56 protein-coding genes (2 of these 56 only partly in view) are annotated in these 56,180 nt (G+C 70.8%); 25 read left to right on the forward strand and 31 right to left on the reverse strand.

The window, feature by feature from the left end; all coding sequences use genetic code 11:
* Positions 1-71: the 3' portion of an adenylate/guanylate cyclase domain-containing protein gene (locus ACIA8K_RS02135; RefSeq protein ID WP_396054482.1), read on the forward strand. The gene continues 3,376 nt to the left of window position 1, outside the view; the window shows 71 of its 3,447 coding nt (coding positions 3,377-3,447); its start codon lies off the left edge, out of view; it ends in the stop codon at positions 69-71.
* A gap of 168 nt (positions 72-239) precedes the next feature.
* Here ACIA8K_RS02135 and ACIA8K_RS02140 read toward each other — a convergent pair whose 3' ends face one another.
* Positions 240-935 (reverse strand): lysophospholipid acyltransferase family protein, encoded by a 696-nt coding sequence (locus tag ACIA8K_RS02140; RefSeq protein ID WP_396054484.1) that lies wholly within the window; start codon positions 933-935, stop codon positions 240-242.
* Between the two features lie 136 nt (positions 936-1,071).
* On the opposite strand from ACIA8K_RS02140, the gene ACIA8K_RS02145 reads away from it, so the two are divergent.
* On the forward strand, positions 1,072-1,920 hold the full coding sequence (locus tag ACIA8K_RS02145; protein WP_396054486.1) for a DUF308 domain-containing protein: 849 nt from the start codon (positions 1,072-1,074) through the stop codon (positions 1,918-1,920).
* A gap of 198 nt (positions 1,921-2,118) precedes the next feature.
* On the forward strand, positions 2,119-3,534 hold the full coding sequence (locus ACIA8K_RS02150; RefSeq protein ID WP_396053965.1) for a trehalose-6-phosphate synthase: 1,416 nt from the start codon (positions 2,119-2,121) through the stop codon (positions 3,532-3,534).
* Here ACIA8K_RS02150 and ACIA8K_RS02155 read toward each other — a convergent pair.
* The 6 genes from ACIA8K_RS02155 to ACIA8K_RS02180 all read right to left on the reverse strand — a co-directional run bounded on the left by ACIA8K_RS02155 (position 3,531) and on the right by ACIA8K_RS02180 (position 9,340).
* Positions 3,531-4,322, reverse strand: coding sequence for an alpha/beta hydrolase (locus tag ACIA8K_RS02155; protein ID WP_396053967.1), 792 nt, complete (start codon positions 4,320-4,322; stop codon positions 3,531-3,533). The two genes, ACIA8K_RS02150 and ACIA8K_RS02155, sit on opposite strands and share 4 nt — an antisense overlap.
* On the reverse strand, positions 4,319-5,695 hold the full coding sequence (locus ACIA8K_RS02160) for a flavin-containing monooxygenase (protein WP_396053969.1): 1,377 nt from the start codon (positions 5,693-5,695) through the stop codon (positions 4,319-4,321). Before ACIA8K_RS02160 ends, ACIA8K_RS02155 begins: the two co-directional genes overlap by 4 nt.
* Positions 5,696-5,839: 144 nt before the next feature.
* Positions 5,840-6,529 (reverse strand): endonuclease/exonuclease/phosphatase family protein, encoded by a 690-nt coding sequence (locus ACIA8K_RS02165; RefSeq protein ID WP_396053971.1) that lies wholly within the window; start codon positions 6,527-6,529, stop codon positions 5,840-5,842.
* Positions 6,530-6,567: 38 nt separating this feature from the next.
* Complete coding sequence (locus ACIA8K_RS02170) at positions 6,568-7,518, reverse strand: ROK family glucokinase (protein ID WP_396053973.1); 951 nt, start codon at positions 7,516-7,518, stop codon at positions 6,568-6,570.
* A gap of 157 nt (positions 7,519-7,675) precedes the next feature.
* A complete protein-coding gene (locus ACIA8K_RS02175; RefSeq protein ID WP_396053975.1) occupies positions 7,676-8,863 on the reverse strand; it encodes a hypothetical protein in 1,188 nt (395 codons plus the stop codon).
* A gap of 24 nt (positions 8,864-8,887) precedes the next feature.
* Positions 8,888-9,340: an SRPBCC family protein gene (locus tag ACIA8K_RS02180; protein ID WP_396053977.1), complete on the reverse strand. Its 453-nt coding sequence runs from the start codon at positions 9,338-9,340 to the stop codon at positions 8,888-8,890.
* A 175-nt stretch (positions 9,341-9,515) separates the two neighbouring features.
* Between ACIA8K_RS02180 and ACIA8K_RS02185 the strand changes: the two genes are divergently transcribed.
* From ACIA8K_RS02185 to ACIA8K_RS02195, 3 genes are read left to right on the forward strand one after another with little or no spacing between them, the layout of a single operon-like run.
* Entirely contained in the window at positions 9,516-11,321 is a 1,806-nt protein-coding gene (locus tag ACIA8K_RS02185) for an AMP-dependent synthetase/ligase (protein ID WP_396053979.1), read from the forward strand.
* 34 nt (positions 11,322-11,355) lie between these two features.
* Positions 11,356-13,050: a GAF domain-containing sensor histidine kinase gene (locus tag ACIA8K_RS02190; protein ID WP_396053981.1), complete on the forward strand. Its 1,695-nt coding sequence runs from the start codon at positions 11,356-11,358 to the stop codon at positions 13,048-13,050.
* A gap of 8 nt (positions 13,051-13,058) precedes the next feature.
* Positions 13,059-13,727 (forward strand): response regulator, encoded by a 669-nt coding sequence (locus ACIA8K_RS02195; protein WP_396053983.1) that lies wholly within the window; start codon positions 13,059-13,061, stop codon positions 13,725-13,727.
* 80 nt (positions 13,728-13,807) lie between these two features.
* Here the strand turns inward: ACIA8K_RS02195 and ACIA8K_RS02200 are convergent, their stop codons facing one another.
* Entirely contained in the window at positions 13,808-14,218 is a 411-nt protein-coding gene (locus ACIA8K_RS02200) for a DUF4395 domain-containing protein (RefSeq protein WP_396053985.1), read from the reverse strand.
* A complete protein-coding gene (locus ACIA8K_RS02205; protein WP_396053987.1) occupies positions 14,218-14,667 on the reverse strand; it encodes a TlpA family protein disulfide reductase in 450 nt (149 codons plus the stop codon). Before ACIA8K_RS02205 ends, ACIA8K_RS02200 begins: the two co-directional genes overlap by 1 nt.
* Before the next feature lie 188 nt (positions 14,668-14,855).
* Between ACIA8K_RS02205 and ACIA8K_RS02210 the strand changes: the two genes are divergently transcribed.
* Both ACIA8K_RS02210 and ACIA8K_RS02215 read left to right on the forward strand, forming a co-directional pair.
* Complete coding sequence (locus ACIA8K_RS02210) at positions 14,856-15,665, forward strand: SAM-dependent methyltransferase (RefSeq protein WP_396053989.1); 810 nt, start codon at positions 14,856-14,858, stop codon at positions 15,663-15,665.
* Between the two features lie 70 nt (positions 15,666-15,735).
* Entirely contained in the window at positions 15,736-17,373 is a 1,638-nt protein-coding gene (locus tag ACIA8K_RS02215; protein WP_396054488.1) for a putative bifunctional diguanylate cyclase/phosphodiesterase, read from the forward strand.
* On the opposite strand, the gene ACIA8K_RS02220 is transcribed toward ACIA8K_RS02215, so the two are convergent.
* From ACIA8K_RS02220 to ACIA8K_RS02240, 5 genes are all read right to left on the reverse strand, one after another.
* Positions 17,362-19,248 (reverse strand): ABC transporter ATP-binding protein, encoded by a 1,887-nt coding sequence (locus tag ACIA8K_RS02220; RefSeq protein WP_396053991.1) that lies wholly within the window; start codon positions 19,246-19,248, stop codon positions 17,362-17,364. The two genes, ACIA8K_RS02215 and ACIA8K_RS02220, sit on opposite strands and share 12 nt — an antisense overlap.
* A 145-nt stretch (positions 19,249-19,393) precedes the next feature.
* Positions 19,394-20,524, reverse strand: coding sequence for a glycosyltransferase family 4 protein (locus ACIA8K_RS02225; protein WP_396053993.1), 1,131 nt, complete (start codon positions 20,522-20,524; stop codon positions 19,394-19,396).
* Between the two features lie 5 nt (positions 20,525-20,529).
* On the reverse strand, positions 20,530-21,786 hold the full coding sequence (locus ACIA8K_RS02230; RefSeq protein WP_396053995.1) for a M48 family metallopeptidase: 1,257 nt from the start codon (positions 21,784-21,786) through the stop codon (positions 20,530-20,532).
* Positions 21,787-21,797: 11 nt separating this feature from the next.
* On the reverse strand, positions 21,798-21,953 hold the full coding sequence (locus tag ACIA8K_RS02235) for a hypothetical protein (RefSeq protein ID WP_396053997.1): 156 nt from the start codon (positions 21,951-21,953) through the stop codon (positions 21,798-21,800).
* Between the two features lie 136 nt (positions 21,954-22,089).
* Positions 22,090-23,499 (reverse strand): NYN domain-containing protein, encoded by a 1,410-nt coding sequence (locus ACIA8K_RS02240; protein WP_396053999.1) that lies wholly within the window; start codon positions 23,497-23,499, stop codon positions 22,090-22,092.
* A gap of 123 nt (positions 23,500-23,622) precedes the next feature.
* Between ACIA8K_RS02240 and ACIA8K_RS02245 the strand changes: the two genes are divergently transcribed.
* The 5 genes from ACIA8K_RS02245 (at position 23,623) to ACIA8K_RS02265 (ending at position 28,962) form a co-directional block, all read left to right on the forward strand.
* The gene (locus ACIA8K_RS02245) at positions 23,623-25,380 is read left to right on the forward strand and encodes a DEDD exonuclease domain-containing protein (RefSeq protein WP_396054490.1); all 1,758 of its coding nucleotides are present in this window, start codon (positions 23,623-23,625) and stop codon (positions 25,378-25,380) included.
* Positions 25,381-25,485: 105 nt separating this feature from the next.
* Positions 25,486-27,243, forward strand: a complete 1,758-nt coding sequence (locus ACIA8K_RS02250; RefSeq protein WP_396054001.1) for a RelA/SpoT family protein — start codon at positions 25,486-25,488, stop codon at positions 27,241-27,243.
* 25 nt (positions 27,244-27,268) lie between these two features.
* Positions 27,269-27,811, forward strand: a complete 543-nt coding sequence (locus ACIA8K_RS02255) for an NUDIX hydrolase (protein WP_396054003.1) — start codon at positions 27,269-27,271, stop codon at positions 27,809-27,811.
* Positions 27,808-28,638, forward strand: a complete 831-nt coding sequence (locus tag ACIA8K_RS02260) for an NTP transferase domain-containing protein (RefSeq protein ID WP_396054005.1) — start codon at positions 27,808-27,810, stop codon at positions 28,636-28,638. Before ACIA8K_RS02255 ends, ACIA8K_RS02260 begins: the two co-directional genes overlap by 4 nt.
* A gap of 36 nt (positions 28,639-28,674) precedes the next feature.
* Positions 28,675-28,962: an Lrp/AsnC family transcriptional regulator gene (locus ACIA8K_RS02265; RefSeq protein ID WP_396054007.1), complete on the forward strand. Its 288-nt coding sequence runs from the start codon at positions 28,675-28,677 to the stop codon at positions 28,960-28,962.
* A gap of 27 nt (positions 28,963-28,989) precedes the next feature.
* Here the strand turns inward: ACIA8K_RS02265 and ACIA8K_RS02270 are convergent, their stop codons facing one another.
* From ACIA8K_RS02270 to ACIA8K_RS02305, 8 genes are all read right to left on the reverse strand, one after another.
* Entirely contained in the window at positions 28,990-29,601 is a 612-nt protein-coding gene (locus ACIA8K_RS02270) for a response regulator (protein WP_396054010.1), read from the reverse strand.
* Positions 29,598-30,683 (reverse strand): sensor histidine kinase, encoded by a 1,086-nt coding sequence (locus tag ACIA8K_RS02275; protein ID WP_396054012.1) that lies wholly within the window; start codon positions 30,681-30,683, stop codon positions 29,598-29,600. The genes ACIA8K_RS02270 and ACIA8K_RS02275 overlap by 4 nt, the downstream gene beginning before the upstream one ends.
* A 17-nt stretch (positions 30,684-30,700) precedes the next feature.
* The gene (locus tag ACIA8K_RS02280) at positions 30,701-31,483 is read right to left on the reverse strand and encodes an ABC transporter permease (RefSeq protein WP_396054014.1); all 783 of its coding nucleotides are present in this window, start codon (positions 31,481-31,483) and stop codon (positions 30,701-30,703) included.
* Positions 31,480-32,421 carry an ABC transporter ATP-binding protein gene (locus ACIA8K_RS02285; protein ID WP_396054016.1) on the reverse strand — a complete coding sequence of 314 codons (942 nt, stop codon included), beginning with the start codon at positions 32,419-32,421 and terminating at the stop codon, positions 31,480-31,482. Before ACIA8K_RS02285 ends, ACIA8K_RS02280 begins: the two co-directional genes overlap by 4 nt.
* A 160-nt stretch (positions 32,422-32,581) precedes the next feature.
* Positions 32,582-34,198: a cytochrome bc complex cytochrome b subunit gene (locus ACIA8K_RS02290; protein ID WP_396054018.1), complete on the reverse strand. Its 1,617-nt coding sequence runs from the start codon at positions 34,196-34,198 to the stop codon at positions 32,582-32,584.
* Positions 34,195-35,277 (reverse strand): ubiquinol-cytochrome c reductase iron-sulfur subunit, encoded by a 1,083-nt coding sequence (locus ACIA8K_RS02295; protein ID WP_396054020.1) that lies wholly within the window; start codon positions 35,275-35,277, stop codon positions 34,195-34,197. The genes ACIA8K_RS02290 and ACIA8K_RS02295 overlap by 4 nt, the downstream gene beginning before the upstream one ends.
* Positions 35,274-36,143, reverse strand: a complete 870-nt coding sequence (locus ACIA8K_RS02300; protein ID WP_396054022.1) for a c-type cytochrome — start codon at positions 36,141-36,143, stop codon at positions 35,274-35,276. The genes ACIA8K_RS02295 and ACIA8K_RS02300 overlap by 4 nt, the downstream gene beginning before the upstream one ends.
* A gap of 81 nt (positions 36,144-36,224) precedes the next feature.
* Positions 36,225-36,821: a heme-copper oxidase subunit III gene (locus ACIA8K_RS02305; RefSeq protein WP_396054024.1), complete on the reverse strand. Its 597-nt coding sequence runs from the start codon at positions 36,819-36,821 to the stop codon at positions 36,225-36,227.
* A gap of 119 nt (positions 36,822-36,940) precedes the next feature.
* On the opposite strand from ACIA8K_RS02305, the gene ACIA8K_RS02310 reads away from it, so the two are divergent.
* From ACIA8K_RS02310 to ACIA8K_RS02325, 4 genes are all read left to right on the forward strand, one after another.
* The gene (locus ACIA8K_RS02310) at positions 36,941-37,930 is read left to right on the forward strand and encodes a cytochrome c oxidase assembly protein (RefSeq protein ID WP_396054026.1); all 990 of its coding nucleotides are present in this window, start codon (positions 36,941-36,943) and stop codon (positions 37,928-37,930) included.
* Positions 37,931-38,038: 108 nt separating this feature from the next.
* Entirely contained in the window at positions 38,039-38,467 is a 429-nt protein-coding gene (locus ACIA8K_RS02315; protein WP_396054028.1) for a hypothetical protein, read from the forward strand.
* Positions 38,468-38,508: 41 nt separating this feature from the next.
* Complete coding sequence (trpD, locus tag ACIA8K_RS02320; RefSeq protein WP_396054030.1) at positions 38,509-39,558, forward strand: anthranilate phosphoribosyltransferase; 1,050 nt, start codon at positions 38,509-38,511, stop codon at positions 39,556-39,558.
* A 392-nt stretch (positions 39,559-39,950) separates the two neighbouring features.
* Positions 39,951-40,157, forward strand: a complete 207-nt coding sequence (locus tag ACIA8K_RS02325; RefSeq protein WP_396054032.1) for a hypothetical protein — start codon at positions 39,951-39,953, stop codon at positions 40,155-40,157.
* A gap of 58 nt (positions 40,158-40,215) precedes the next feature.
* On the opposite strand, the gene ACIA8K_RS02330 is transcribed toward ACIA8K_RS02325, so the two are convergent.
* Complete coding sequence (locus tag ACIA8K_RS02330; RefSeq protein ID WP_396054034.1) at positions 40,216-40,647, reverse strand: cytochrome c oxidase subunit 4; 432 nt, start codon at positions 40,645-40,647, stop codon at positions 40,216-40,218.
* An 8-nt stretch (positions 40,648-40,655) separates the two neighbouring features.
* Complete coding sequence (gene coxB / locus ACIA8K_RS02335) at positions 40,656-41,606, reverse strand: cytochrome c oxidase subunit II (RefSeq protein ID WP_396054492.1); 951 nt, start codon at positions 41,604-41,606, stop codon at positions 40,656-40,658.
* Between the two features lie 256 nt (positions 41,607-41,862).
* Here coxB and ACIA8K_RS02340 point away from each other — a divergent pair, with 256 nt between their 5' ends.
* Positions 41,863-43,014, forward strand: coding sequence for a cysteine desulfurase family protein (locus ACIA8K_RS02340; RefSeq protein WP_396054036.1), 1,152 nt, complete (start codon positions 41,863-41,865; stop codon positions 43,012-43,014).
* A gap of 119 nt (positions 43,015-43,133) precedes the next feature.
* On the opposite strand, the gene ACIA8K_RS02345 is transcribed toward ACIA8K_RS02340, so the two are convergent.
* A complete protein-coding gene (locus ACIA8K_RS02345) occupies positions 43,134-44,396 on the reverse strand; it encodes a PQQ-binding-like beta-propeller repeat protein (RefSeq protein WP_396054038.1) in 1,263 nt (420 codons plus the stop codon).
* 119 nt (positions 44,397-44,515) lie between these two features.
* Between ACIA8K_RS02345 and ACIA8K_RS02350 the strand changes: the two genes are divergently transcribed.
* Together ACIA8K_RS02350 and ACIA8K_RS02355 are read left to right on the forward strand one after the other, a co-directional pair.
* Positions 44,516-45,088 carry a helix-turn-helix domain-containing protein gene (locus tag ACIA8K_RS02350; protein WP_396054040.1) on the forward strand — a complete coding sequence of 191 codons (573 nt, stop codon included), beginning with the start codon at positions 44,516-44,518 and terminating at the stop codon, positions 45,086-45,088.
* Positions 45,085-46,350 (forward strand): MFS transporter, encoded by a 1,266-nt coding sequence (locus ACIA8K_RS02355; RefSeq protein ID WP_396054042.1) that lies wholly within the window; start codon positions 45,085-45,087, stop codon positions 46,348-46,350. Before ACIA8K_RS02350 ends, ACIA8K_RS02355 begins: the two co-directional genes overlap by 4 nt.
* Positions 46,351-46,609: 259 nt before the next feature.
* On the opposite strand, the gene ACIA8K_RS02360 is transcribed toward ACIA8K_RS02355, so the two are convergent.
* From ACIA8K_RS02360 to ACIA8K_RS02375, 4 genes are all read right to left on the reverse strand, one after another.
* Entirely contained in the window at positions 46,610-47,104 is a 495-nt protein-coding gene (locus ACIA8K_RS02360) for an AAA family ATPase (RefSeq protein WP_396054044.1), read from the reverse strand.
* A complete protein-coding gene (locus ACIA8K_RS02365) occupies positions 47,101-48,078 on the reverse strand; it encodes a carbohydrate kinase family protein (RefSeq protein ID WP_396054046.1) in 978 nt (325 codons plus the stop codon). The genes ACIA8K_RS02360 and ACIA8K_RS02365 overlap by 4 nt, the downstream gene beginning before the upstream one ends.
* Before the next feature lie 367 nt (positions 48,079-48,445).
* Positions 48,446-48,829 (reverse strand): iron-sulfur cluster insertion protein ErpA, encoded by a 384-nt coding sequence (gene erpA, locus ACIA8K_RS02370; RefSeq protein ID WP_396054048.1) that lies wholly within the window; start codon positions 48,827-48,829, stop codon positions 48,446-48,448.
* Between the two features lie 137 nt (positions 48,830-48,966).
* Positions 48,967-50,085, reverse strand: coding sequence for a glycerate kinase (locus ACIA8K_RS02375; RefSeq protein WP_396054050.1), 1,119 nt, complete (start codon positions 50,083-50,085; stop codon positions 48,967-48,969).
* Between the two features lie 94 nt (positions 50,086-50,179).
* Between ACIA8K_RS02375 and nadA the strand changes: the two genes are divergently transcribed.
* The 3 genes from nadA to ACIA8K_RS02390 all read left to right on the forward strand — a co-directional run bounded on the left by nadA (position 50,180) and on the right by ACIA8K_RS02390 (position 53,632).
* The gene (gene nadA / locus ACIA8K_RS02380; protein ID WP_396054052.1) at positions 50,180-51,349 is read left to right on the forward strand and encodes a quinolinate synthase NadA; all 1,170 of its coding nucleotides are present in this window, start codon (positions 50,180-50,182) and stop codon (positions 51,347-51,349) included.
* Positions 51,350-51,549: 200 nt separating this feature from the next.
* The gene (gene murA / locus ACIA8K_RS02385; protein ID WP_396054054.1) at positions 51,550-52,905 is read left to right on the forward strand and encodes a UDP-N-acetylglucosamine 1-carboxyvinyltransferase; all 1,356 of its coding nucleotides are present in this window, start codon (positions 51,550-51,552) and stop codon (positions 52,903-52,905) included.
* Positions 52,906-53,023: 118 nt separating this feature from the next.
* Positions 53,024-53,632, forward strand: coding sequence for a DUF3043 domain-containing protein (locus tag ACIA8K_RS02390; protein WP_396054056.1), 609 nt, complete (start codon positions 53,024-53,026; stop codon positions 53,630-53,632).
* Between the two features lie 49 nt (positions 53,633-53,681).
* Here the strand turns inward: ACIA8K_RS02390 and ACIA8K_RS02395 are convergent, their stop codons facing one another.
* Positions 53,682-54,242, reverse strand: coding sequence for a helix-turn-helix domain-containing protein (locus ACIA8K_RS02395; protein ID WP_396054058.1), 561 nt, complete (start codon positions 54,240-54,242; stop codon positions 53,682-53,684).
* Positions 54,243-54,295: 53 nt separating this feature from the next.
* Here ACIA8K_RS02395 and ACIA8K_RS02400 point away from each other — a divergent pair, with 53 nt between their 5' ends.
* Together ACIA8K_RS02400 and ACIA8K_RS02405 are read left to right on the forward strand one after the other, a co-directional pair.
* The gene (locus ACIA8K_RS02400; RefSeq protein WP_396054060.1) at positions 54,296-55,015 is read left to right on the forward strand and encodes an AzlC family ABC transporter permease; all 720 of its coding nucleotides are present in this window, start codon (positions 54,296-54,298) and stop codon (positions 55,013-55,015) included.
* On the forward strand, positions 55,009-55,317 hold the full coding sequence (locus ACIA8K_RS02405) for an AzlD domain-containing protein (protein WP_396054062.1): 309 nt from the start codon (positions 55,009-55,011) through the stop codon (positions 55,315-55,317). The genes ACIA8K_RS02400 and ACIA8K_RS02405 overlap by 7 nt, the downstream gene beginning before the upstream one ends.
* 312 nt (positions 55,318-55,629) lie before the next feature.
* Here the strand turns inward: ACIA8K_RS02405 and ACIA8K_RS02410 are convergent, their stop codons facing one another.
* Positions 55,630-56,180, reverse strand: partial view of an ATP-binding cassette domain-containing protein gene (locus tag ACIA8K_RS02410; RefSeq protein WP_396054064.1) — the 3' portion only. It continues 406 nt past the right edge of the window; the window shows 551 of its 957 coding nt (coding positions 407-957); the start codon falls outside the window, past its right edge; its stop codon occupies positions 55,630-55,632.

A 56,180-nucleotide genomic window follows, 5' to 3' on the forward strand; every position in this document is an offset into this window, starting at 1 on the left:
CGCTGGCCGACCTGACCGCCTTCAGCGACCGCAACAGCGCCCCCCGACTGCTGCGCCTGGCAGAAGCTTAGGAACAAGGACATTTTCCCACTCTGTGGGTGGTCGCGGCCCGCACGCTCCCGCGGGCTCCGGTCGGCCGCAGGCGGCCTCCCTGCACGTTCCGCGCGGGGCCGGGGAGAACCAGGCCGGCGCCGCGACCGCCGACCCGGCCCACCCGCCACTGACGCGGTACCGGAATGTCAGGCGGTGGACTCCGGAACGGCGGGAGCGGTCTTGAGCTTGGCGGCGTAGACGTCGACGTACTCTCGGCCGCCCAGCTCCATAATCCGGTACATGATCTGGTCCGTGATGGCACGCTCGACGTAGCGGTCGCCCGCCATCCCGGCATACCGGGAAAATTCCAGCGGCTCGCCGAAACGGATCCGGACCCGCCGGACCTTCCACATCAGCTTGCCGGTGGGCTGGATGTCGTCAGTGTTGAGCATGGCGACCGGGATGACGGGCGCGCCGCTCTCCAGCGCCAGCCGCGCCACGCCGGTCTTGCCGCGGTAGAGGCGGCCGTCCGGCGAGCGGGTGCCTTCCGGGTAGATACCGGCGATGTTCCCGCCACGCAGCACCCGGAGCTGGGTGTTGAGCGCGGCCTGCGCGGCGCGGCCGCCGGAGCGGTCGACAGGGATGGTGCCGGTGCCGGCGAAGAACATCTTCATGAACCAGCCCTTGATGCCCTTGCCGGTGAAGTACTCGGCCTTGGCCACGAATGTGACTTTCCGGCGGATGACGAGCGGCATAAAGATGGAGTCGGAGAAGGAGAGGTGGTTGCTCGCCAGGATGACGGGACCCGAGGCGGGCACATTGTCGAGGCCGTCGATGCGCGGGCGGAAGACGACCCGCAGCAGCGGGCCGAGCAAGACCCATTTGAGCAGCCAGTAGAGCACCGGGGTCCTTCCGAGGGGGTGCGGCACGTCGATGCCGAGCCTACGAAGCGCGGGCGGCGCGCCACAACGCACTCCCCGAACCGGCCCGGGTCGTGTCACCATTCAGAGCACGCGCAAGGAACAGGGGGTGAGTCTAGTGTCAGCGGGTGGTGCTCGTCGCGGGCGGCGGGACAACGGACTGCACGTGGCGGAGTACGCCGTCGCGGGCGACGTCGATCCCCGGGTCGGTGAGCACCTGCTTGACGTTCTCGCCGCCGGTGGCATCGCCGCGTACCTTCAGCCCTCCTCCGATCTTGATCCGGTGACGCGCACCACGAGCCTGCCCGCGCGCCCGACCGACCGGCTGTTCGTGGACCGGGCACATCTGGCCCAGGCCCGGGAATATCTGGCGAAGCTCGCGGTTGAGGCCGGTGCAGAGTCGATCACGCCGGAGGAGCCTGTGCAGAAGGAACCGGACGTCGAGGCGGAGTGGGCCCGGATCGTGGCCGGCTTCGACACGGACGTGGATCCGAAGACGATGACCTGGCCGGACGCGGAGAACATCTTCGACAAGCCCCAGGAGCACAACCGGCGCAAGACCGACCGGGTGAACGGACATGATCCGATCACCCCGCCCGAGGACCCGCCGAAGCGGCGTGGGCTGACGTCCGCGACCGAGATCAGCGGCGTGACCGTGCCGCGCGAGGAGCCGTCGCTGCTTGACGGGCTTGACACGTTCGGCACCAGCCTGCCGGGTGAGGACGACGAGCGGTACGTACCGCCTCCCCCGCCGCCGATGCCGCGCATCTCGACGCCCGCACTTCTTGCCGTACTCGGGCTGTTCGCCGGCTTCGTGATGTTCGTGTTCCCGAGCGTGCTGCCGATCGACCACAACTACGTGATGTTCCTCGGCCTCACTTCGATCATCGCGGGCTTCGTGACGCTTGTCTGGCGGCTGCGGACCGACCACGACGATGACGAGCCGGGCGACGGCGCCGTCGTCTGAAGCCGTGGAGTGACGCACCTCACGAGGCGATCACGAGTGCTTTGACCTGGATTCGGCGAATCCGGCATCGACCGTCATCTGCGTCAGGTAACAGGCATGTAACCTTGCGTCAGTAGAAATACTGACGCCTTTAGATCCATGTGCACAATCCGCAACGCCCCCTCCCCCGCGAAACGCCACGCGAAACGAGGCTCACGGATGCGTCACAGCTCGCTCGTGGTGGTGGCCAACCGGCTGCCCGTCGACGACAACATCGCCCCGGACGGGGCGTGCGAGTGGCGCAGGAGCCCAGGCGGGCTGGTCAGCGCGTTACACACGATCCTTGAGCACACCACCGCGACCTGGGTCGGCTGGCACGGCGTGGCCGGCCCGGCGCCGGAGCTGCCGGACATCGGCGGCATCAGCATGCGCGCGGTCCCGCTCAGCGAGGACGACTTCGCGCACTTCTACGAGGGCTTCGCCAACTCGACGCTCTGGCCGCTGTTCCACGACGCGGTCGAGCAGCCGACGTACCACCGCAGCTGGTGGGATGCGTACCAGCGGGTCAACCTGCGGTTCGCGGAGGCGGCCGCGGAGGTCGCGGCCGAGAACGCGGTGGTCTGGGTGCAGGACTACCACCTGCAGCTGGTGCCGGCCATGCTCCGCGAGATGCGGCCTGACCTGCTGATCGGGTTCTTCATGCACGTGCCGTTCCCGCCCCCGGAGCTGTTCATGCAGCTGCCACGCCGGGCGGAGCTGCTGCGCGGGCTGCTCGGTGCGGACCTGGTCGGCTTCCAGCGGGCGCAGGCGGCGCACAACTTCGCGCAGCTGTGTACGAAGGTGCTCGGCCTGCCCGCCACGGACCGGCGGATCGCGGTCGGCGACAGGTTCGTGCGGACCGGCGCGTTCCCGGTCTCGATCGACGTGGCCGAGATGGAGGCGCTGTCCGGCCGGCCGGAGGTGCAGACCCGGGCCCGGCAGATCCGCACCGACCTCGGCGAGCCGAAACACGTGCTGCTCAGCGTGGACCGGCTCGACTACACCAAGGGCATCGAGCACCGCCTGAAGGCGTACAGCGAGCTGCTTGAGGACGGGCTGGTCAAGGTGCGCGACACCGTGATGGTGCAGGTCGCGGTGCCGAGCCGGGAGCGCGTCGAGCACTACTCGATCCTCCGCGACCGGGTGGAGCGCGAGGTCGGCCGGATCAACGGCGAGTTCGGCCGGGTCGGCGAGCCCGCGATCCACTACCTGAACCAGCAGTTCGACCGCGCCGAGTTGTCCGCGCTCTACCAGGCCGCGGACGTCATGGTGGTGACGCCGCTGCGCGACGGTATGAACCTGGTCGCGAAGGAGTACGTCGCCGCCCGGGTGGACGGCGCGGGCGTGCTCGTGCTCTCCGAGTTCGCCGGCGCGGCCGACGAGCTGGACAGCTCCTTCCTGGTCAACCCGCACGACCTGGAAGGGCTGAAGCGCTCGTTGATCGACGCGCTCGACTGCTCCAAGGCCGAGCAGACCCACCGGATGAGCGCGATGCGCACCCACCTGCGCGCCCACGACATCCGTGACTGGGCCCGCGACTACCTGACCGCCCTGGACGACACCGGCACCCTCGCCGAGCGCCTGACGACGCGTTAGCCCTTCTCCAGCCAGTCCACGATCGCGTCGATGGGCTCGCGCCAGCGGGTGTCGAGCATCAGGTCGTGGCCCATGCCGGGGAAGAGCAGCGGTGCGGAGCCGAACCGTTTCGCCGCGCGGGTAAGCGCGGCCTGCGACACGATGCCGTCCTGCTGGCTGCCGACCACAAGCACCGGCGGGTTACCGGCAGGCGGCTCCGGCGCGCGGTGCGTGATCAGCTGGAACTGCGCGCGCCGGCTGGGGAACCGGACCCGGGACGCGTACGCGCGCGCCTGGTCGTCCGGCAGCTCGCGGCCGAACAGCTGGCGGCGGCTGACCCGCAGTGGCGCACCGGCCAGCGCGGGGATCGTACCGGCCGGATTGCGGCGCAGCGCCGTGCCGAGCGTGTCCCAGCCGCCGAGCACCGGCGACACCAGCACCGCGGCCTTCGCCGGATAGCGGGTCAGCGCGTGCGCGACGACAAGCGCGCCGGCGCCGTGACCGATCAGCACGGCCTGGCGCGGCAGCCCGGCCGCGACCTGGACCACGTCGTGTGCGTAGGCGCGCAGGCCCGCACCGGGCGCGTTACCGGACCGGCCGTGCCCACGCAGGCTGACCGCGTGTGCCGGGAAGCCGCGACCGGCCACGTGCTCCAGCCAGTGCTCCGCGAAGAGCCAGGCGCCATGGCCGAAGCCAGGAACGAAGAGCAGCGGCGGGCGGCCCTCGTCCACCTCGGGCGTGGCGCTGAGCACCTCCCGCCGGACCGGCGGCACCGGGCTGGCCCAGTCCGCCGAGCGGTCGATCCTCACGCCGCCACCTCCGTCTCGTCAAGCAGCCGCTGGAGTGCCTTCAGATAGTTCTTGTAGCCGACCTCGAACCAATGCCGGGGCACGTCGACGACGCGGCCCTGGCTGAGCGGCCGGTCCGCCTCCTGGCGCAGGCGCTGCCACACCTTCTCCGCGCGGGCCGGGTCGGCGGCGCGCAGCCGCAGCCAGCGCGCGAACGCCACGGTCTGCCAGTGGACCATCGTGCCGAGGCCGGCGTCCGCCTGGAGCAGACCTGCGACCGCCAGCGTGGGGTGCTCCGGCGCGAACGCGTGAAGCAGCAGGTGCGGGCGGTTGTCCGGGCCGGATCCGGTCAGCGTCGGGTGCAGGAACTCGAAGCGCGGCTCGTATCCGGTGGCCAGCACGACCAGGTCGGGTTCGATCGTGCTGCCGTCGGAGAGCTCGACCTCGGTGCGGTGGAACCGGGCCACGTCCGGCACCGGCGTGATGTCGCCGTGCCCGATCCGGTCCAGGAACGCGCTGTTGACCACCGGGTGCGACTCCCACGGCCGGTGGTCCGGCTCGGGCAGCCCGAAGCTCATCGGCTCGCCGATCGCGACCGCGCTCACCCGGCGGTGCAGCCACTGCCGCAGCCGCAGCGGCAGCCCGGCCACGCGCATGTTGACCTGGTCGGAAGGGCGGCCGAGCAGGTACTTCGGCACGTACCAGTAGCCTCGGCGGGTGGAGTGCCAGGTCTTCGCGGCCTGCGCGCCGGCCTCGACAGCGATGTCGCAGCCGGTGTTGCCGCCGCCGACCACAAGCACCTTCCGCCCGCGCAGCTCCGCCGGGTCCTTGTAGGCCGACGCGTGGATGACCTTGCCGCGGAAGTCGTCCATACCCTCGATCTGCGGCATGCGCGGCGCCCAGTTGTGCCCGTTCGCCACCACTACCGCGAGGTAGCGGTGGGTGCGCGTACTGCCGGCCCGGCCCGTGCTCTGCGTGGTGACGTTCCAGCGGCCGGCCTCGTCCGGCGCCTCCGTCACGGAGACCACCTCGCTGCCGAACCAGACGTGCGGGCGCAGGTCGAAATGGTCCGCGTACCGCTCCAGGTAGCTCAGGTAGCGGCCGTGGTGCGGATAGTCCGGCCAGTCGTCCGGCATCGGGAAGTCCGGGAACTCGGAGGTCGGCTTCGACGTGTTCAGGTGCGTGCTTGCGAACATCGGACTGCGATCGTTCCGCCAGTTCCACGCGCCGCCGATCGAGGTCTCCCGCTCGTAGCAGTCGACGCCGAAACCGTGCTCCTTCAGATTCTTCACGGCGGCGAGACCGCTTACGCCCGCGCCGATCACGCAGACCGTGTTGTCCCCCCGGTCGTAGACGGGAAGATCGGTACCGGCGAACTCGATGGGGCTGGGCACCGCGAAATCCTCCCGGTACCCGCCGCCCCTTGTCCACCCCAGGAGCCACATTCACAATCGCATCACGGGGTACGACTCGGCGCTCAAGCGGCGCCGGGGGCGGCTTCGCCCTCGGACCGCACGACGTCTGACCAGGCTTTTCAGCTACTCCGGAACGATCAGATCCGCGACGACCGGAAAGTGGTCACTGGCGCGGCGGGTCAACGGCGTGTCCACCACGTCATAGCGGGTGACCTCGATCCGCGGGTCCACGAACAGCGCGTCGATCCGGTGCTGCGGCTCGCGGCACGGGAACGTGCACCGGTCCGCCGCGTCCGTGTGCACTGCCGCGTCGGTCATGCCGTCCGCGAGCGTCCGCCACCCCGCGCCGCCGGACGTCTCGTTCACGTCCGCGCCGATCACGGCCGGCAGCTCGACCCCGGTGACCGCCTTCTTCAGCAGCTCGGCCTGGCCGGGCCGCTCGTTCGCATCAAGCGACAGGTGCGAGCCCGCGACCAGGAACCGCCGCCGGCCCACCGAGCACTCGGCGAACGCGGCGCCGCGCAGGTGCCGGCCGGGCGTCAGCGGGAACCGCGTGGTCCAGGTGCGGTGCACGTGGACCCGCATGTCGGTCAGGATCAGGTTGCCGAGCGACGGAAGCCCACCCACGGCCAGCACCGCGCCGAACGAGCGGGCAAGATTCGCCGTCTTGTTACGCCAGCCGAACCGGCGCGGTCCCTCCTGGACGATCACCACGTCCGCGGCCACCCCGCGGACCACCTCGGCCAGCGCGGCGCGGTCGTCCCGCTGCCCGTGCACGTTGTAGGTGAGCACCCGCAGGAAGCCTTCGGACACGCTGTTCTCCCTCTTGTTCCGCCTTGCTCGCTCTCGTCCTACTCGGCCAGGCGGGCCAGGTCGGCCGCACCGATCACGCCGGCCGTGTTGCCCATCTCGGCCGCGCGCAGCTCCGCCACCGGGAACCGGCCGCGCTGGCCGAGCGACTCCGCGTACGCCTTCCGCACCGGCTCCATCAGGAGGTCGCCGGCGTCGGCCACGCCACCGCCGACCACCACCACCTGCGGGTCCAGCATCTGCACCAGGTCGGTCATCGCGGTGCCCAGCCAGTAGCCGATCTGGCCGAACGCCTCGCAGGCCACCGCGTCGCCGCTACGCGCCGCCTCGGTCACCATCGGGCCGGTGATCCGGTCCGCGTCGTTGCCGGCCAACGCCAGCAGCGCGGACGCGCGGTGCGGGTCCTGCCGTGCGCCGGCCCTGGCGAACCGGACCAGCGCGGTGCCACTCGCGTACTGCTCGATGCAGCCGAGCCGGCCGCAACCGCACGGGTGCCCGTCCGGGACCGCAGTCATGTGGCCAAGCTCGGCCGCGATGCCGTTGGTGCCGCGGACCAGACGGCCGCCTGTGACAAGTCCGCCGCCGATGCCGGTGCCGACAGTGAACATAACCATCGACGCGTCCGCGTGCCGGGCCGCGCCGAACCGGAACTCGGCCCAGGCCGCCACGTTCGCGTCGTTCTCCACCACGACGGGCAGGCCTGTCGCGTCCGAGATGTACTTCTGCAGCGGCTCGTCGCGCCAGGCCAGGTTCGGCGCGAACAGCACGGTCGAGCGGCCCGCGTCCACGAACCCGGCGGCGCCGATGCCCACCGCGGTGATCTCGCGGCCGGCGGCCAGCTCCCTCACCACGTCGATGATCACGTCACGGGTCTTGGCGACGTCGTCCGCGGGCGTGTCGCGCCGCGTGCCGGCCAGCACCTCGCCGGTGGGGTCGACGACACCACCGGCCACCTTCGTGCCGCCGATGTCGACTCCGATGGTCAGCGTCACCGCCGCCGCTCCCCTCTACCGTTCGCTGGGTGTGAATACCCAGCCGTGCCCCGCGTCATTCCGGACAGGGAGCGACAGGCGGACCCGCGAAAGGCCCGCCTCATCCCTGCCTGACCCCATCTTCCGCCGACGCGTGGCGCGCCGGGTTGAGACCGCGTCATCCGGCTTCGCGGAAGTCCCGCCCATGATCGCCCGTGCCCGGCACGTCGTTGTCGGCGGGGTGACCGGCGTGCGTGTCGCGGGTCGCGGCCGCCCAGGGATCGCCCGTGGGCTGCACGGCCGCAGCCGCACGGGTGGCCGCGGACCAGGGGTCGGCGGCGGGCCACCCGGTCCCTGAGTCCTCATGCGGCACGCGCCCTGCCGGCTTCCCGAGGTCAGCCGCCTCAGCGGCGGGCTCGGCACCGTCAGCGGGGGCCGTCCGAGCGGCAGCGGGGTCCGTGGGAACGGCAGCGGGGTCCGTGGGAACGGCAGCGGGGGCCGGGTCCGGCAAAGCGGCGGTCTCAGGGTCGGCGGCCGGCCCGGAACCCGTGGACCCGGCAGACGCCGAGCCTTCCCCGGTCCCGGTAGAGGCCGGGCCAGATCCCGCAGACCCGGCAGAGGTCGGGCCCCCGGTGGACCAGTTCGACGTGTCGGCCGCGGCCGTGGAGAACGCACGGAGCAGGCCAGCGACCCCTGCTGCGAGATCACCGGCGCTGGTGGCGAGCTGCTCGGCGAATTCCGGCGTCGGGTTCCGCACCATCGTGATCGCCCGGCAGACCGGACACACGCAGCACTCCGGGCTCCCGGTGGCGAACCCACCGCCGCGCTGCGGGCCCGCCCAGCCGTGCTGAGAACCCGCCGTGCCGGGCTGAGAACCCGCCGTGCCTGGCTGAGGGTCTGCCGCGCTGTGCGTGGTGTGGCCGCCGTTCGCACCCTTGCCCTCGGGAACGGTGTTCACCTTTACCGGGCCGGGCGCGTCGGCCACCACCGGAGCCGCCGCTTCCGCGGACGAGCCGGGTGCCGCCGCGCCGGCCGGGGCCGGGGTGGCGCCCGGTCCGCGATGGGCCGTGTCGGCCTCTGCCCGGTCCGTCGCGCGGCCCGGTTTCGTACCATGTGATGCTTTTTGTAGGTCTTCGCTGTAGCCGGAGGCGGCGGTGGCGACGCCTCGCAGCGCGTCACCGAGCATGCCGAGGCCGGTGCTTGTCGTCTGGTGGCCGGAGGCGCGGGCGGCGAATTTCGCGCCCTGCGCCATCCACGCGGCCTGGCTCGCCCCCTCGGACGCGCGGGCGAGAACGGCAGCGACCAGGCGCTCCGCCTCCTCACGCGCGGAACCGGCGCCGCTTTCCGAAGAGTCCGGAGTAGCCATGGTCCAAGCCCCCTGTGCGGTGTGTCAGCCGGCCGGCAGGCTCTCCACCCGCCGCTTGAGCTCCTTGAGCGCTGTATCCATGATGCGCTTCTCCGCCTTGCGCCGGATCATGCCGATCGTGGTGATCGAAAGGTCGACCTCAAGCGTGTACGTCACGGAGGTGCCGCCGTCCGCGTGCGGGGCGATGTCGTAGGAGCCACGCTGCGACTTCTGCATCTTGGACGGTGCGACAAGCTGCCACTCGATGCGGGAGAGATCCTCCGCGTACTCGTACTGCAGCGTGTACTCATCGGCCAGCACGCCCGCGTCGATCACGAAACGGACCTGGCTGGCATAGCCGTCCTCGTACTCCTCGAGGACCTCGACCTGCTTGAAGGCGTCAGCCCACTCGGGGTACGCGCCGAAGTCGGCAACGACCTCGGCGACGCGCTCGGCCGGTGCGGCGATAACGATCGTCTGGGTGGAGGAGTCCGCCATGCGGGCAGGCTACCGTGCGCCCCCGACACTTTCGGATGGAGTTGGGGGTGTTCACTCCGACCAGGGCCGGGTACCCGGGTGAGCGGCCCGGATGTGTCGGATCCCCGTCCCGGGCGGTACGTTTCAGCTGTATCCGGGCCGTCACGCGGGCCCCCGCCGTCCGAGGAGCTGCCAGGTGCGCGAGTTCTCCGTCCCGCCGGTCGTCACGATCGACGACACCATGACCCTGACCGATGCGGTCTGGGACAACGCGCGTGTCGCCCCGGAGAACGTGTCGTTCCTCCGGCGCACCGCCGCGTCCGCGGACCATTGGTCCCCGGTCACCGCGGCGGAGTTCCACGCGGACGTGATCGCGGTCGCGCGCGGCCTGATCGCGGCCGGTGTGCAGACCGGCGACCGGGTCGCGCTGATGAGCAAGACGCGGTACGAGTGGACGCTCATCGACTATGCCATCTGGGCGGCCGGCGCCGTGACCGTGCCGATCTACGAGACCTCGAGCGCGGAGCAGGTCTCCTGGATACTCTCCGATTCCGGCGCGGTAGCGGTCTTCGTGGAGACGAACGCGCACGCGCTCGCCGTGGCCGGCCTGCGCGACGACCTGCCGCGGCTGCGCGAGGTCTGGCAGCTCGACACCGGCGGCGTGGACGCGGTGCGGGCCGAAGGCGCGCGGATCCAGCCGGAGGAGGTCGAGGAGCGCCGCCGGAAGGCACGCGCCGGCGACCTCGCCACGCTCATCTACACAAGCGGCACCACCGGGCGGCCGAAGGGTGTCGAGCTGACCCACCGCAACCTGCTCGCCGAGGTGCTGAACGCGGTGGTCGCGTTCGACCACCTGTTCAAGGGCGAGTCCCGCACGCTGCTGTTCCTGCCGCTCGCGCACGCGTTCGCCAGGCTGATCCAGATCGCTGTGGTGACCACCCGGGCCACGCTCGCGCACACGCCGGACACCAGGACGCTGCTGCCGGACCTGGCCGCGGTGAAGCCGACGTTCCTGCTCTCCGTACCGCGCGTGTTCGAGAAGGTCTACAGCGGCGCGAAGCAGAAGGCGGAGGCCGGCGGCCGGGGGGCGATCTTCGCGCGGGCCGAGGCGACAGCGATCGCGTACAGCGAGGCGCTGGAGTCCAAGGGCGGGCCCGGCCTGGCGCTGCGGGCCCGGCACGCGCTGTTCGACAGGCTGGTCTACGGAAAGCTGCGCGCCGCGATGGGCGGGAAGTGCACTGACGCGGTCTCCGGCGGCGCGCCGCTCGGGGCCCGGCTGGCCCACTTCTACCGCGGCATCGGCGTGCTTGTGATGGAGGGCTACGGCCTGACCGAGACCTCGCCGGCGGTCGCGGCGAACATTCCGAGCGCGATCCGGATCGGCACGATCGGCCGCCCGCTGCCCGGCGTCACCGTCCGGATCGCTGACGACGGCGAGATCCTGGTGCAGAGCGAGATCGTGTTCCACAGGTACTGGAACAACCCGGACGCGACGCGCGAGGTGCTTGACGACGACGGCTGGTTCCGCACCGGCGACCTCGGTGAGCTTGACTCGGACGGCTTCCTCTCGATCACCGGGCGGAAGAAGGAGATCATCGTGACCGCGGGCGGCAAGAACGTGGCGCCCGCCGTGCTCGAGGACCGGCTCCGCGCGCACCCGCTGATCAGCCAGAGCGTGCTTGTCGGCGACCGGCAGCCGTTCATCGCGGCGCTGATCACCATCGACGAGGAGGCCTGGCCGGGCTGGCTGGCCGCGAACGGGCACGAGGCCGGCAGCAGCGTCGCCGGCCTGCGGGCGGACGCGGCGTTGCGGGCCGAGATCCAGCGCGCGGTCGACGACGCGAACAAGGCGGTGTCCGGCGCCGAGGCGATCAAGGTGTTCCGCATCCTGGGCCACGACTTCACCGAGGAGACAGGTGAGCTGACGCCCTCGCTGAAGGTGAAGCGCAACGTGGTCCACAAGAACTACGCGGATGAGATCGCGGCCATCTACACCAAGTGACCGGGGAACTGCGGGCAGGCGATAGCATCCCGGAGTGGCCGCCTCACCCCCCGTCGCCCCACGTCCGCATCCTCTGGCGGTCGCGGCTCGCTTCGTCATGCTGGCGCTCGTCGCGCTGCTCACGCTGATCACCACCCGCGACCCGGAACGGCTCTGGTGGATCGTGGGGTTGCTGTTCCTCAGCATCCCCGGCGTCATCGCGCCCCGGCACCGCATCCTCGCGCCGGCCGCCCGCTTCGCCGAGGTCGTCGTGGTGGGCCTCGCGGCAAGCGACGTGGCCGGCGCGGCCAGCGCGGTCGGCAGCCTCGGCCCGGGCGTCGGCGCCGAGGTGATCCTGCCGTACCTGGCGGTGCCGCTCACCGTCGCGGCGCTGCAACGGCGCTCCCGCGAGGGCGCGGTGCTGCTCGGCGCGGCCGCCGGCACGCTGCTGGCCAGCGGCGCGGTGAACATGACGGCTACCGGGCCGCAGATCGCCCAGATCGGGTACATGGCGGTCTGCGCGCAGTGGTTGATCCTGGGTGGGCTGGGCACGTTCGCCGCGGACACGCTGCGGAGGTGGATGCTGGTGCGGGAGACCAAGCCCCAGCCGTACGCGGAGGCGACGCGCCTGCTGACCCAGCTGCGCAGCGTCGCCCGCTCGCTCCCCGGCGCCACGCTTGACCCGGGCGGCATCGCGGACCACCTGCTTGAGGAGTTGCGCGCGGTCGCGCCCGCGGACCGGGCCGCCGTGCTCACCGCGAGCGGCGGCGGGCGCCTGGTGGTGCTCGCGCAGTCCGCGATGGAACGGGTCGACTGGGAGACCAATCTGGACGCCGACTCCGCGGTCGCGGACGCGTGGGCCAGCCAGCAGCCGGCCACGGCCAGCCGCTCGCAGTCCCGGTCGCACCGGGGTGCCGAGGTGTCCGCGCTCGTGGTGCCGCTTGTCGCGGGCGTACGGTCGATCGGGCTCGTGGTGGTGGAGAGCAACACCAGCCTGGCCTATCCGGCGCCGGTGGTGGCGAAGGTGACGTCGGTGACCGGCCCGGCCGCGCTGCGCCTGGAGGCCGCGCTGCTCTTCGACGAGGTGCGCTCGCTTGCCACAAACGAGGAGCGGCAGCGGCTGGCCCGGGAGATCCATGACGGGGTCGCGCAGGAGCTGGTGATGGTCGGCTACGGCATCGACAACGCGCTCGCCACTCTCCCGGAGGACGCGAAGGAGACCGCGGAGGAGCTGCGCACGCTGCGCGGCGAGGTCACCCGTGTGATCACTGAGCTACGGTTGTCCCTGTTCGAGCTGCGCTCCGAGGTCGACCGGCACGGCGGCCTGGCGGGCGCGATCGCGGAGTACGCACGCACCGTCGGTTCCGCCGCGGGCCTGCGCGTGCACTACACACTTGACGAGTCCACGGCCCGGCTGCCGGCCGCGACCGAGGCGGAGATGCTGCGCATCGCGCAGGAGGCGATCACGAACGCACGCAAACACGCGGGCGCGTCGAATCTCTGGGTCACCTGCGAGGTGGACCCCCCTTACGCACGCATCGAAGTGTCGGACGATGGACAGGGAATGGCAGATAAGCGACCGGACGGCCGGTACGGTCTTGCGATCATGAATGAGAGAGCGGAACGTATCCGTGGCCGCCTGGAGATTAGGCCGCGGAATCCGAGTGGTACGACGGTGGCGGTGGTACTCGGAACCTCGCCCCGACGCGATAGCGTGCGCGATAGCGTCAACGCACCAGAAGGGGAGTAACCCGAGCTATGTCGACCAGCCCTGCGCCGACGACGCGTACCAAGGTCCTTCTTGTCGACGATCACGACTTGATCCGAAAGGGACTCCGGCACGCATTCGAGCGCGACCGGCAGTTCGAGGTGGTCGGTGAGGCCGCCACCGCCGCCGAGGCGGTGCGTCAGGCCGGCGCCCTCCAGCCCGACGTGGTCATCATGGACCTTCGCCTGCCGGACGGCAGCGGACTGGAGGCCACCCGGGCGCTCCGGAAGAACAGCACCACAATGGGCATCGTCGTCCTCACCATGTATGCGGGTGATGACCAGCTCTTCGGCGCGCTTGAGGCGGGTGCGTCCGCGTTCGTGCCGAAGACCGCGCCGGCCGACGAGGTGGTGGCCGCCGCACGGCACGCCGCCTCCGCCCCCAGCGCGTTCACCGCGGCCGACCTGGCCGAGGCGATGAAGCGGCGGCTCGCGCCGTCCGGCCCGCAGCTGTCCCCGCGTGAGGGCCAGGTGCTGCGCCTGCTCGCGGACGGCATGAGCGTGGCCGGCATCGCGAAGCAGCTCTTCGTCAGCGAGTCCACGGCGAAGACGCACATTTCCAAGTTGTACGAGAAGCTGGGCGCGGCTAATCGTGCTCAGGCCCTGATGACGGCGCTGCGGCTCGGCCTTCTGGAAGCGCCTGACGCACCGAAGTTCTGAACGATTCCCATAAAGGTGAACGCGCCTTAGAGTCTGAGGCGCGTTCACCTTTATGGTGTTACCGGCGACCCGGTCAGGTGTTATCTGGTGGCCAATCGGCGGATGGCCAGATACATCTCGCAGCCCAGGCAGAAGCCGAACGCGGCGTTGAGGAATGCGGCGAAGAGCGCGAAGGCCGCGAACACCAGGCCGACCACAGGCGCGCCGAAGAGATATCCGATCGTGGCGACCACTGTGAAGACCATGCCGACCAGCTGGGCGAAGCGGGGCGGCTCCGGCGCCTCCAACTCGGCGGGCGGTCCCAGCCGCGGCGCGACAAGCCTGCGGTAGAGGAAGCCGTACGGGCCGAGGCGCAGGTCGTACGCGGTGATCGCGAAGACCACCGCCTGGGCCAGCGCGAGCCATCCGGAGCCGGTGATCAGCACGACCACCAGGACGATTGTCGTGAGCGCGGCGCCGAAGCGGGGGCCGCGCGGATCTATGCCGTTCATCAAGCTTCTTTCTCGGTGGTTCTTCCCAGCGCCGCGACGGCCGCGAGCACCTGTGGACGGGTCGGCACTCCCCCGGCCCGGCCGACGATCCGCGTCTCGGCGTCGATCACGAGCGTGGTCGGCGTCTGCCAGATGTTCAGCGCGCGCACCGCGTCCAGGTGGCTCTCCGCGTCCACTTCGACGTGCCGGACGCCTGCCACGTCGCGGTCGACGCCGGCCAGCACCGCGCGGGCGGCACGGCAGGGCGTGCAGAACGCGGTGGAGAACTGCAACAGCGTGACCTCGCCGGGTACGACGCCGAGCGCCTCCCGCAGCGCGGGGTCGAGCAGGTCCACGTCGGCCTCCGGTCTCATCCGGCCGGCGCGAGCGCGGCGCCACAGGGCGAACGCGGTCGCGGCCAGCAGTACCACGCCGACGACCACCGCTCCGACCAGCGGGTCTCCGTCCACCGGCAAATCCTGACACGTCAGGTAGGAAATACCCAGGGGTTGATCCGGTTACCGCCGTCACCTCTTGCGCCGGGGATCTGCAAACCGCGCGCTCTGGATAGCCGGGCACGGAACGGGCAGAATGGCAGCGGCCTCGTTCCTGGGCACGAAATGCCTGGATACCGATAAATCATGACTTCAGGGGTGACATGCAGCGGCCCGAGTGGGCACCGGAGAGCATCGACATCGAGCGGCCGAGCGTCGCCCGCATGTACGACTACTACCTCGGCGGGTCGCACAACTTCGCGGTCGACCGGGCGGCGGCGCAGGCGATGATCGCGGCCGTCCCCGAGGCGCCGCTGATGGCCCAGGCGAACCGCGCGTTCATGCGCCGGGCCGTCCGCTACCTCGCGTCGCGGGGCGTGCGGCAGTTCCTCGACATCGGGTCCGGCATCCCGACCGTGGGCAACGTGCACGAGATCGCGCAGCAGGAGGTGCCGGACGCGCGCGTCGCCTACGTGGACACCGACCCGGTCGCTGTGGCGCACGCGCGCGAGATCCTGGCCGGCAACGAGCAGACCGTGGTGATCCAGGCGGACCTGCGTACCCCGGAAGCGATCGTGAATGCTCCGGAGATCCGGGCGCTGCTCGACTTCACGCAGCCGATGGCGGTGCTGATCGTCGCCGTCACGCACTTCATCCCGGACGAGGACGACCCGGCCGGACTGATCGCCCGGGTCCGCGGCGCGCTCGCCCCGGGCAGCTACCTGGTGCTCTCCCAGGCCAGCGACGAGGGCCGCACCGAGGAGGAGGCGTTCGAGACGCTCGTGGTCTACCGGCAGACGGACAACCTGCTGCGGGCCCGCAGTCGCAAGGCGCTGCTGCCCTACTTCGGCGGGTTCACGCTTCTGGAGCCGGGGCTGGTGTGGGTGCCGCTGTGGCGCCCGGATCCGACGGACAACATCGAGGACGCGGACCGGGTGGTCTTCATGGGCGGCGTGGGCAGGCTTGGTGATTGAGCGCGAGGAAGGGGTCGCCGCGTTCGCCCGTGCGTGGGCCAAGGCGATCTCCGGGACCAGCTACATCCCGATGAGCCAGGGCGAGCTTGAGGAGCAGCTGGCCACGCTGACCCGCGACCTGCGGGACGCGCTGCTGGCCGAGCCGTTCAGCATCCGCCGCGGCTACCGCGTGGGAAGCTCGCTGGTCAGGGCACATGTGGTGTCCGCGGAAGGGCTCGGCCGTACCATCGAGGTCCTTGATCAGAGATTTTTGCGCGACCTCGGCCTGTCTGACAGCGGCGGGCGGATGGCGCGGCTGCTCGGCACCGTCTCGACCGGCTACGCCCGGGCGTTGCGCGACCGCACGCTCGACGAGCAGGAGTCGATCCGCCGGGCCGCGATGGTCGCCCGCGAGCAGGCCGAGGCGGCGCTTCGTGAGAGCGAGGCCCGGTTCCGCCACCAGGCCACCCACGACTCGCTGACCGGCCTGCCGAACCGCGCGCTCTTCACGGACCGGCTGCGCGCCGCGTTCACCGCCCCCGGGCGGCGGCTCGCGGTCTGCTTCGTGGACCTGGACGGCTTCAAGATGGTCAACGACACGCTCGGCCACCACGCCGGCGACCAGCTGCTGATCGAGGTGGGACGGCGGCTGCGGCGCAGCGTCGGCGAGCACCTGGTGGCCCGGCTCGGCGGCGACGAGTTCGTGATCCTGATCGAGGACACCACCTGCACCGAGGACGCGCTCAAGGTGGCGGACTCCGCGCTCACCGCGATCAACGAGCCGGTCGAGGTGGACGGGCAGCGGCTCGGCGTCTCCGCAAGCATCGGCATCGTGGAGCGGGAGACCGAGGGCTCCTCCCCGAGCGATGTGATGCGCGCGGCCGACGTCACGCTGCACTGGGCCAAACAGGGCGGCAAGCGGCGCTGGGCGCTGTTCGACGCGGAGCGCAACGAGAGCGAGATCGCCCGCTACACGCTCTCCTCGTCCATGCCGGCCGCGCTTGAACGCGGCGAGTTCTTCGTGGACTACCAGCCGCTTGTCGCGCTTGACGGCGGCCGGCTGCGCGGCGTCGAGGCGCTGGTCCGCTGGCGGCATCCGACGCTCGGCGTGCTCCGGCCGGACACGTTCGTCGGCTTGGCCGAGGAGTCGGGGCTGATCGTCCGGCTCGGCGCGTGGGTGCTCGGCGAGGCGTGCGCGCAGGCCCGGCGCTGGCTTGACGCGAGCCCGGAGGCGCCGTTCGTAAGCGTCAACCTGGCGGTCCGGCAGATCGGCGACCCGGGCCTGATAGCTGAGGTCACCGAGGTGCTGGAGCGCACCGGGCTGCCACCGGCCCGGCTACAACTGGAGATCACCGAGAGCGACGCGATGGCCGGCGTGGACCTCGGCGTGCTTGACGCGCTGGCGTCGATGGGCATCCGGCTGGCCATCGACGACTTCGGCACCGGCTACTCGAACCTCGCGTACCTGCGGCACCTGCCGGTCCGCGAGCTGAAGGTGGCGGGCGCGTTCGTCGAGGGCCTGCGCACCGGCGACTCCCCGGTCGACGAGAAGATCATGGCGACGCTTGTGACGCTCGCACACACGCTTGACCTGATCGTCACCGCGGAGAACGTGGAGACCGCGGACCAGGCGGCCCGGCTGCGCGCGATCGGCTGCGACTCCGCGCAGGGCTGGCACTTCGGCCACCCGGGCCCGCCGTCCGTGATCGACGCGCACCTAGCGGCTTGAGTACGCCTCCGCCTGCAGCGTGAACAGCTCCGCGTAGAGGCCGCCGAGCGCCATCAGCGTGTCGTGGTCGCCCTGCTCGGCAAGCGTGCCGTGGTCGAACACCAGGATCACGTCCGCGGTGCGCACGCTTGCCAGCCGGTGCGTGATCAACACGACCGTGCGGCCCTCGGCAAGCTCACGCAGCCGCTGGTAGACGTCGTGCTCCGCGCGGGCGTCCAGGTTCGCGGTGGGCTCGTCGCAGATCAGCAGCGCGGCATCACGGAAGAAGGCGCGACTCACCGCGAGCCGCTGCCACTGGCCGCCGGACAGATCCGCACCGTCGGTGAAGTGCCGGGACAGCAGCGTCTCGTACTGGCGGGGCAGCTCGACGATGAAGTCGTGCGCGTCGCCGGCCCGCGCGGCGTCCACCACGGCGTCGTCACCGGCCTCCCGGTCGTACCGGCCGATCACGATGTTGTCCTTCGCCTTGAGCGGCCAGCGGGTCGGCTCCTGCATCACCACCGCGACGCCCTCCCGGACGCTCTCCGGGCCGTAGTCGTCAAGCGTCACGCCGTCCCAGCTCACCGTGCCGCTCTCCGGCCGGTAGAGCCCGGCGAGGATCTTCGCGAGCGTGGACTTGCCGGACCCGTTCTCGCCGACCAACGCGACCGTCTGACCGCGCCGCAACGTCAGCGACACGTCCTTCAGCGCCTGCTTCTCACCGCCCGGATAGCGGAAGCTCACGTTCTCGACCCGCAGCTCGTCGAAGCTGCGCGGCGCGTCCCGGATGCCATGCGGCTCCGCGTGCGTGCGCGCCAGCTCACAGAACGCCTCGTAGTCCGCGAAGCTCAGGCCCTCCTCGTAGAGGTGCCGGACCGTGAACGCGACCTGGGACAGCGCACCGATGCCGACGCCTATCGCATAGGCCGCGGCGCCACCGACCGCCAGCTCCATCCGCCCGGTCATCAAAAGCCAGATCATCAGCGTGTACGTCAGCCCGGTCGCGCAGGCGCCCAGCGCGGTACCCACAAGCGTCGTCCTGACCTGCCGTTCCATCACCTGGATCTGCGCCCGGGTCTGCACCTCGAGCAGTCGCCGGACCTCGCCGAGCAGAAAACCGCGAAGCGTGAACGCCCGCAGCTCCGGCGCGGCGTCGCGGTCCGCGAGCAGGTCGGAGAGCATGTAGCGGCGCCGGTACAGCGCGGACAGGCGCATCCGCTGCCGCCAGTTCAGCCGCGCGGACCGGACCGCCGCCCACGCGGTCGGCACCACCGCAAGCACAAGCAGCGGCAACAGCGCGGGATGAAGCACCGTGAGCACGCCGCCGGCTGCGACAAGCGAGATCACGTTCGTACCCAGGCTGATCGCCTGGTCCACGAGGGCCTGTGAGGCGTAGACGCCCCGGTCCCGCGCGCGGTGCATGGTGTCCCGCCACTCCGCGTCGTCGAAGACCGCGAGGTCCGCGCGGGTGGTCAGCTCAAGCAGCCGCAGCTCCGCGGTCTGACTCACAAGCGGGGAGAGCCGGCCGTGGGCCGCGGTCCCGGCGGAGGTGAGCAGCGTGCGGGCCGCACTGGCGCCGGCGAAGACCAGCACGGACGGGATCGCGGCCCTGATCCGCTCCGGGGTCGGCCCCTCGGCCAGCAGGCCGTCCAGCACGCCGACCACGCTTACCAGCCCGACCGCGCCGACGACGCCGGCCGCGAGCTGGAGGAGGACGACCGCGAGCGTGATGCCCCGGCTGCTCTCCCAGGCGAGACGCCAGGCTTCCTGTAACAGCCGGGGGAGGCGGCGGAGCATGCGCCAGAAGCCGGCGCTGGCCGCCTCGACGCTGCTCTTGAGGTAGTACGGGACTTCCAGTTCGACATCCTCGTCGGTGTCGGCATCCACAGTCGTCACGCTGTTCAGTACGACACACGTGGATGCCCGGCGCTAACCCCCGGGACTACTCATTCACGCAGCTCACCCGGATGGTCCTTGCACGGCGGAACCGCGGCCCGCGGGAGCATGCGGGCCGGACCACCGCGGAAGCGGGAAAATAGCTCTAGATTGTGGGGTTGAGCAGCGCCGTCATGCGGGCCGCCTGCTGCTCCCAGCGCCACTCCTTGCCGACCCACTCCCGTCCGGCCGCGCCCAGCCGGGCGGCCAGCTCACGATCCGTCAGCAGCTCCACGGCCCGGCCGGTGAGCGCGGCGAGGTCGCGGCCGCCGACGACGTAACCGGTGCGGTCCTCCAGGACCGCGTCCGGCGCCCCGCCGGAGTCGCCCGCGATGACCGGCAGCCCGGTGGCCGACGCTTCGAGGTAGACGATGCCCAGGCCCTCGACGTCGAGCCCGCGGTTGCGCGTGCGGCACGGCATCGCGTAGACGTCGCCGGCCGCGTAGTGCGCGGGAAGCTCCGCCCACGGCACGCTGCCGGTGAAGACGACGTGCTGCTCCACGCCCTGGTCCCGGGCCAGCCGTTCCAGCGTCTGCCGGTAGGGGCCGCCGCCGACAAGCAGCAGCGCCGCGTCCGGCACCCGCCTGCGGATCTCCGGGAACGCGCGGATCAGCGTGTCCTGCCCCTTGCGCGCGACCAGCCGGGAGACGCAGACAAGCACCGGGCGGTCGCCGAGCCGGTGCCGGGCCCGGATCTCGTCGCGGCCGGCGCCCGGGTGGTACGCATCCACGTCCACGCCGGGCGCGAGCCGCTGCAGGTCGGTGAGGCCGTGCAGCGCGCCGTCCAGCCGGGTGCGGGTGTACTCGCCGAGGTAGGTGATCACGTCGGTGCCGCGGGCGATGCGGCGCAGCAGCTGGCGGGCGCCGGGCAGCGCGGCCCAGCCGACCTCGTGGCCGTGGGTCTGTGCGACCGCGTGGGTGATTCCGGCGCGGCGGCGCAGTCCGTCCGCGAGCAGGCCGAGCGGTGCGGCGGCGCCGAACCAGACCGTGTCGCAGCCGTGGGCCCGGGCCAGCTCGGCGGCGCGGCGGGCGACCGCGGCCGTGGGCAGCAGCACTGACGTGCTCTCCCGGATCACCTCGAACGGCTGGACCGCGTCGAACGCGTCGGAGCCCTTCCAGCTGGACGTGTAGACGACGACGCTCTCCGCGGGCTGGCGGAGGGCGAGGTTGTGCACGAACGACTGGATGCCGCCGGGGCGGGGCGGAAAGTCGTTCGTCACCAGCAGGGTCTTGGTCAACGCGGTCAGCGCTCCCCTCGATCGTAGGCGCGGGCCGCGGCCATCCGTTCCACAGTGGAGGGATGGGTGGCGCCGTACAGGTATTCCCAGCGGGGCGGGTCCGGGTCGCCGAGGTTGACCGTGGACAGCCGCGCCTGCATGGACTCGAACGTGGCGGCGTCGCCGGTGAGCGCGAGCGCGTGCGCGTCCGCACGGGCCTCGATGCGGCGGCTGACGAACGCCTGGACCGGCGACGAGACCAGCCCGGCGACAGTGGCCACCGCGATGACAAGCGCGATCGCCCGGGGCTCGCCGATCGAGTCGACGCCTGCCGCGCGCAGCACGCCGGTCCAGGAGCCGAGCAGGTAGAGCGCGACGACCGCGGCGGCGGCACCGAGCGCGCCGAGCAGCGTGCCGGTGAACACGTCGTTGTCCGCCGCGTGGCCGAGCTCGTGCGCCGCGACGGACGCGACCTCCGCCGGCGTGGCCTCCTCGAGAAGCGTGTCGTAGACGACGATGCGGCGGGTCGGGCCGAAGCCTGACACGTACGCGTTGACGGCCCGGGTGCGCCGGGACGCGTCCGCGACGAGCACCTCCTTGACCGGGACGCCGTCCCGCGCGGCCAAATGCATCAGTTCGGTGCGCAGCGGCCCGTCCGCCATCGGGGTGAACCGGTTGAAGACCGGCTCGACAAGCACCGGCAGCACGAAGGAGAGCAGCACGACGAGCACGGCCGCGCCTGCCGCACCGAACGCCCACCACCACTGCGGCGCGAGGCGGGTGAGCGTGTAGAAGCCGAGCAGGACGAGGCCGCCGATGACCGCGCTCACCGCGTACGACTTGAGCAGGTCGGCCGCCCAGCCGCCCCAGCCCTGGGTGGAGAGGCCGTAGCGGACCAGCACCGTGTGCCGCCAGGCGCCGATCGGAAGCGTGAGCAGGTCGGCGAGGAACACCACTGCGAAGCCGCCGAGAAGCGCCTGCGCCACCCAGTGGTCGCCGAACGGGCGGCCGCACAGCTCGACCAGGCGGGCACCGAGCGGCGTCAGACCGAGCAGGAGTGCCAGTACGAGGCCGAGCGCCAGGCCGCCCCAGGTGGACGGGCGCAGCGTGGCCCGGAACTCACGGGCGCGCTCGACCTGCTCTCCGGGCAGCGTGGCGAGCGCGGCGACCTGGTCGGCGCGCGGTGCGGGCGGGCGCTGCCAGGGGATCGTCAGCAGCGCGACGGCGAGCAGCGCGACGGCCAGGCCGCCGAGCGTGAGCACTGCCCACCAGCGAGGGGTCATGGGCAGTGATGCTAGGCGACGTCCCGGCGGAGCGGGACGAGACGTAGGGGGGTGCGGGGCACGGACTCGGCCGGCACCTCGACGATCTCCGGGTCGAGGCCCGCACGGGCGAGCACCTCGATGGCCTGGATCTCGTCGAGCGTGAGCCGCTCGATCTCGGGTGGCATGTCGAACAGAGCGTGGATGGCGCAACCTGCGCAGCCCGTGCCACGGACGGCGCATGTGTCGCAGTCGATGAGCATCGGTCCTCCTCACGGATTCCTGTCATACACGCTAGGTGACGGGTATGACAAGAATCCGTAGCTACGCCCGGGAGAGGCGTCTGAGCAGGGAGTCCGCGGCCATCGGGTAGGCGCCGTGGCGGCGGACGCCGTCCGCGACCTCCCGGTCGGAGGACACCACGATCACCGGCCGGCCTTCCGGCTCGTTGCGCACCAGGCGGCGGATCAGCTCGTCCGCGGTCTCGCCCTTGCGGGAGAAGAGCACCCGCACGCCGCGCGGCGCCGGGGGCAGGCCGTGCTGCCGTTCCGCGCCGTCGAAGACGCAGGTCACCTCGTCGCCGGTCTGCGCCGCGATCCCGCCGAGGCCGGTGATCAGGCGCTTGCGCTGGTGCTCAAGGGACATCTCGGACCAGCCGCGCTTGGTGACGTTGTAGCCGTCCACGACCAGGTGCGCCTTGGGCAGCGCGAGCAGCTGGTCCAGGCGGGCCGGGTCGTCGGTGTCGGTGGCACGCGGCCCGACCCGGTCCGGCGCGTCCGGCCGCACGGCGGTGGCGTCCGCGACCTGGTCGGCGGGGCGCCTGTCGGTCGGGCCGATGGCCAGCTCACGGCGCAGACCGCTGGCGGCCTGGCCGATCGTCTCCAGGAGCAGCCAGAGCCGGGCGTCGTCCGCGGATCTCGTGTCCCGGGCCATCTGCCGGGCGCCTGTTGCGGTCGCCTCCGCATCGGCCAGCTTGGACCGGAGTTTGCGCAGCTCCTGGTCGTGCCGGTCGGCCGCGCTCTTGGCCCGGCCCTTCTCGGTGGCGAGCATCTCGGTGGCCTTGCGCTCCCGGGCCTGGGTCTCGCGCAACGCCCGGGCGGTGGTGCGGTGCTCCTCGCGCAGCTGCCCCAGCTCCTCGCGGACCCGGGCCAGCTCGTCGCGGAGCTTGTCGGCCTCGACGCGGGCGACAGTGCGGTCGTGGTCGGCACGGCTGGCCCGCTGCTCGGCGAGGCGCACGGCCTCGCTCACCGCGGCGCTGTCCGCCTCGGCCCGGACCGCATCACCGGCGGCCGCGACCAGGTCGAACCAGCCGGTCGGGCGGACCAGGTAGGCCAGCGCGGCGACCTCGACCGGCTCGGCCGCGCCGACCGCGGTGCCCTCCGCGATGGCGGTGCCCAGGTCACCGGCCTCGCTCGCGGCCTTGCGGCCGATCCGCTGACGGAAGAGCGGGTCCGCGGCGAGCTGGGCGGCGATCGCGGTGCCGCCGAGCCGGGCACGCCGGTTCGGCGCGAACCGGGCCACCTTGCGCAGCACGTCCGGCATCTCCTCGTGCGGCAGACCCGGAAGCAGCGCGGCGGTAAGCGTGACCACCCGCTGGCGGACCTGCTCGGGAAGGATCGGCTCGGCGGACTCGGCGAGATCAAGCGACTCCGCGGACTCCGGCAACCGGACGAGGGCAGGGAACGGCGCCGCTACCTCGGGGGTGCGGTCGTCGGGCGGCGCCGGTACGGACATACGCCAAGTCTCCCACCGTACGGCCCCCGACCGCGCGACAGCGGCATTTGATCTCGTCTAGGGTGCCAAGGCTACTCTGCGGTCACCCGGTAAAGAAGTGTCGGACCCGGCACCTAGGGTGCCCTGGTGGCACAGACCGATAACTTCGTCCAGGGCATGCTGCTCGACGACCCCCTCGCGGTGCCGCTCTCCGGGGTCACGTTCGTGGTGGTCGACCTGGAGACGACCGGCGGCGCACCGGCCAAGCCGGACGGCAGCAACGCGATCGGCATCACCGAGATCGGCGCCGTCAAGGTCCGCGGCGGCGTGGAGCTGGGCGTGCTCGGCACGCTTGTCAATCCGGGCGAGGCGATTCCGCCGTTCATCACGGTGCTGACCGGCATCACCGAGGCGATGCTCGCGCCCGCGCCGCCGTTCGAGGAGGTGCTGCCCGCGTTCCTCGAGTTCCTCGGCGGAGCGGTGCTCGTCGCGCACAACGCGCCGTACGACGTGGGTTTCCTGAAGGCCGCCTGCGCCCGCCTCGGCTACGAGTGGCCGAACGTGAAGGTGCTTGACACCGCCGCGCTGGCCCGCCGCGCGCTGACCCGCGACGAGGTGCCGAACCGGAAGCTGGGCACGCTCGCCGCGTTCTTCCGCACCGAGGTCGCGCCGACCCACCGCGCACTTGACGACGCGCGCGCGACAGTGGACGTGCTGCACGGCCTGTTCGACCGGCTGGGCAGCCACAATGTGTCCACGCTCGGCGAGGCGATCGAGTTCGCGAAGGCGGTGACCCCGACCCAGCGTCGCAAGAAGCACCTGGCCGAAGGGCTGCCCAAGGTCCCGGGGGTGTACGTGTTCCGGGCCGCCGACGACCGCGCGCTCTACGTGGGCACCTCGGTGGACATCGGCACCCGGGTGCGCAGCTACTTCACCGCCGCGGAGAAGCGGGCGCGGATCTCGGAGATGCTCAACGCGGCGGTCCGGGTCGAGGCGATCGAGTGCGCGCACGGGCTGGAGGCGGAGGTACGGGAGCTGCGGCTGATCGCGGCGCACGCACCGCCGTACAACAGGCGGTCGAAGTTCCCCGAACGGGTGGTCTGGCTGAAGTTGACCACCGATCCGTACCCCCGGCTGTCCATGGTGCGGCAGTTGGCCGACGACGGCGGGACCTATCTCGGTCCGTTCAGCTCCAAACGCTCGGCCGAGCTGGCCGCGTCCGGCGTCTACGATGCGATCCCGATCCGGCAGTGCGGGCACAAGCTGTCGGTCCGCATCAAGACGCCGGCCTGCGCGCTGGCCGAGCTGGGCCGCTGCCCGGCACCGTGCGACCACCGGATCACGGTGGACGACTACGACGCGATGGCAGCGGCGCCGTTCCGGGACGCCGTGACCGCGGACCCTGGCCCGCTGGTGACCGCGCTGATGGCCCGGATCGAGCTGCTCTCCGCGGGTCAGCGCTATGAGGAGGCCGCGGTGCTCCGGGGGCGGATGGCCGCGATCCTGCGCGCGCTGATCCGCATGCAGCGCCTCACCGGTCTCACCGCACAGCGGGAGCTGGTGGCGGCGCGGCCGCACGCGGGTGGCGGCTGGGACCTGGCGATCGTCCGGCACGGGCGGCTGGCCGCGGCCGGTGTCTCCCCGCCGCGGCAGCATCCGCGCGCCACGATCGAGTCGTTGCGGCTGACCGCGGAGACGGTACGGCCCGGTCCGGGACCGACCCCGGCTGCGACCGCCGAGGAGACGGAGCGCATCCTTGCCTGGCTGGAGCGTCCGGAGACCCGGTTGGTGGAGATGACTGACACGTGGTCGTCACCCGCACGGGGTGCCGCACGCTTCGGCGAGCTCCTGGCCAGGGCGGAAGGGGCCTTTTCGGCAAATAACTCAGCCGTTCGGTCATAGGCAAGTAACCATTTGCATGACGAAGCCTCGCATAGGCTGTAGAGCAACACTGTTCCGGGCCGCGCTCGTTTCATGGCAGAAGCGGCTTATTGAGGAGGTGTCCGGGTGGACGTCGACGCCGGCCACGGCGCCGCACTAGGACGTGCACTGCCCTCCCCCGACGTGTCTTTGACCAGGAGGCTGCGGTCGCTGCTCTCCTGGCAGCCGCCGGAGAACGACCCGGTCACATCGCTGGTCAAGACGCACCGGTCGATTCATCCGTCCGGAGATCTCGCGACGCTGCGGCACGCGTACCGGGTCGCGGACAACTGTCACCGGGGGCAGATGCGCAAGAGCGGCGATCCGTACATCACACATCCGCTCGCGGTCGCGGAGATCCTCGCCGAGATGGGGATGGACACGACCACGCTCATCGCGGCGCTGCTGCACGACACGGTCGAGGACACGTCGTACACGTTGGAGGCTCTTCGCGGGGACTTCGGCGACGAGGTGGCCCACCTGGTCGACGGCGTGACCAAGTTCGACAAGGCGTTCTACGGCAAGTCCGCGGAGTCCGAGACGATCCGCAAGATGATCGTGGCGGCCGGCAAGGACGTCCGGGTGCTGATCATCAAGCTGGCCGACCGGGTGCACAACATGCGCACGCTCGGCGCCCGCTCCAACGCCTCTCGCGAGCGCATCGCCAAGGCCACGCTTGACGTGCTGGTGCCGCTCTGCGACAAGCTCGGCATCCAGTGGCTCAAGCGCGAGCTGGACGACGTGGTGCTGCTCCACCTCCAGCCGGACGCGCACGAGCGGATCGCCACCCACGTGGCCAACCGGCCCGGCTGGGACGAATACCTGGCCGACGTCGTGCACGAGTCCAAGACCGCGCTGCGCCGCCAGCGGGTGAGCGCCACCGTGTCGCCCCGCCCCCGGCACCTCTACTCGATCTGGAAGGACACGGTCCGCGGCGACTACACCACGCCGTTCGACCTGCCCCGCGTCGCGATCGTGATCGACGGGTCGGAGACCGACTGCTACATGGCGCTCGGCGCGATCCACACCAAGTGGCGCCCGGTCCCCGGCCGGTTCAAGGACTTCATCGCCTCGCCGAAGAACAACCTCTACCGCTCGCTGCACACCACGATCACCGGGCCGGAGGGCAAGACTGTCGAGGTGCTCATCCGCACCGAGGCCATGCACCGCCTCGCGGAGTACGGGGTGGCGGCGCCGTACCGGTTCCCCAAGCTCGTCGCCCGTGGTGAGGGTGCGGAACAGCTCGACTGGCTGCATCGGGTGCTCGACTGGGAGCCCGAGGCGAAGGACGCGGCCGTCTTCCTCAGCTCGCTCCGATGTGAGCTCGCCGAGTCACAGATCCAGGTTTTCTGCGAGGGGCGGCCGATGATGCTGCCCCTCGGTGCTACCTCCGTCGACCTGGCCTACGAGGTCGGCACGGAGTCAGGCGACCGCTGCGTGGCCGTGACGATCAACGGGCGGACCGCGCCGATGCTCTCCGAGCTGGCCGAGGGCGACGTCGTCGAGCTGATCCTGGACGACGACGGCACCTCCGGCCCGCACCGTGACTGGCTCGACCACGTCAAGACCTCGCACGCGCAGCTGACGCTCAACCGCCGGTTCGCCGAGGAGGACGCGCCGGGCATGACGATCACCGACAAGGTGCGCCTCGGGCGTGCCACGATCGGCCTGACGCTGCTGCGCGAGCACAACCGCGGCCTGGCCAGCGAGCGCCCGCTGCTGCGCCTCGCCGAACAGCTCGGCTACCCGGACCTGGAGACGCTTCTCGTCGCCGTCTTCGACCGCACGGTCGACCCCGACGACCTGGCACGGAAACTGGTCGCCTCGGTGGATCACCCGGACTGAGGGCCCACCCACTAGCCTTGCAAATGTGAATCTCCGCCACTCCACCACGCTCCGCGCCATCGCCTACGGCACCTTCTACAGGTTGCCGCTTGTCGTCCGCCGCCGAATAGTCCGTGCGGTGGTGCCGAAGTACGTCGTCGGGGCCGTGGTGTTCGTGCACGACTCCGAGGCGCCCGCGCCCGGCCGTCTGCTTTTGCAACTCCAGCCCCCGTCCGTCAGCTGGACGCTCCCCGCCGGACTGCTGCAGCGCAAGGAGGCCCCGATCGACGGCGCCCTCCGCGAGTTGCACGAGGAGACCGGCCTCAAGCTGACCCGCGACGACCTGATCCCGGCCACGCCGAACGCGATCGTCCACGCGAAGGGGTGGGTCGACATGTGCTACCACGCCTTCGTGCCCGCCTCGACCGCCCCGATCCGCGCGGACGGCGCCGAGGTGCTTGAGATCGGCTGGTACTCGCTCGACGACCTGCCGAAGCTCTCCCCCGCGACCGGCCGGCTGCTCGGCATGTTCGGCATCGGCCCGCAGGCCGCGCCGGGCGCCGTCCCGTCCATCCCCACGCGGCGATGAGCGACCTCGCCGCGGTCATCCTGGCCGCCGGGGAGGGGCAGCGTCTGCGGCCGCTGACGGCGACCGTGCCGAAGGCGCTGTGCCCGGTCGGCAACGTGCCGCTGCTTGACCGGGCGCTGGCCCGGGTGGAGGCGCTGGGGCTGCCGGCCGCAGTCAACGCGGCCTATCTCGGGGAGGCGGTGGCCCGGCACGTGACGGGGCGCGCGCACGTGTCGGTGGAGCCGGACGGGCCGCTCGGGACCGGGGGTGGGCTCGCCAGGCTGCGATCCTGGGTGGACGGGCGCGGCGTGCTGCTCGGCAACGCGGACGCGTACCTCCATGATCCGGATCGTGATCCCGGGGCGGACATCGCCGCGCTGCTCGACGGATGGGACGGGACCTCGGTGCGGATGCTCGGGCGGCCCGCCGCGTCCGGAGCCGGCGAGTTCGGCGACTACGACTTCGCCGGGTTCTCGCTGATCCCCTGGCGGTTCGTGGCGACACTTCCGGATCAGAAGCACGAGGTTGTACGGTCCGTCTGGCGGCCCGCGGAGCGCGAGGGTGCACTGTCCGTCGTGCCCTACGCCGGCACCTATCTGGACACCGGCACGCCGCCCCTCTACCTGGCCGCGAACCTGCACACCGCGCCGCTGATCGCCGAGACCGCCGTGATCGCGCCCGGCGTGGTGGTGGAGCGGTCAGTGATCGGGGCCGGCGCGCGGATCGACGGAGATGTGCGGGACTCGGTCGTGTGGGCCGGGGGCCGGGTGCACGCGGGCGAGACGCTCGCGTCGGCGATCCGGGTCGGCGACGAGCTGACCGTGGCGGCCGGGGTGCCGATAGCATGAGCTGATCCGAGTCTTGCCTATCAAGGGAGCTGTCCGGTGATCACCGCGATCGTCCTCATCGACTGTGCCACCGACTCGATCCCGGAGGTGGCCGAGACGCTGGCCGCGCTGCCCGGGGTGAGTGAGGTGTATTCGACCGCGGGCCATGTTGATCTGATCGCGATCGTCCGCGTGCGTCAGTTCGAGCAGATCGCCGAGGTCATCGCCGGGAGCATCTCGAAGGTGGACGGGGTGCTGAACACGGAGTCGCACATCGCGTTCCGTGCCTATTCGCAGCATGACCTCGAGGAGACGTTCGCGATCGGCCTGCCCGACGGCGACTGAGACCCGGCCTTCCCCACCCGGGCCGGGTCAGGTGAGCAGCCAGCCGTTCTCGACGGCCAGGCGTACCGCCTCGGCGCGGGTGCGGGCCCCGGTCTTGCCGATCGCCGCCGACAGGTGGTTGCGGACGGTGCCCTCGGACAGGTGCAGCTCGCCGGCGATGTCGGCGACCGTGCCACCGTCCCGGGCGGCACGCAGCACCCCGGTCTCCCGCTCGGTAAGCGGCGAGTCGCCCTGCGCCAGCGACTGCGCGGCCAGCGCCGGGTCGACCACCCGCAGGCCCCCGTGCACCCGGCGGACCGCGTCGGCGAGCTGGCGGGCCGGGGTGTCCTTGACAACGAAACCGGCCGCGCCGGCCGCCATCGCCTGGCGCAGATAGCCGGCCCGGCCGAATGTGGTCACCATCAGCACCCGCACCGAGGGCAGCGCCTGGCGCAGCGCGCGGGCGGCGGTGACCCCGTCGCATCCTGGCATCTCGATGTCAAGCAGGGCCACGTCCGGGACGGTGTCCAGCGCGGCGGCGACCACCTCGTCGCCGCGGCCGACCTCGGCGACGACTGTCAGGTCGGACTCCAGGTCGAGCAGGGCGGCCATCGCGCCACGCACCAGAGCCTGGTCGTCGGCGAGCAGCAGTTTGATCATGTCGGTACCTCCACGTACACCCGGAATCCGGGTTTGTCGCCGGTCGGGCCGGTGGTCAGCCGGGCGCCGTGGGCCTCGGCACGCCGCCGCAACCCGGCCAGACCCTGACCGCCGGTGGTGGCGCACGGGCCCACACCGTCGTCGATGATCTCCACACTGGCCGGGGCGAGTCGCACCCGCACGTGCCGGGCCCCGCTGTGCCGCACCACGTTTGTGACGGCCTCGCGGATCGTCCAGGCGAACAGCTCCCGATTGCGGGTGGGTACCTCGTCGGCGGCCCCGGGCAGCTCCGCCTCGACGTCCGCGGCGGCCAAGGCCTCACGGGCGGCGGCGATCTCACCGGCCAGGCTGATGCCGCGCACCCCCATCGCGGTCGCCCGCACGTCCGCGAGCGCGTCCCGGGCCAGCGCCTCCAGATCGGCCAGCTCCTTGCGGGCCCGCGCGATGTCGACGTCGAGCAGCCGCTGCGCCAGCTCCGCCTTCACTGTCACCACGGTAAGCGAGTGCCCGAGGATGTCGTGCAGGTCGGCGGCGATCCGGGCCCGCTCGTCGGCCACGGCCCGGTCGGCCAACTCGTGGTGGGCGGCGACCAGCCGCCGCCCGCGTTCCTCTGCCACCCGCATGCCATACGTGGCGATCGAGCCCAGCAGCACCGCAAGGCCGTAACCCCCGTCGGCCCAGCCGTGCACCACCCGGGGCAGGACCTCCGCGACGGCGAACAGGGCGAGCGCGAGCGGCGTGGCCTGGCCCAGCGGCAGGCTCACCATCGCCAGCGCGGCGATGAACACCAGACAGGTAAGCGCGGCGTCGCCGGCGCCCGGCACCTGCAACCCACACAGCAGGAGCAGCAGGACGAGCGCCGGCCAGGTGTACCGGGCCGAGCCCCCGTTGCGGCGGAGGTGCCGGATCCTCGACATCAGGAAGAGGAAGCAGACGGCGAACGCGGCGACCGACGTCAGGCCGATGACCCGCCAGTACGGATCCGGCTGGGCCCGCAGCACGTCGACGGTGCCACCGAGGTAGAACAGCCACATGGCGGCGAACACCCAGCCGAAGCGGGGTGGGCCGCCCGTCGCCGTCATACCCGGAACCGTACGGCTCATACGCGCGCGGTGTCCCGCCGGAATCGCCACATCGCACCGGCGGCGAACAGCGCGGTCCAGACGGTCACGTTGAGCACCGCAAGCCACAGGTCGCCCTCGTGGGTCAGCGGATAGCGGGCGATCTCGCCGACGCCGTACACGGGTGTGAACTTCGCGATCGTGGCGAACGTGGTGCCGAACTGGTCCAGCGGCACGAACAGCCCACCGGCGAAGGACAGCACGCCGAGCACCGGGCCGAGGATCTGCATGATGTTCTCGCTTGGCAGCAGGTAGCCCATGAACAGGCCGAACGCGGCGAACACAAGCGCGCACCCCCAGGCCAGCAGGCCGCAGGCCACCCACGCGTACCAGGGCATTTCCGCCCCGGAGAACGCGCCGACCGTGAACGCGACGGCCACCGACACCGCGCCGATCATCATGGCCAGGACAAGCTTCACGGCGATGTAGGCGAGCGGGCGCAGCGGGGTGAGGCGCAGCTGGCGGCTCCACCCGGCGGCCCGTTCGATCGACACCATCGCGCCGCCCGACGTGGTGGCGAGCATCGCCCCGTACACGGCCATGCTGACCATGATGTAGGCGGTGACGTTGCCGTCGCCGAGCCGTTCGGCGCGGTAATCGCCACCCTTGCCGAACAGCAGGAACAGCACCGCCGGCATGAGGAGTGTGAACACGATCGTGCGGCGGTTGCGTAGCATCCTGCGCAGCTCAAGCCCGATCATGCCCAGGTTGAACCCGCCGAGCGTCGGCAGCGAGCGCGGGTGCGTGGTGGTGGCGGTCATCGGGCGTCCTCCTCGTCGGCGGTGAGTGCTAGGAACGCGTCCTCAAGGTTGCGGCTGGTGATTTCCAGATCCCGGGCGGCGGTACGGGTGAGCAGGTGCCGGGCGATCCCGTCGGTGTCGTTTCCGTGCAGGAACACGGTGTCGCCGCGCACCTCGGCACGGTCGACCCCGGGGATCGCGGCGAGGTCGGGCTCGGCCGCGCCCGGAAGCGTCGCGCGCACCGTGCGCCCGGAGGCCAGCGCCTTGACCTCGGCGGCGGTGCCGTCCGCCACGATGCGCCCGCGCCGCACGAACACCACCCGGTCGGCGTACGCGTCCGCCTCCTCCAGGTAGTGGGTGGCGAAGATGACCGTGCGGCCCCGCCGGGCGTCGGCGCGGATCGCCGTCCAGAAGTCGTGGCGGCCGGCCACGTCCATCCCCGTGGTGGGCTCGTCGAGGATCAGCAGCTCCGGGTCGGGCAGCAGCGCCATCGCGAACCGCAGCCGCTGCTGCTGGCCGCCGGAGCACTTGCCGACGAGGCGCTTGGCGATGTCGGTCAGGCCGGCCCGTTCGAGCGCCTCGCCGACCGCGGAACGCGGCTTGCCGAACAGCACCGCGGTCAGCCGCACCGTCTCCTCGACCGTGTAGTCCTTGAGCAGCCCGCCGGTCTGCATGACCGCGGAGACCAGCCCGAGCGCGACCGCGTGCTGCGGGGCCTGCCCGTACACCTCGACTGTGCCCTCGTCCGGTCGCTGCAGCCCGAGCAGCATGTCCACTGTGGTGGTCTTACCGGCGCCGTTGGGGCCCAGCAGCGCGACCACCTCGCCGGCCCGGATCCGCAGCGACACGCCGTCGACAGCGGTCACCGTGCCGTAGCGTCTGACCACGCCGTTCAGATCGACCGCGGTCACCCCGGTGGCGGCCCCGGGAGCGGTCTCGGTAACTGTGGTTAGCGTCATGGATGTCATCCTGCGCCCGTGCCCGTCTGCACCCCGCTGCCGCACGTCACGCGCGCGACATGACATCCGTCAGGGGTCCGGCGGTTGGCTCCGTCCGTCACGAACGAAACAGCCCGCCGATCTCACGAGGAGATCGGCGGGCTGTGACGACGAGGACGGATCAGCGGCTGCTGCCGACCTCTTCGCGCTTCGAGGCCGGGTCGACCGGCGGGTGGCCCGGCGACACCGGAGCCTCGATGGGCTTCTCGATCGGGAAGAAGAAGCCCTTGATGGCCGGGGCCAGGGCACCGATGCGGTTCATCTTCTTCGGGACGACCCAGCCGGTGTAGTCCAGCTGCGTGTGGCCGTGCTCGTCGGGGGCCGCCAGCGGCTGGTGGATCTCGACGAAGCGGCCGTCCGGGAGGCGGCGGATGATGCCGGTCTCGACGCCGTGGGCGAGCACCTCGCGGTCGTGCTGCTGGAGACCGAGGCAGATGCGGTAGGTGACCCAGTAGGCGATCGGCGGGACGATGAGAAGGCCGATGCGGCCCGCCCAGGTCATCGCGTTGAGGCTGATGTGGAACTTGTCGGCGAGGACGTCGTTGCCGCCGGAGATGGTGGCGATGATGAAGAACGAGATCGCCATCATGCCGAGCGCGGTACGCGACGGGTTGTCGCGCGGCCGCTCCAGCAGGTTGTGGATGCTCTTGTCGCCGGTGAGGCGGGCCTCGATCGCGGGGTAGGTCATCGGCAGGATGGCCAGCACGCCGAGCAGGACGCCCGCGGGCCAGAACATCGGCGGGATGACGTAGCCGTCGCCGATCGGGATGTTGATCGCCCACGCCGGCATCAGGCGGACCAGGCCGTCCATGAACATGACGTACCAGTCGGGCTGGGAGGCCGAGGAGACCTCGGACGCCCGGTACGGCCCGAAGAGCCAGATCGGGTTGATCTGGAACGCACCGGCCATGAACGCGATGACACCGAAGACGGCCATGAAGAAGCCGCCCTGCTTCATCGCGTAGCGCGGGAACATGCGCTCGCCGACCACGTTCTCGTTCGTCCGGCCCGGGCCCGGCCACTGGGTGTGCTTCTGGCTGAAGACCAGGCCGAGGTGCGCGGCGATCAGGCCGAGCAGGACGGCCGGGATGATCAGCACGTGGGCGATGAAGAAGCGCGGGATGATCAGCATGCCCGGGAACTCGCCGCCGAAGATCGAGCTGGAGAGCCAGGAGCCGATGACCGGCATGGAGAGCATGATCGCCGAGGCGATGCGCAGGCCGGTGCCGGAGAGGCCGTCGTCAGGGATCGAGTAGCCGGTGAAGCCGGCGAAGAAGCCCATGAAGAACAGCGTCACGCCGATGACCCAGTTGGTCTCACGCGGCTTGCGGAACGCGCCGGTGAAGAACACCCGGAACATGTGGATGACGATGGACGCCATGAACATGAGCGCGGCCCAGTGGTGCATCTGCCGCATGACCAGGCCGCCGCGGACGTCGAACGAGATGTCGAGCGTCGAGGCGTAGGCGGCCGACATCTCGGTGCCCCGCAGCGCCGTGTAGGAGCCGTCGTAGACGACCTCCTTCATCGACGGGTCGAAGAAGAGGGTCAGGAACACGCCGGTCAGCAGCAGGACGACGAACGAGAACAGCGCGATCTCGCCCAGCAGGAAGGACCAGTGGTCAGGGAAAACCTTGTTCAGAAGGCTGCGCAGTGGGGTCGCCACCTGCAGTCGCTCGTCGGCACCGCGCGCCACGTTGCCGGGTACGGCGCCGATGTCAAGCTTCCGGCGTTTCATGGCCGCTCCCAGAAGTCCGGCCCGACGGCCTCCTTGTAGTCGGCCTTCGCCACGAAGAAGCCCTCGCTGTCGACCTCGATCGGCAACATCGCGAGCCTGCGGTGGGCGGGACCGAAAATCGGTCGGGCGTTGTCAATGATAAGGAACTGCGACTGGTGGCAGGGGCACAGTAGCCGATTAGTCTGCTGTTCGTAGAGGCTGGCGGGGCAGCCGGCGTGCGAGCAGATCTTGGAGAAAGCGACATACGGCCCGTAATAGGCGCCCTTGTTGATCTCGTCGGCGTCGGCCGCCTCGGCCGCCTTGGCCGCGTCGTCCGCCCGCAGGTGGATCAGCAGGGTGGGCGAGTCGGCCCACTCGTTGGTGGCGCCGTGCTCGACGCCCGGGAAGACCGTGATCTGGCCGCCCGCGCTGACGTCCTCCGGGCGGACCGGGGAGCCGTCCTCGCGGACCAGGCGGACCAGCTTGCCGTCGTTGTAGTCGGCGTTGAAGCCGGTCTTGAACATCGACTGGCGCTCGTCGCCGTGCGGGTTCTTGATCAGACCGCCGATCAGCGGCGCGGCCGCGACCACCGCCACCGGGGCGAGGCCGAGACCGATCGCGCCCTTCAGCAGCGGGCGGCGCTTGAGGCCGAGCTCGTCGAGCATGTAGAGCGCGGTCTCGCCGGTCAGCTTCTGCTCGTCCGCGTTCGTGCCGACGTGCCGGTCCTGCACCGAGATCTCGTGCGGCAGCAGCTTCTTCGCCCAGGTCAGGATGCCGAAGCCGATGCCGAGCAGCGCGATGCCGAGCGTGATGCCGAGCAGCGGCGTGTAGAACTTGCTCGCCGCGGTGGCGCCGAACTCGTACTCCCAGGGCCAGAAGATGAAGATGCCCAGGAAGGCGAGCGACGCCACACCGGTGAGCAGGAAGAAGCCGGCGATGATCCGCACCATCCGCTTCTCGGCCTTGCTGCCGGGCGGGAACTGCGGCTCGTAGTGCACGATCTCGATGTCGTCCCGGCGCGCACCCTCACGGATGATCTCGAAGCGGGACAGCCTCGGGTCGTTGATGTCCACCTGCTCGGTGGGAGTCTTCGTACTCACGACTTCCCCGCAATCCAGAGGCACGTGAAGACCAGCGCCGTGATGCCGACCAGGAAGATGGCCAGCCCCTCGGTGATCGGTCCGAAGCGGCCGAGGTTGAAGCCGCCCGGGTCGCCGCCGTCCTGCAGCTGGCCGGTGATGTAGGTGATGATGTCGCGCTTCTGGTCCGGCGTCAGCTGGTTGTCGCCGAAGACCGGCATGTTCTGCGGGCCGGAGAGCATGGCCGCGTAGATGTCGCGCTCGCTGACACCTGTCAGCGACGGCGCGTACTTGCCGGAGGAGAGCGCGCCGCCGCCACCGCCGAAGCCGTGGCAGGAGGTGCAGTTGAGCCGGAACAGCTCGCCACCGCGGGACAGCGCCTCAGGATCGGCGTTCATGTCGTGGGTAAGCGGGCCGGACGGGATCTGCGGGCCGCCGCCGAGCTCCTGGATGTACGCCGCGAGCTTCTGCGTGTCCTCCGCGTTGAACAGCGGGGCCTTGCGCTCGGCCTGCGCCTCCTGGCGCGCCATCGGCATGCGGCCGGTCTCGACCTGGAATTCCACCGAGGCGGAACCGACGCCGATCAGGCTCGGGCCGCGTCCCTCGATGCCCTGGGCATTGCGGCCGTGGCAGGTGATGCAGCTGTTGTCGAAGATCTCCTTGCCCTGCTGCGCCGCGGTGGAGAGCGCAACGTCCTCCTGCGCCTGGACGCTTGGCGCAAGGAACGTGTAGACGCCACCGGCCAGCATCAACGCTGCCGCGAGCCGCACTGCGGCCCCTGCGCGGCGCCGGAGCTTGCTCGGCGGCGAGTTGCGCGCACGGCGCCACCGGGCGCGGAGACCGCCGCCGCGGCCCGCACCCCGCTCGGCGGGGGAATGAGAAGTCATGGCAAGGAGTCCTTACGCGGTGGTAGACCGTTCGTGCTCAAGGGACGGGGCGGTGGCCCGGAGTGTGACGCCGAACCTGACTTACTGAAGCCAGTAGATCATCCCGAACAGGGCGATCCAGACGACGTCGACGAAGTGCCAGTAGTAGGACACGACGATCGCGGCGGTGGCCTGCGCCGGGGTGAACCGGCCCATCGTGGTGCGGACCATGAAGATGATGAACGCGATCAGGCCGCCCGTGACGTGCAGGCCGTGGAAGCCCGTGGTCAGGTAGAACATCGACCCGTAGCCGTCACCGTTGATCTTCACGCCCTCGCCGACCAGGGTGATGTACTCGTTCACCTGGCCGAGCACGAAGACCAGACCCATCACGAACGTGATCGTGAACCAGCGCCGCAGGGAGTGAACGTCGCCCCGCTCTGCCGCGAAGACACCCATCTGGCAGGTGATCGACGACAGCACCAGGATCACTGTGAACGTCGTCGCGTACGGGACGTTCAGCTCCGCGGTGTGGTGTTCCCACAGCTCCGGAGCCGCGGCTCGGATGGAGAAGTACATCGCGAACAGAGCCGCGAAGAACATCAGTTCGCTGGAGAGCCACACGATCGTGCCGACGCTGACCATGTTGGGTCGAGTCAGCGAATGGATCCGGCTCTTGTCAATGGCTGCCGCAGTCACGCCGTCATTATTGCCCCATACGTGGGGCGAACATCGCCGGGGTGGCAATCTTGGTGCGTGTCGACCGCCTCACCGGGCCGAACGCCGCGCTCCGCGCCCGGGGGCATAGCCTCGATGACGTGCTGATCGTCGATCGGATTCCCCTCGCGACCTCGGCTTCGTCCGTATCATCGGGTACGGAGCCGCTCACCGGTAGCAAGTTCTTCACCGAGGCCAGCGTGGACAGCTGGCTGGCGGCCGGCCTGGTGGTGGGCGCGGCCCTCTACCTCTACGGGGTGTACCGGCTGCGGCTGCGCGGCGACCACTGGCCGGCGCTGCGGACGTTCTGCTTCCTCGTGCTCGGGTTCGGCTCGGTGGCCGCGGTCACGGTGAGCGGGCTGCACGCCTACGACACCTCGGTGATCTCGGTCCACATGGTGCAGCACATGGTGCTGTCCATGATCGCGCCGATCTTCCTGGCGCTCGGCGCACCTGTGACGCTTGCGCTGCGCCTGCTGCCGAAGACGCCGAAGTCCCTGCTGCTGGCGGTGCTGCACAGCCGGGTGGCGAAGGTGGTGACGCACCCGCTCTACGCCTACGCGCTCTTCGTCATCAACCCGTTCGTGCTCTACTTCAGCGGCCTCTACCGGCTCAGCCTGGAGAACTCGTTCGTCCACGAGCTTGTCCACCTGCACTTCCTGGCGACCGGCTGCCTGTTCTTCTGGCCCCTACTCGGCCTCGACCCGCTGCCCAACCGCTGGCCGTACCCGGGCCGAGCGCTGCTGATGCTTCTCTCCGTGCCGTTCCACACAGTGCTTGGTCTGACGATCATGCAGAGCACCACGCTGCTGGGCGGCGACTGGTACCCGAACCTGGGCCTGACCTGGCTCGACCCGTTCACGGACCAGAAGACGGCGGGCGGCATCCTCTGGGCCGGCGGCGAGATCGTCAGCGTCACCATGCTCGGCGTACTCATCCTCCAGTGGATCCGCCAGCAGGAACGCGAGGCCCGCCGCGTCGACAGGCAGCTGGACCGCGAAGAGGCCGCCGCCCTCACCACCAAAGATCAGGACCACGCCGGGGGTACGGATGAGAGCAGGCGTGCCGGGGCCTCCCCTTCCGGTGGCTGACGGGTAGCATCCGCTCGACGGTTGCGACGCACTTCACAGCGCGCCGCGATCGTTGGCGCGCGCGAACAACCGCCGGATGGACAGCACGGCAGCGGATCGGAGCGGATCATGACCAGTGGCGACAGCAACCCGCAGGCTACCTACACGGTGCTGCTCTACAGCGACGATCCGCTTGTGCGCGACCACATGCGCCTGGCGATCGGCACCCGGCCCGCGCCGGACCTGACCGTCGAGTTCGCGGACGCCTCCAGCTGGGAGGAGTGCCGCCGGCTTGTCGACGACTACGAGATCAGCCTGATGGTGCTCGACGGCGAGGCCTCCCCGGCCGGCGGTCTCGGCATCGCCCGGCAGGTCAAGGACGAGTACACAGCTCCCCCGCCGGTAATCGTCGTGATCGCCCGCGCGGCGGACCGCTGGCTGGCCGCGTTCGCCGAGGTCGACGGCACCCTGGTGCACCCGCTCGACCCGGTGGCCACCGGCCGTACCGTGGCGGCGGTGCTGCGCTCTGGCAAGGCACCGCAGGTCACCACCGCGTAATACCGACATAACACCCACTACAGATCCTCGGGAGGCCCGCCATGGGCGAACGGACCTGGTCGAATCTGCTCACCGCACTGCTGCGAGCCGACGAGCTGTCCACCGAGGACACCTGGTGGGCGATGAACGAGATCGTCACCGGGAACGCCACCCCAGCCCACGTCGCCGGCTTCGCCATCGCACTGCGCGCCAAGGGTGAGACGCCGGCCGAGCTGAGCGGCCTGGTCGACGCGATGCTCGCCAACGCGGTGCCGGTCACCGTGCCGGAGGAGATCCGGACCAGCGCGGTCGACATCGTCGGCACCGGCGGCGACCGCGCCCACACGGTGAACATCTCCACAATGGCCGCGGTCGTGGTGGCCGCGGCCGGCGTACCGGTGATCAAGCACGGCGGCCGTGCCTCCTCGTCCACCTGCGGCGCCGCCGACCTGCTGGAACACTTCGGCATCCCGCTCGACCTCGGCCCGGACGGCGTCACCCGCACGGTGACCGAGGCCGGCATCGGCTTCTGCTTCGCGGGCCGGTTCCACCCCGGCATGCGGTACGTCGGCCCCACCCGGCGCGAACTGGGCGTACCCACCGCGTTCAACTTCCTCGGCCCGCTGACCAACCCGGCCCGCCCCACCGCGGGCGCGGTCGGCTGCTTCGACACCCGGATGGCGCCGGTGATGGCCGGCGTGTTCGCCCGCCGCGGCGACTCCGTGCTTGTCATGCGCGGCGAAGACGGACTCGACGAGTTCAGCACCGCCGCCCCCACCCGGATCTGGGCCGCCTCCGGCGGCACCGTCACCGAACACCTGCTGGACGCTGCCGACCTGGGCATCCCCCGATCCGCACCGGGCGACCTCCGCGGCGGCGACGTGGAGTTCAACGGCGCGGCCGCACGGCGCTTCTTCGCCGGCGAGACCGGACCGGTACGGGACGCCGTGCTGCTCAACGCGGCCGCGGGCTTCGCCGCACACGGTCGCCACCTGGAGGGTGGCCTCCGGGAAGCGCTCAGCGACGGCCTGAAGCGTGCCGCCGAGGCCGTCGACTCCGGCGCCACCGAAACTCTGCTAACCACCTGGGTCAACGCAGCAAGCTCTGCTTAATGGTCGTCGCTGTGCTTATGGTCGTCGCTTCGCTCCTCCGGGCTCGCCGCCACTCCCGGCGATGACAGACGAGCTTCAGACGAAGAGCGTGTCTGAAGATCGTCCGTCATCTCTGGTCGAACGCGTCTCGCGTGGGCGGTCACCCTCCGCGCGGGTTGGGGGGAACTGCAGCAGAAACACGGGGGCGCGCGGCGACGTTTTGGGGCGTCATCGCCCTTGGAGATGGGAGGGGGAACTCACGGGTGGGGGTGGCGTGAGATAACTCGCAGGGGTAGGGCTTTATGTCTGGATTGTGGGGACACGCCGAGGTGGGGTCCCACTTTTTGTCGGTGGTCGGTGGCAGGTTGGAATCACATTCGGGTAATTCCCCACCCTTCCCCGAGGAGGTACCCGTGGAAGAACGAGAGATGCAGTGCGTGATCTGCCAGCGGGAGATGCCGTTCGAGATCCCGCCCTGTGAAGATGATCATGGAGTCGACTGCCCCGAGCTGGTCTGCACCGGCTGTGGCGCGGCGATCGTCCTGCAGCCGATCACGATGCGGGTCTGGCGGCGGACGCCGGGCAACCGGGTCGCGCCGATACAACGGCGCGCCGCCTAGACACAACGCGAACGCCGCCCCCCTGAGGATCGGGGAGGCGGCGTTCGCGTAGGACGTTCTAGAACTCGACGGGGCGCCGGGTACCGGAGTAGTACTCGAAGAGCAGGCCGCAGGCGGACGAGATCACCAGGACCATGCCCAGCGCGATCAGCCACCACATGAAGAAGACCAGGCCGAGCGCCGTGACCGCGCAGGAGAGCGCGAGACCGAACGGCCAGTAGCTGCCGGGGCTGAAGAAGCCGACCTCGCCGGCGCCCTCCGCGATCTCCGCGTCCGCCCGGTCCTCCGGGCGAAGGTCGATGCGCCGGGAGACGAACCAGAAGAAGCCGGCGCACATCGAGCAGAGCAGGCCGGACAGGATCAGCGCGACCGTGCCGACCCACTCCAGCTGGTTGGCGTCCGAGTCGCCCTTGGTCCAGAAGCCGTAGAGCGCGGCGGCGAAGAAGAGGAAGAGGGCGACACCGCCGAACATCCGGTATTCAGCCTTCATGGCTACCCCTACCTTCCCGAGCCGGCGGGCTGCGAGCCGTTGAAGTTGTTGTTGTCGCGCTTGGTCTCGAACGGCTTGGTGGTGACGGCGAACCGGTTGTCACCTGTGAAGCCGATCGCCTCCATCGCCTCCGGCGTCGACTTGCCGGACTCCTTGGCCTGCAGGAACGCCTGGTACTTCTCCGGCGAGACCGAGACCAGTTCGAAGTTCATCATCGAGTGGTACGTGCCGCAGAGCTCGGCGCACCGGCCGACGTACCGGCCCTCGGTGTCGATGGTGACCTCGAAGACGTTGCGGGCGCTGCCCGGCAGCACATCGCGCTTGAACAGCAGCTCCGGCACCCAGAACGAGTGGATGACGTCCCGGCTGGTCTCCTCGAACCGGATCGACTTACCGGTCGGCAGGACCAGCAGCGGGATCTCGTCGGTCGAGCCGACGGTTGAGGCCAGCACCTCGGAGTCCGCGCCCGGCTCGGCCAGGTAGTTGAACTGCCAGTTCCACTTGGACGCCACGACCTCGACTGTCACGTCGGGGTTCTCGGAGAGCCTGTCCACATCGGTCTGCACGATCGCGGTGTAGTAGAACAGCACGCACACCACGAGGACCGGCGTGACCGTGTAGAGCACCTCCATCGGCATGTTGAACCGGGTCTGCGGAGGCAGCTCGTCGCCGCGCTTCCGGTACCGGATGACACACCAGAAGATCAGGCCCCACACGAAGACGCCGACGATGAGCGCCGCGACCACGGAGCCGATCCACAGGTCGTACATCTTCTGGCCCTGCGGCGTGATCCCGCCCTGCGGCCAGCCGAAGCCACCGAAGGCCGAACCGACGTCGCAGCCGCCCAGCAGGGCGACCAGCAGCACGCCCCCGAAGCCGAGCCCGGCGACCCGCCGGTTGCGGGAGGTGGTGTCCCGTCCCGTGTCCGAGGCGCGCACGCCCGAACCCTTTGCGACCACTGCTCCTGCCTCTCCTCCGCGGTACATGTTGCTCATTCGCGCCCCATGCCTTACCGCCGTGTGATACAACCGGCGCGCTGGTCTCTGTCGCGTGAGCCTTCAAAAACCATGGCGGCCGATCTGCGAACCGGACACCGCCGCTGGGACGGCACCGACGACCGCAGATTACTTCACCTGGCCTCGGCGCAAGCCCCAGGGGTCCGCGTGTCCGCCGCTTTGTGATCACGGCGATCATCTGGACGATACCGTTTGGCAGGTGTCCTCAAGCGCGCAACCCGGACCTCAGGCCGCATACCTCGACGCCGCCACCGCCGCCCCGCTGCACCCGCTCGCCAAACAGGCCATGATGGCCGCGATGGCCGAGGGCTGGGCCGACCCCGGCAAGCTCTACACCCAGTCCCGCAAGGCGCGGCACCTGGTGGAGGCCGCCCGCGCCACAATCGCGGAGTGCCTCTCGGTCCGCCGGGAGGAACTGTTCTTCACCACGAGCGGCACGACCGCCGCGCACGCCGCCGTGCTGGGCGGGCTCGCCGGGCGCCGCCGGGCCGGCGACACCTTTGTGCACTCCGCGATCGAGCACTCCGCCGTGCTGCACGCCGCGACGTTCGCGGGTGCACCCACCACGAGCGTCGGCGTGAACCTGAAGGGCCGGCTGGACCTGGCGGCCTGGGAGGCCGCGGTCACCGCGCCGGGCGTGGCACTGGCCGCGCTGATCAGCGCGTCGCACGAGGCCGGGACCGTGCAGCCGGTGTCCGCGGCCGCGGAGATCTGCGCGGAGGCGGGCGTGCCGCTCTACGTGGACGCGGCACAGTCGATCGGGCGGATGGGCGTGCCGCCGGGCTGGTCGCTGCTTACCGCGAGCGCACGCAAGTGGGGTGGGCCGTCCGGCGTGGGCGTGCTTGTGGTCCGCAAGAGCATGCGCTGGGTGTCGCCCTATCCGGAGGACGAGCGCCCCTACGCCCGTACCCCCGGCGCCATTGATCTTCCGGCGATCGTCGGCGCCGCGGCCGCGCTGCGGGCCGTGACCAATGACGCGGCCGCGGAGCGCAAGCGCCAGTCCGCGCTCATCGAGCGGATCAGGACCGAGGTGCCGCGACTGGTGCCGGACGTGGAGGTGGTCGGCGACCCGGTCGAGCGGCTCCCGCACCTGGTCACGTTCTCCTGCCTCTACGTGGACGGCGAGGCGCTGCTGCACGCGCTGGACCGGCGCGGCTTCGCGGTGTCATCCGGCTCGTCGTGCACGTCCTCCACGCTGCGGCCGAGCCACGTCCTGGAGGCGATGGGCGTGCTGTCGCACGGCAACGTGCGCGTGTCGCTGCACCGCGACACCACCTCGGAGGACGTGGACCGGTTTCTCGCGGAGCTGCCGGGCATCGTGGCGGCGCTGCGCGAAGAGGCCGGCATCTAGATCAAGATCTAGATCCTTTTCCCGCTTCCGGCGTGGTCCGGAAGCGTCGCTCCCGCGGGCACCGGTCGCTCGCTGGCGCTCGCGGCCTGCCGGTTCCGCCGTGGCAAGGGCGGGAGCGACTACCCGAACGCCGCGACAGCCCCGCCACCGCTGAACACGAAGGCACGGTTGAGGCCGAGCGCGACAGTGCCGCCGCCGTATTCGCCGAGCGGCAGGCGGCGCAGCTCCCTGCCGTCTGTCGCCCGAAGCGCGAGCAGCTGGCTGACCGGCATGTCGGTGTTGCTGACCAGCCACACGACGCCGTTGCCGGACGTGATCCCGCCGTAGGGACGCGCGCCCTGCGCGGTCCACAGCCGCTTGCCGGTCCGGGCGTCGAACGCCGCCAGCCGGTGGTCGTCCGGGATCTTCGCGTCGTCCCGGCCGGTGTAGAAACGGCCGTCGCCGGCGGCCAGGCCGTGGTAGCGGTGAGCCTTGGGCGCGCACCAGAGCTGCTTGCCGTCAGTCGCGCGGTAGGCGCAGAGCCGGTCGCCGGTCACCGCCACCGCGTGCGCGTCGGCGGCCAGGTCGCTGCCGCCCGGCACCGCGCGCTGCCAGAGCTTCCGGTTGCCGACCGTCAGCACTGTGACAAGCGCGGGTGAGTCGTCGACGACCGGCGCCGGGTCCTGGCCGGGCTCGATGATGTCGTCGCCGTGCAACTCGTCCCGGTCCTGCCAGGTGCGCACCGCGATCCGGCCTCCCGCCGCGGTGGCGATCGGGCTGCCGCCGGTCAGCTTCCGGGTCCAGACCCGGCGGCCGGTGTCCGCGCGGAACGCGTGAAGCACGGTCCGCTCGCAGGTATCGCCCTCGTAGCGGCCGCACTCGTACTCCGACGCGGCAAGCACCAGCCCGCCTGCGGCCAGCACCCAGTCGGCGTGGTTCTCCCCCGGCAGCGTCGCGGTCCAGCGGGTGGCGCCGTCCGGGTGGTAGGCGTGCAGCACGCCGGCGTCCCCGCCCGAGGTGAGCGTGAAGACCGAGTCGCCGTCGGTGACCGGGCTGGCGACCGCGGAGCCGCGCACCGGGAGCGTGAACGTCCGCTGCCGGCCGGTGGTGGCGTCCCGGCGGATCAGCCCGACCTGGTCGGCACCGCCGATGCCCATCGCGCCGTGGTAGATCGACCCGGCGAAGTAGAGCGGGTGGCCGACCGGGAAGTCGCCGGTCATCGACCAGGCGGGCTTCAGCACGGCGGCCTGCGCGACGGTGGGACCGTCCGTGTCCGAGACGGGCGGGACGAGGACCGGCGCGGGGACCGCCGGGTCCAGCGCGGGGTCGACCGGTGCGGCGGAGACCGGGCCCGGGACGAGCACCGCCGCCAGCGCCGCGACCAGCACTGCTTCCTTCTTCATGATCGAGAGCCTTTCGTCTGATTTGCGGCATAAGTATGGTCGCACCGCGCCGGCCGGGCCGGCACATTCGCGTGCACATCTCTTGTGCATAACTTCTGTGCACAGATAATGTGCATGGCATGGAACCCGCTTGGACCGGCGTCCGGATCGACGCCCGCCAGCTCACAGTGCTGGCCCACCCGCTGCGCGCGCGACTGCTCGGCCTGCTGCGGGTGGACGGCGCCGCCACCGCGACCCGGCTCGCCGACCGGCTCGGCACCAACACCGGCGCCACCAGCTACCACCTGCGACAACTCGCCGAGGTCGGCCTGGTGGTGGAGGAGGACCGGCCCGGCTCCGGCCGGCAGCGCTGGTGGCGGGCAGCGCAGGACCGGCACAGCATCATCGCGGGCGACTTCGCCGGCGATCCGGACGCGCAGGCCTCGCTCGACTGGATCAACGACTTCTACGCCGCCGAGCAGGCGCGCTGGGCGGCGCGGTGGCGTGCCGAGGAGAAGGACTGGCCGGCGGAGTGGCGGGCCGCGGTCACCCGCAACGACTACCTGCTGAACCTCACGCCCGAGCAGGTCCGCGCGCTGAACGAGGAGGTCGACGCGCTGATGAACCGCTACCGGGCGATGCCGGCCGACGACGGCGCCGAGAAGGTGCTTGTCTACTACGAAAACTTCCCGTGGGTGGGAGAACCGTCATGACGGTCCGGACCCGCTACCTGATCCTGCACGGCCTGCGCTGGCTGCCGGTCGGCCTGATGATCCCGGTGATGGTGCTGCTGGCGCAGGAGCGCGGCATGACGCTGCCCCAGATCGGCCTGATCACGGCCGCGCAGGGCTTCGTGGTGCTGGCGCTGGAGCTGCCCACCGGCGGCCTCGCCGACACGCTCGGCCGCCGCCCGGTGCTGCTGCTCGCCTCGCTGATCAATCTCGGGTCGCTGCTGTTCCTGGTGTTCGCGGACGAGTTCTGGATGTTCGTGGCGATCTTCGCGATGCAGGGCGTGTTCCGGGCGCTGGACAGCGGCCCGCTCGACTCCTGGTACGTCGACGCCGCGCTCGCCGAAGACCCGGACGCGGGCTTCGAGAGCGGCCTCAGCCGGGCCGGCGTGGTCCTCGGCTGTGCGATCGCCGGCGGCGCGCTGCTCTCCGGCGCGCTCGTCGCCTGGGACCCGCTCCCGGTCGTGAGCGCGCTGACCACACCGATCGTGGTCGCGGTGGCGCTGCAGGCGGTCACCGTGACCGCGCTCCTCACGCTGCTCCGCGAGCCGGCCCGGCGGTCCGGCACGCGCTTCACGGCCACGCTTCGCGGCGTGCCGGCCGTGGTCCGCGACACGTTCGGTCTGCTGCGCCGATCCAGGGTGCTTGCCGCGCTGGTCGGCGTGGAGCTGTTCTGGGCGTTCGGGATGATGACCTTCGAGGTGTTCTTCCCGGTGCGCCTCGCCGAGCTGGTCGGCTCCGCGGAGACGGCCGGTTCGATCCTCGGCCCGGTCGGCTCCGGCGCCTGGCTCGCGTCCGCCGCCGGCGCCGCACTGGTCCCGCTGCTGGTCCGGCGCCTCGGCCCGGCCTGGTCCGGGCTGAGCCTGCAACTCGGGCAGGCACTCGCGGTGCTGGCGATGGGCCTGTTCGCAGGTCCCGCCGGTGCGATCACGGCCTACCTGGCCTGCTACGCGCTGCACGGCGCGGTGAACCCGGTCTACTCCGGCCTCATGCACCGCCAGGCCGACGCGACCAACCGGACCACCGTCGCCTCGCTCGGCTCGATGGCCGGCCAGCCGGCGGGCGCGGCCGGCAGCATCGTGCTGGCCACGATCGCGGAGGCCACAAGCGTGCGGACCGCGATCCTGGTGGGGACGATCCCGCTTGCGGTGGCCGCGCTGGGTTACCTCGCGGCCCGCCACCCGCATCCGGCCGCCGGCCCGATCCCCGAGCCGACGGCGGGACCGCAAGTCCCAGTGAAGCTGTGACCCGCAGGAACAACAGAGTTCCCGCTTCCGCGGTGGTCCGGCCCGCACGCTCCCGCGGGCGCTCAGCCCGCCCGGGGACGGCCTCAGGCCCTGACCCGGATCAACCCGCTTCCGCGAGCGCCTGCGCCTACCCGGGACGACCCCAAACCCCGACCCGGATCAACCCGCTTCCGCGAGCGCCTGCGCCCACCCGGGACGACCCCAGATCTTCCTGCTCCCGCAGGCAAGGCCGGCGGAGGGCTCCGCCCAGGGCGGACGATCAGGTGCGCAGGTAGTCGAGCAGCGGCTGCAGCGGGTCGCCGGGAACCGTGGTGTCGACCACCACGCGGCGCCCGACATAGGGCTGATATTCCGCACGCCGCTCCAGCACCCGGACCCAGTCGAGATCCGCGTAGAACGGGTCGGCGGCCTGGCGGGCCTCGATGCGACGGCGGTGTTCGGCCTCGTCGCCGCACCAGACCTCGACCACGCGCAGCGGGACCTTGGCCCGGTCGGCCAGGTCGAGCCACAGCTCGCGGGACTCGGCTACCGGGTTGACCGCGTCGACGACGACCGGAAGGCCGAGGTCGAGCTGGAGCTCAGCCAGATTGGCAACGGCCTGGTAGGCCTGCGGGCCGGCCGCGCCGTAGACCCGCTCGATCGGGTCCACCGGCAGCACCGGGGCCGGCAGCGCGGCGCCCACCCGGCGGGCGAGCGTGCTCTTGCCGACCCCCGGCAGCCCGGCGAAGACGATCAACACCGGGCGGGTGCTCATGGGATCAGGTGCGGGCGCACGTCCTCGGCCGCGGCGTCGCCGTAGGCCTCGCCGAGCGCCTTGACGAACTGGTCGGCGCCGATCTCGTACTCCTGGGTGCCGATGATCTCAAGCACGTAGGAGGCGAGCAGCGAGCCGACCTGCGCGGACCGCTCCAGGCCGAGGCCCCAGGTCTGGCCCGCGAAGAAGCCGGACCGGAACGCGTCGCCGCCGCCTGTCGGGTCGTAGGCGGACACCTCGCGGGCGATCGGGACGTGGATCGTCTCAAGGTCCCGGCCGGAGATCCGCGCGCCGTCCTTGCCGAGCGTGGTGACCTGGATCTTCACCCGGTCCAGGATCTGCGCCTCGGACAGGCCGGTCTTGCTCTCCAGCAGCGACTTCTCGTACTCGTTCGTGAAGAGGAACTCCGCGCCGTCGATCAGCTTCAGCGCGTCCGCCCCCTCGACGCGGGCGAGCTGCTGGGACGGGTCGGCCGCGAACCGGAGGCCACGCTCACGGCACTCCTCGGAGTGGCGGACCATCGCGGCCGGATCGTTCGCACCGATGAGCACCAGGTCGAGGCCGCCGTTGCGGTCCGCGACCGGCGCGAGCTCGATGTTGCGGGCCTCGGCCATCGCGCCCGCGTAGAACGACGCGATCTGGTTCATCTCGGTGTCGGTGGTGCAGACGAAGCGCGCGGTGTGCGCGACCTCGCTGATGTACACCGAGCCGCAGTCCACGCCGTGGCGCTCCAGCCAGGAGCGGTAGTCGGCGAAGTCCGCCCCGACCGCGCCGACCAGGATCGGCCGCAGACCGAGCTGCCCCATGCCGAACGCGATGTTGGCCGCCACGCCGCCGCGGCGCACCACGAGGTCGTCGACGAGGAAGGACAGCGACACCTTGTGCAGCTGGTCAGCCAGGAGCTGGTCCGCGAACCGTCCCGGGAAGTGCATCAGATGGTCGGTGGCGATCGAGCCGGTAACGGCGATCTTCATGTCGGCCCTCAGGTGTCGGCAGCTATAGCTCAAACAGCCTACGGCAGCCGCCTCCCCGCCGCCCTCCAGCCAACTCCCCGCCACCTCCCCTCTACCCCCACACCAAAGCACGGAGGTACGACCAAGGTGCCGGGCTACGACCAAGGTGTCGGAGTACGACCAAAGCATCGGGGGGCACGACGTGTGGACGTCGTACCCCCGTGCCTTTCTCTGCAGTTTCCCCCGACCCCCGCGATTCCCGGCCGCCCACGTGAGGCGCGTTCGACCAGAGCTGACGCGGCCACCGGCAGACACGCTCTTCGTCTGCCGGTGGCCGTGTCAGCGCCGGGAGTGGCGCCGAGCCCGGAGGAGCGAAGCGACGACCAAATTAATGGAAGCTGTCGCCGCAGGCGCAGCTTCCGCCCGCGTTGGGGTTGTCGATGGTGAAGCCCTGGGCGTCGATGCGGTCCGCGAAGTCGATGGTCGCGCCGGTCAGGTAGGGCGCGCTCATCCGGTCCACGACGACCTCGACGCCGTCGAAGTCGTCGACGATGTCGCCGTCGAGCGAACGCTCGTCGAAGAACAGCTGGTAGCGGAGGCCGGAGCAGCCGCCGGGCTGCACCGCGACACGCAGCCGCAGGTCGTCGCGGCCCTCCTGCTCGATCAGGTTCTTGACCTTCTCCGCCGCCACGTCCGTGAGGAGGACGGTGGTCGCGGCCTTGGTGGTCTCTGCGGCCACGGCCTCTGTGCCGGTCTGCGCTGAAGTGGTCACTTGGAAATCTCCCTGCGCTGTGCGGATTTATTCCGTCTGTGGCCAACGCATGTCCGCTGACCGTGCATTCCCGTCCAGTCTAAAACTCTTCGCAGCGTGTGCCCCTGCGCGCTTGCTCTCACCTGCTGTACTGCGTCTCACCTGCTGTACTGACCGGCCAGGCGCTGGGCGAGCGCGGACAGCCCGGCCGCCGGACGTGTCATGGCGGCCTCGACGTCGCCGTCGTAGAAGTCGACGAGTGAATACGTCTCGGTGACGCCGGCCGCGGCTGCCTCGCGCCGTCCGGTGGTGACCCGCCCGGCCAGCACCACGCACGGCAGGCCGCGGTCCCGGGCACCGCCGGCGACTCCGGCGACTACTTTGCCGCGCAGCGACTGGTGGTCGAACGATCCCTCGCCGGTGATCACCAGGTCGGCCTCGTCGAGCGCGGCGGTCAGCCCGGTGAGGCGCGTCACCAGCTCGATGCCGGACTCGCAGTGGCCGCCGAGCGCCAGGATCGCGGCGCCGAGCCCGCCGGCCGCACCGGCGCCGGGCAGCGCGGCCAGCCCGGGCGGTGCGGTGGGCAGCGCCTGGAGCAGGGAGGCGAATCGTTCAAGCGCGCTGTCCAGCAGGAACACGTCCTCGCGGCTGGCGCCTTTCTGCGGGCCGTAGACCGCGGACGCGCCGTGCAGACCGGTGAGCGGGTTGTCGACGTCCGTGGCGGCGATCAGTTCGGCGCCGCGGATCCTGGGCGTGCCGGTGAGGCCCTGGGCGGCGGTGAGCGCGGCGCCGCCGTACGGGAGCGCGTACCCGGCCGCGTCCAGCGGGGCGGCATCGAGCGCGGCGAGCATGCCGGCGCCGGCGTCGTTGACCGCGGAGCCGCCGAGGCCGATCATGACGCGGGCGGCGCCGTGTTCGAGCGCGGCGAGCAGCAGCAGGCCGAGGCCGTAGGAGGTGGTGCGCTTCGGGTCCCGTTCCGCGTCGGCAAGCAGGTGCAGGCCGCAGGCGTGGGCGCTCTCCACGTACCCGATGCGGTCTTTGATCAGGATTTCGCCTTTTGCCGGGCGGCCGAGTGGGTCGACGGTGTCGACTGTCACGCGGCGGCCGTTCACTGCCGGCGCGAGCACGTCGATGAAGCCGGGACCGCCGTCGGCGAGTGGCCGTTCGATCAGCTCGTCGGTCGCCGTGGAGGCGCGCCAGCCACCGGCGATGGCCTGGGCGGCGGCAACCGCATCGATACTTCCCGCGAATTTGTCCGGGCAAATCAGGATTCGCACCGCTCTGTACCTCCTGGTAGTCCGCCGTCCGGACCAGTGTGAGGGAAGCCTGGATCACATCGGCGGGCCGGTCTCACTGTGAGACAATCTTGGTGTGACATCGACCTGGGTAGAGCCGTCCAATACCGCAACCGCCCTGCTCCTGCTGGGCCGGGGCACCGACCCGGCCTCCGAGCGCGGCGTCGACTGTCCTGGAGATCTTCCATCCCCGAGCGACCCCGGCCTGGTCGCCCGCGCGACGGCCGCCAAGCTCGCGCTCGGCGACCGCGTGTTCGTGCTCGGGCACCACTACCAGCGGGACGAGGTGATCCAGTTCGCGGATGTGACAGGCGACTCGTTCAAGCTCGCCCGCGAGGCCGCGAACCGGCCGGACGCGGAGTTCATCGTCTTCTGCGGCGTGCACTTCATGGCCGAGAGCGCGGACATTCTCACCACCGAGTCGCAGAAGGTCATCCTGCCGGACCTGGCGGCCGGCTGCTCGATGGCCGACATGGCCGTGCTCTCGCAGGTGGAGACCGCGTGGGACCTATTCGAGGATCTGGGCATCGCCTCGGACGTGGTGCCGGTCACGTACATGAACTCGTCCGCTGACATCAAGGGCTTCGTCGGCCGCAACAACGGCGTGGTGTGCACCTCGTCCAACGCCAAGCGCGCGCTGGACTGGGCGTACGAGCAGGGTTCCAAGGTCTTCTTCCTGCCGGACCAGCACCTCGGCCGCAACACCGCGGTCCTGGAGATGGGCCTCACGCTTGACGACTGCGTGCTCTACGACCCGCACAAGCCGGGCGGCGGCCTGACGCCCGAGCAGCTGCGGGACGCGAAGATGATCCTCTGGCGCGGCCACTGCTCCGTGCACGGGCGTTTCACACTGTCTTGTGTGGAAGAGGTTCGCGAGCGCATCCCCGGGGTAAACGTCATCGTGCACCCGGAATGCCGGCACGAGGTGGTGACGGCGGCGGATTACGTGGGCTCGACCGAGTACATCATCAAGACCATCGAGGCCGCTCCGGCCGGGTCGGCGTGGGCCGTCGGCACCGAGTTGAACCTCGTGCGCCGGCTCGCCGACGCGCACCCGGACAAGCAGATCACGTTCCTCGAACGTACTGTCTGTTACTGCTCGACTATGAATCGCATCGATCTGCCGCATCTGGTCTGGGCTCTGGAAGAACTTATGGCCGGCCGGACACCAAACCAGATTACGGTCGATCCGGACACTTCGGCATATGCCCGTTCCGCGCTCGATCGGATGCTTGCGCTGCCGTAACACCCCTTCGGGAAGTCCGTAAGATGCACGACAGAACCACGGCCGTCTGTCCCGGTTTCGCGCCAGGACGGACGGTGCGTGGGTTCGTGTCTTGGTAACCGAGCGCTATGCTTCCCCCCGCGACAAGCGCCACCCCCCGCTCGTTGGAATCAAGACGAGTGCCGGCGCCCATCCCCCTTACGCAAGCGCTGGAGGTTGCGTTGACTGACGACGTGCTGGCTGTGCACGGTGGCACTCCACTGAACGGCCGGGTCCGAGTCCGCGGCGCCAAGAACCTCGTCTCCAAGGCGATGGTGGCGTCGGTCCTGGGCGACAGCCCGAGCAAGCTTTACGACGTTCCCAACATCCGCGACGTCGAGGTCGTCACCGGCCTGCTGGAGCTGCACGGAGTCAGGGTCAGCAAGGGCGAGACCGAGGGCGAGCTGATCTTCGATCCGTCCAACGTCGAGTCCGCCTCCACTGACGAGATCAACGTGCACGCCGGCTCCAGCCGGATCCCGATTCTCTTCTGCGGCCCGCTGCTGCACCGGCTGGGCCACGCGTTCATCCCGGACCTGGGCGGCTGCCACATCGGCCCGCGCCCGATCGACTTCCACATCCAGGCGCTGCGGCAGTTCGGCGCGGTCGTGGACAAGGCGCCCGAGGGCATGCACCTCACCGCGCCGAACGGGCTGCACGGCACCAAGTTCGAGCTGCCCTACCCGAGCGTCGGCGCCACCGAGCAGGTGCTGCTCACCGCGGTCCTCGCCGAGGGCGTCACCGAGCTGCGCAACGCCGCGGTCGAGCCGGAGATCATGGACCTGATCTGCATCCTGCAGAAGATGGGCGCGATCATCACGGTGCACACCGACCGGGTCATCGAGATCCAGGGCGTGAAGCGGCTCGGCGGCTACTCGCACCGGCCCATCCCGGACCGGATCGAGGCCGCGTCCTGGGCCGCGGCCGCGCTGGCCACCCGGGGCGACATCACGGTGCTCGGCGCGCAGCAGGCGGACATGGGCACGTTCCTCAACGTGTTCCGGTCCATCGGCGGCCAGTTCGAGGTCACCGACACGCTCCCGCCGAACGAGACCCGGCCGGGCCGCGAGGGCGGCATCCGGTTCTGGCACCCGGGCATCGAGCTGACAGCTGTCGCGCTCGAGACCGACGTGCACCCCGGCTTCGCCACCGACTGGCAGCAGCCGCTCGTGGTCGCGCTCACCCAGGCGCGGGGCATCTCGATCGTCCACGAGACCGTGTACGAGCAGCGGCTCGGCTACACGGAGTCGCTCAACACCATGGGCGCGACGATCCAGACGTACCGGGACTGCCTCGGTGGTACGCCGTGCCGCTTCGGCCGCCGTAACTTCCACCACTCCGCGGTCATCGCCGGCCCGTCCAAGCTGCACGCGGCCGACCTGGTCATCCCGGACCTGCGCGCCGGGTTCAGCCACCTGATCGCGGCGCTCGCGGCCGAGGGCACCTCGCGTGTCTACGGCGTCGACCTGATCAAGCGCGGCTACGAGAACTTCGAGACGAAGCTCTCCGACCTGGGCGCGAACGTCGAGCGGGTCTGACTCCGCCTGAACGAGCGGCCGGCACCCCAGTGGGTGCCGGCCGCTCGTTCGTTCGGGTGAATACTGTGCGGTAGACGGCCGGTTTCGCTCCGCTTCACCTCGCGGCTACCCTTGCCACGTGCCGCTGTTTCGTCGTAAGTCCACCGCCCTCGTCGAGGACCAGGTCTCCGAGGTCGAGTCCACCGAGGTCGGTTCGCCCGGCACCAGGGGTTACACCCCGAGCAAGCGCGAGCTGGGCGTCACCACGCCGAAGCGGCCGAGCACCCAGCGCCGCCCCGGTGGCGCGCCGGTCAGCCGGACGCCGCTGACCAAGGAAGAGGCGAAGGAGCAGCGCAAGGTTGCCCGCCAGCGCGAGTCCGAGCGGTTCCGCCGCGAGGGTGGACCGCGTGACCGCGGGCCGGAGCGGCTGCTCGTCCGCAACGTGGTGGACTCGCGGCGTACTGCCGGGTCGTTCTTCCTCGGTGGCGCGTTCGTGGTGCTGCTCGGCGCCACCATCCCGGACCCGAGGGTGCAGACGGTCGTCAACATCCTCTGGCTCGCGCTGACGCTCGCCGTGATCGTGGACAGCTTCCTGATCAGCCGCAAGATCAAGAAGGCGGTCACCGAGCGCTTCCCGAAGTCCTCGGAGCGGATGGGCTCGCTCTACTTCTACGGGATCTCCCGGTCGCTCAGCTTCCGCCGCATGCGGGTGCCGGTGCCGGTGGTCGCGGTCGGCGAGAAGTACTGAATTTTCCCGCCCCGGTCCCCGCGGCGCGGTGCTGCCGGCGGCTCCGTGATCATGGGTGCTCCATGATCAGGATCATCCAGCTGCCGGGCTCCAGCCCCTCGTAGACGTGCGGCGCGTCGCCCGGGAACGACACGTAGTCCCCCGGGCCCAACTCCACCGGGCTCTCCGCCGGGCCGAGCCGCATCCGCCCGGCCGCCACGATCCCGTGCTCGACCGTGCCGGGCAGGTGCGGCTCCGCGAGCCGCACCGAGCCCGGCTCCGTCTCCACCAGGTAGACGTCCCGCCGCGCGCGCCCGTCGCCCGCGTTGAGCAGCACGCCTGTGTAGTTGGCCAGCTCGGACGTCACCCGCGGCCCCTCCCCCGCCCGGATCACCCGGACGGCCGGCGCCGGCGGCTCGATGAGCCGGCTCAGGGGCACGTCAAGCGCGTTACCGAGCGACCAGAGCGTCTCCACGCTCGGGTTTCCGCTGCCCGCCTCCAGCTGGGAGAGCGTGGACTTCGCCACACCCGCGCGCCGCGCCACCTCCGCAAGCGAGAGCCCGAGCCGATCCCGTTCGCGCTTCAGGGCTGCCGCGATGACAGCGATCGGCGGCTCACTCGTTCGTTTCATCGGACCTCTCGTTCGGTTTGACATACCGATCGGTACGTTCGATATTCCATGTCATGCGTTCAGCAAATCGAACGGCAGCGGGTCGGAACAGCTCAGTGGTCCGGGACGCGTTCGCCATCGCGGTCGCCACCGGTGCGGTCGCGGTCTCGTTCGGCGCGATCGCGGTCGGCAGCGGCCTGCCCGCCTGGTCGGTCGTCGTCATGTCGGTGTTCATCTTCGCGGGCGGCGCCCAGTTCATGGCCGTGGGCCTGATCGCCGCCGGCAACCCGGTCGCCGCGATCCTCGGTGGCCTGCTCGTCAACGCGCGCCACCTCCCCTTCGGCCTGGCCGTCGCGGACGCCGTCGGCACCCGCTGGTGGCAGCGCCTGCTCGGCAGCCACCTCGTGATCGACGAGTCCGTCGCCTTCACGCTGGCCCAGTCCGCCCCCCGCAACCGCCGCGTCGCGTTCTGGGCCACCGGCGGCCTGCTCTTCGTCTTCTGGAACCTCGGCAGCCTGGCCGGCATCGCACTCGGCAGCACCGTCACCGACCCCGGCGTCCTCGGCCTGGACGCCGCCTTCCCGGCCGGCCTGATCGCGTTGATCCTGCCGTCCCTGAAGGACCGCGCCACCCGCGACGTCACGCTCTCCGGCGCCGCGCTCGCCGTCCTCACCACGCCACTGCTCCCGGCCGGCCTTCCCGTCCTCCTCTCCCTGACCGGCCTGCTCACCCTGCTGATCCCCCGAAGACAGAAACAGGCCCCCGTGGGTACGACAGGAGAACCGTCATGCTGATCGCGACCATCGTGGCCCTGGCCGTCGGCACCTACGCGTTCCGGGTCACCGGCGTCCTGCTCCAGGACCGCCTGCACCTTCCGGACCGTGTCCGGCGCATTCTCCCGCTCGCCGCCGCCGCACTGCTCGGCGCGCTGGCCGCCACGGCCGCGCTCACCGAGGGCGGCGGTCCGGCCGGGCTCGCCCGCCCGGCCGGCGTCCTGGTCGGCGTGTTCCTCGCCTGGCGCCGCGCCCCCTTCGTCGCAGTCGTGGTCACCGCCGCCGCCACCACTGCCGCCCTCCGCTTCCTCGGAATCCCCTGACCCCAGACGGTCGCTCGCCCCGCCCCCTCACCTGTGTGATCAATCAGTGGAGCGAAAAGAAGGTCAACCGGCAATGTGGATCTACCTTTTGCTCCACTGATTGATCACACAGGCCGGCGGGGGCGGCACGAGCGTCTGCGGGAGCGGCGAGGGCTGTCGGCGGAGGGTGGGAGGTGAGCGGGGGTTGCTCTTGGGGCGCGGGACCGGCTCCGCCGCGACGGCGGAACGGAGCGAAGCGGAGGTGAGGACGTCGGCGCGGTTGGCCCGCGGGAGCATGCGGGCCAGACCACGGCGAAAGCGGGAAATGGACCTTTATTCGCTTTTGTAGAGTTTGGCGATCACGTCTTCGATGTCGGGTTCGAGGACTGAGATGTCCCGGACGGCCGCGGCGCGGGCCACCTGGACGACCACGTCGGCGGCGGTCCCGGTGGTGAGGCTGAAGACGAGGCGGCGGCCGTCGAGTTCGGTGGCGTCGAGCGTGGCGCCGGTGAGCGTGAGCGGGGCCGCGGAGGGCTCGTCGAGGTCGACGACGACGCGGCGCCGGGAGTTGTAGCGGGCGTGGAGCACGTCGAGCGTGCCGTCGTGGACGACGCGGCCGTGGTCGATGACGACGAGGCGGCGGCAGAGGCGTTCGATGTCGGCGAGGTCGTGGGTGGTCAGCATCACCGTGGTGTCCCCGGCGGCGCCCAGCTCGGTCAGGAACGCGCGCACTGCCTGCTTGCTGACCACGTCCAGGCCGATCGTCGGCTCGTCGAGGAAGAGCACCTCGGGGCCGTGCAGCAGCGCCGCGGTCAGCTCGCCGCGCATGCGCTGGCCCAGCGAGAGCTGCCGGACCGGCGTGTCAAGGAACTCGTCCAGCTCGA

This window comes from Catenuloplanes sp. NPDC051500, assembly GCF_044454585.1.
In the GTDB taxonomy this organism is placed as follows: Bacteria; Actinomycetota; Actinomycetes; order Mycobacteriales; family Micromonosporaceae; genus Catenuloplanes.

Excerpts from the sequence above, each read along its gene's own strand:
- ACIA8K_RS02150 (WP_396053965.1), top strand. The coding sequence starts at position 2,119 with ATGCGTCACAGCTCGCTCGTGGTGGTGGCCAACCGGCTGCCCGTCGAC.
- ACIA8K_RS02175 (WP_396053975.1), bottom strand. The coding sequence starts at position 8,863 with ATGGCTACTCCGGACTCTTCGGAAAGCGGCGCCGGTTCCGCGCGTGAG.
- ACIA8K_RS02180 (WP_396053977.1), bottom strand. The coding sequence starts at position 9,340 with ATGGCGGACTCCTCCACCCAGACGATCGTTATCGCCGCACCGGCCGAG.
- ACIA8K_RS02195 (WP_396053983.1), top strand. The coding sequence starts at position 13,059 with ATGTCGACCAGCCCTGCGCCGACGACGCGTACCAAGGTCCTTCTTGTC.
- ACIA8K_RS02200 (WP_396053985.1), bottom strand. The coding sequence starts at position 14,218 with ATGAACGGCATAGATCCGCGCGGCCCCCGCTTCGGCGCCGCGCTCACG.
- ACIA8K_RS02210 (WP_396053989.1), top strand. The coding sequence starts at position 14,856 with ATGCAGCGGCCCGAGTGGGCACCGGAGAGCATCGACATCGAGCGGCCG.
- ACIA8K_RS02215 (WP_396054488.1), top strand. The coding sequence starts at position 15,736 with ATGAGCCAGGGCGAGCTTGAGGAGCAGCTGGCCACGCTGACCCGCGAC.
- ACIA8K_RS02230 (WP_396053995.1), bottom strand. The coding sequence starts at position 21,786 with ATGACCCCTCGCTGGTGGGCAGTGCTCACGCTCGGCGGCCTGGCCGTC.
- ACIA8K_RS02235 (WP_396053997.1), bottom strand. The coding sequence starts at position 21,953 with ATGCCACCCGAGATCGAGCGGCTCACGCTCGACGAGATCCAGGCCATC.
- ACIA8K_RS02240 (WP_396053999.1), bottom strand. The coding sequence starts at position 23,499 with ATGTCCGTACCGGCGCCGCCCGACGACCGCACCCCCGAGGTAGCGGCG.
- ACIA8K_RS02260 (WP_396054005.1), top strand. The coding sequence starts at position 27,808 with ATGAGCGACCTCGCCGCGGTCATCCTGGCCGCCGGGGAGGGGCAGCGT.
- ACIA8K_RS02270 (WP_396054010.1), bottom strand. The coding sequence starts at position 29,601 with ATGATCAAACTGCTGCTCGCCGACGACCAGGCTCTGGTGCGTGGCGCG.
- ACIA8K_RS02275 (WP_396054012.1), bottom strand. The coding sequence starts at position 30,683 with ATGACGGCGACGGGCGGCCCACCCCGCTTCGGCTGGGTGTTCGCCGCC.
- ACIA8K_RS02280 (WP_396054014.1), bottom strand. The coding sequence starts at position 31,483 with ATGACCGCCACCACCACGCACCCGCGCTCGCTGCCGACGCTCGGCGGG.
- ACIA8K_RS02285 (WP_396054016.1), bottom strand. The coding sequence starts at position 32,421 with ATGACGCTAACCACAGTTACCGAGACCGCTCCCGGGGCCGCCACCGGG.
- ACIA8K_RS02290 (WP_396054018.1), bottom strand. The coding sequence starts at position 34,198 with ATGAAACGCCGGAAGCTTGACATCGGCGCCGTACCCGGCAACGTGGCG.
- ACIA8K_RS02300 (WP_396054022.1), bottom strand. The coding sequence starts at position 36,143 with ATGACTTCTCATTCCCCCGCCGAGCGGGGTGCGGGCCGCGGCGGCGGT.
- ACIA8K_RS02315 (WP_396054028.1), top strand. The coding sequence starts at position 38,039 with ATGACCAGTGGCGACAGCAACCCGCAGGCTACCTACACGGTGCTGCTC.
- trpD (WP_396054030.1), top strand. The coding sequence starts at position 38,509 with ATGGGCGAACGGACCTGGTCGAATCTGCTCACCGCACTGCTGCGAGCC.
- ACIA8K_RS02330 (WP_396054034.1), bottom strand. The coding sequence starts at position 40,647 with ATGAAGGCTGAATACCGGATGTTCGGCGGTGTCGCCCTCTTCCTCTTC.
- ACIA8K_RS02345 (WP_396054038.1), bottom strand. The coding sequence starts at position 44,396 with ATGAAGAAGGAAGCAGTGCTGGTCGCGGCGCTGGCGGCGGTGCTCGTC.
- ACIA8K_RS02350 (WP_396054040.1), top strand. The coding sequence starts at position 44,516 with ATGGAACCCGCTTGGACCGGCGTCCGGATCGACGCCCGCCAGCTCACA.
- ACIA8K_RS02355 (WP_396054042.1), top strand. The coding sequence starts at position 45,085 with ATGACGGTCCGGACCCGCTACCTGATCCTGCACGGCCTGCGCTGGCTG.
- ACIA8K_RS02360 (WP_396054044.1), bottom strand. The coding sequence starts at position 47,104 with ATGAGCACCCGCCCGGTGTTGATCGTCTTCGCCGGGCTGCCGGGGGTC.
- ACIA8K_RS02365 (WP_396054046.1), bottom strand. The coding sequence starts at position 48,078 with ATGAAGATCGCCGTTACCGGCTCGATCGCCACCGACCATCTGATGCAC.
- ACIA8K_RS02395 (WP_396054058.1), bottom strand. The coding sequence starts at position 54,242 with ATGAAACGAACGAGTGAGCCGCCGATCGCTGTCATCGCGGCAGCCCTG.
- ACIA8K_RS02400 (WP_396054060.1), top strand. The coding sequence starts at position 54,296 with ATGCGTTCAGCAAATCGAACGGCAGCGGGTCGGAACAGCTCAGTGGTC.
- ACIA8K_RS02405 (WP_396054062.1), top strand. The coding sequence starts at position 55,009 with ATGCTGATCGCGACCATCGTGGCCCTGGCCGTCGGCACCTACGCGTTC.